The following is a 51,471-nucleotide window of genomic DNA, read 5'->3' as shown; positions in this document are numbered from 1 at the left end:
GCTCGCCGGCCGCCGCCAGCACCGGGCGCACCGGTGCCGCGGCCACCGCCGCCCGCTCGCCGGCCCCGGCCGCCGGCGCCAGCCGGCCGATCCGGGACTGCGGCACCGCCGGGGCGTGCACGGGGCGCACCTCGGGCAGCGCGGCCGGGTCGGCCGAGGGGGCGGCCGGCAGCGCCGCCGCGGCCCGCTTGGCGGCCTGACGGCGCGCCAGGTGGTCGGCCTGGGCCTGGGCCAGCTCGGCCCGCCGCTCCAGGGCGCGCAGCGCGTTGGCCGCGCGCAGGTAGGTCACCGGGGTCACCGGGTGCTTGGGGCGGGCCGCCTCGATCGCCCGCTGGGCCGCCTCGGCCTCCTTGAGCGCCTGCTCGGCGGCCTGCACGGCGCGCTCCTTGAGCAGCCGGGCGATCTCGGTCTCCGCCTTGGCCAACCGGGACTTCTCCGCGGTGAGCCGCCGACCCAGCCGGGCCGCCCGCTCCTCGGCCACCTCGGCCGCGTACTCGGCCTCGGCGAGCTGCTCCTCGTACCGCTCCTCGTCGCGCAGCCGGCGCACCGCGGCGGTCTCCGCCGCGGCCTTGGCCGCCCGGTCGCGCTGGCGCAGCACCATGCCCAGGCCGAGCACGGCGAGCACCGCCGCCACGCCGACCGAGCGGACCACCACCTGGTCCGGACTGACCAGCAGTGCGGCGACCGCGGCCACCGTGAGGACCGCGGCCGCGGTGGGCGGCATGGCCCGGCCGATGAGCGAGGAGTGACGGTGGCGTCCGCGAGGCATGTGCAAGAAACTAGCGTGCGAATAGCGCGGCTGTCAGCCCGGGGTGACCCGTGGCGAAGCCCCCCAGCTCAGCGCCCACCCGCTGACGCGCGGTCAGCGCGCGGACGGGGCGGCGCCCTTGCCGGAGGAGTTGTTCCCGCCGTCCTCCGGCAGCTTGCAGACGTGCTGCAACCAGAGCGCCGCGGCGACCACGCCGGCCGCCGCCAGCACCGCCAGGCCCGCCGTGATCACGGCGGTGCGGTGCGCGTCGAAGTCCGGCAGGGTCAGCAGCTCGATGCCCAGCCCCGCGTAGATGCCGGCCACCACGGCCGACACCAGCGCGCTGGCCTGGCCCAGCACCACCGCCCGGGCCGCCATCAGCGGATCCACCCGCTTGGCGCCGGGCGCCCGCTCCCGCATCGCCTTCAGCCGGGACCGCAGCGAGAAGGCCACGGCCAGCAGGATCACCGCGATCACCGCCAGCACCACCGGCGCGGCGGTCGGCACCCCGGGCGGCGTGTCGAGCGAGTTCCACAGCTTGGCGCCGGCCCAGGCCAGCGCTCCGACGACCACGAAGATGCCCAGCAGCAGACGCAGGCGCAGCGGCTTCACTGGTTCGACGGTTCCCTTCTGGAGGCCGGCGGTCGTCCATCGCCGCCACGGCGCTTGATCGACTCTACTCCGGCAGGCGCAGCTGGATGTCGGTGCGGCGGTGGACGTCCTGCGCCTCGGCGCCGCCGAGGCCGGCGAGCAGATCCGCCACCTTTCCGTGGCCGGGCAGGTCGGCGTCCGGGTCCGCGTCCGACCACGGGGCCAGCACGAACGCCCGCTCGTGGGCGCGCGGGTGCGGCAGCAGCAGCACCGGGTCGTCGCTGAGCACGTCCTGGTAGCTGACGATGTCCACATCCAGGGTGCGGGCGCCCCAGCGCACGGTGCGCTTGCGGCCGAAGGCGTCCTCCACCGCGTTGGCCCGCTCCAGCAGGTCGCGCGGCGGCAGGGTGGTGCGCAGCAGCAGCACCGCGTTGAAGTAGGAGGGCTGGTCCTCCGGGCCGCCGACGGCGGCGGTCTCGAAGACGCCGGAGACCGCGGTGACCTTCACCCCGGGGGTGTCACCGAGCTCGTCCACCGCGCCCTGCAGGGTCTCCAGCCGGTTGCCCAGGTTGCTGCCCAGGGCCAGCACCGCGGTGCGCACCCGGGAGAGGGTGGCGTCCACGCTGTCCACCTGCGTCTGCAGGTCGAATGTGGTGGGCGAGGCGGTCGGGTCGCTCGTGGTCATACGCGGCTCCGGTGGATGGTGATGGTCACGTCGTCGAACGGCACGGTGATCGGGGCGTCGGGCTTGTGCACCGTGACCTCGACCTCCTCGACCGCCGCGTGCTTGAGGCACTGGTCGGCGATCCGCTGGGCCAGGGTCTCGATCAGGTCCACCGGCTCGCCGGCGATGATCGCGGTGACCTCCTCGGCGACGATCCCGTAGTGCGCCGTGCGGCTGAGGTCGTCGCCCGAGGCGGCGGGCCGGGTGTCCAGGTAGAGCACCAGGTCGACCACGAAGGTCTGCCCCTCGACCCGCTCCCGCTCGAAGACGCCGTGGTGTCCGCGGGCACGCAGGCCTCGCAGGGTGACGCGGTCCAGCACCTGAATCACTGCTCCTGATCGTGGCACGGCGAGCCCCGTCGCCCGTCGTCCGTCGAATCTACCTTCGCCACCGGACAGCTCCGTGCGGCGCCCTGCGATTCCCGGCCCGGCCGACTACTCCTCGTCCTCGTCGTCCCCGCTGGTCAGCACCGGGGAGCCGTGGTGCGACCAGAGCCGCCAGCCGTCCGCGGTGCGGCGGAACAGGTTGGTGGAGACCACCTTGCCGCCGACCAGCGGCCCCAGCTCGCCCTCCTCCTCGGACTCGCCGCCGGAGAGGATGTTCTCGGTGCAGGTGACCAGGGCCACGTCGCCCTGCACCTCGACCTCGACGTCGGTCAGGAAGAACTGGATGTACTCCGTGTTCATCATGATCAGCAGGTACGAGCGGGTCACCTGGGCCCGGCCGCGCAGCACCGGCCAGCCGGGGTGCACGCAGACCACGCCGGTCTTGTCGTCGGCGTCCGCCGCGGACAGCCAGACGTCCTCGACGGCCTCCAGGTCGCCGTTCTCCAGGGCCTCGTAGAGCCGCTGGTTCGCTGCCAGGACCGCCTCGCGGTCGGCTTCCAGGGCGGGGGCGCCGTTGCCCGACGGTCCCTTGCCCAACGTGCCGTCACCAGTCACGCCACCACCCACTTCCGTCGCTCAGCTCGGCCCGGCGGCCTGCCAGGCGGCCACCACCCGGACCGCGTCCGCGGTGCCGGCCACGTCGTGCACCCGGACCGCCCAGGCGCCCGCCCTGGCCGAGAGCACCGAGACCGCCGCCGTCGCGTCGTCCCGCTGCCGGGCCGGCCGCGGCTGACCGGTTTCCGGGTCGGCGAGCAGCGTACCCAGGAACCGCTTGCGCGATGCGGCCACCAGGACCGGGCGACCCAAGCCGGTCAGCGCGTCCAAACCTCCCAGCAGCGCCCAGTTGTGCTCGGTCGTCTTGGCGAAGCCCAGGCCGGGGTCCAGGATCAGCTGCTCCTCCTTGACCCCGGCGGCGAGCAGCGCCTCGATCCGCCCGGTCAGCTCGGTCACCACGTCGCGCACCACGTCGTCGTAGACGGCCAGCGCGTCCATGTCGGCGGACTGGCCGCGCCAGTGCATCACCACGAAGGGGGCACCGGAGTCGGCCACCACCCGGGCCATGTCGGGGTCGGCCAGGCCGCCGGAGACGTCGTTGACCAGCAGCGCGCCGGCCGCCAGCGCCTGCTCGGCGACGCTCGCCCGCATGGTGTCCACCGAGACCACCACCCCGGCGGCGGCCAGCTCGCGCACCACCGGCAGCACCCGGCGCAGCTCCTCCGCCTCGGTGACCCGCTGCGAACCGGGGCGGGTCGACTCACCGCCCACGTCCACCAGGTCCGCGCCCAGCCCGGTCAGCCGCAGGCCGTGCGCCACCGCGGCCCGCGGGTCCAGCCAGAGCCCGCCGTCGGAGAAGGAGTCGGGGGTGACGTTGACGACGCCCATCACGGCGCAGCGGTCGAGGGCGGGCAGGCCGGGCAGCGGGTTGTTCATGCGGCCATTATCGGCCGCCCGCCGCCCGACCCGCGTGCCCGCACCCGCGGCCTCAGGCCGCGGGGGCCACCTGGTCGGGGGTGCCGGCCGGCACCGCCATCAGGCCCTGGCGCTGGCGCCGGCGGCCGAACCGCGGCATGCCCAGCGTGATGAACGCCTCCGCCTGCATCGCCGCGAAGCCGATCCGCGGCAGGTCCCGGGTGTTCGGGTAGACCAGGAAGCGCGGCTCCCACTCGGGCTGGAACTTGGCGTTGAACTTGTACAGCGACTCGATCTGGAACCAGCGCGACAGGAAGACCAGCAGCCCCCGCCAGGCGCGCAGCACCGGACCGGCGCCGATCCGCTCGCCGCGGGCGAGCGCCGAGCGGAACATCGCGAAGTTCAGCGAGACCCGCCGCACCCCGAGGTTCGGCACCTCCTGCAGCGCCGCGACGATCAGCAGCTCGTTCAGGCCCGGGTCGGCCGCGCGGTCGCGGCGCATCAGCTCCAGCGAGATGCCGTCGCTGCCCCAGGGCACGAAGTGCAGCACCGCCTTGAGGTCGTCGCCCTCGGGTTCGCCCTCCTCCGGGGCCTTGTGGGCGGTGACCACCACGCAGTCGTCGTCACCCGTGTCGCCGAACCGGCCCAGCGCCATCGAGAAGCCGCGCTCGGTGTCGGTGCCGCGCCAGCGGGCCGCCGCGTCGCCGATCCGCAGCTTCTCCTCCAGCGTCAGGTCGCCGACCCGGCGGACCTGGCAGGAGTAGCCGTTGCGCTCGATCCGCTTGACCATCTGGCGCACGTTGCGCATCGCCCGGCCGGCCAGCGAGAAGGTGGACGCGTCCACGATCGCCTCGTCGCCCAGCTCCAGCGCGTCCAGGCCCGCCTCGCGGGTCCACACCTCGCCGCCGACCTCGCTGCAGCCCATCACGGCCGGCACCCAGGCGTGCTCGCGGGCGTGCGCCATGAAGACCTTGATCGCGCCGGGCCAGGCCTCGACGTCGCCGACCGGGTCGCCGGAGGCCAGCATCACGCCGGAGACCACCCGGTAGGAGATCGCCGCCTTGCCGGTGGGCGAGAAGAGCACGCTCTTGTCCCGGCGCAGCGCGAAGTAGCCCAGCGAGTCGCGGGCGCCGTGCCGCTCCAGCAGCGCGCGCACCCGGCCCTCGTCCTCGGCGGTCAGCTCCGGCTCGGGCTTGCCCGGGCGCAGCAGCAGGTAGGCGGTGGAGAAGGCGGTCAGCAGGCCCAGCCCGGCCAGCGAGTAGCCGACGGCGTCCGCGATCCGGTCCGGGTGGTAGTGCACCGGCCCGTCCAGGCCGAACAGGCCCCAGACCGTCTCGCGCGCCCGGGCCAGCAGGCTCGGCCGACCCATCTCGCGGGCCGGGTGGGCGCTGACGATCAGGAAGCCGAGGCCCAGGCTGATGCTGCCCATCACCACCAGGTTGAGCAGCGCCCGCCAGCGGGTGCGCGGGTCGGCCTTGGCGTAGAACTCGCGGCGGTGCACCAGCATCACCGCGAGCAGCACCAGCGAGACCACGGCCGGGCCCACCTGGTGCCAGCGCAGCACGTGCAGCGCGGCGCTGGCCGGCAGCAGCACGCAGACCATCCGCCAGGCGCGGCGCTTGCGGCGGCGCAGCGCGTGCGCCAGCAGCACCAGCAGGATCCCGATCAGCAGGGTCCCGGCGGTGGCCAGCGTGGTGGTCGTCCCGGGCAGCTGTCCCGCCCAGCTGTGCATCCTGGTGCGGCGCAGCTTGGGGAACACCCCGCTGAGGATGTCGACCAGACCGATCAGGAGGCAGGCGTAGCCCACCGCCCCCGGCAGCCAGGCGCGCGGCACGGCGGCGGCCTGGGAACGCAGCGTCTGGAGGCCCCGGCGGCGGGGCCCTCCCTGGGACGGCTCAGCGGACACGGGAACACTCATGGAAGCCCAGCGTAGAGGCTCCGGGCAGCTGCCCGGTCACCCTGGGGGACGAGCCGTCATGAACCATGATGCGTACTTCCTTCCCTTGACCAAGAGAACGTCAAGAGCGAGTAATCCGTGGACCACCAATGCCCGACCGGCCCTCCCGCGGCCCGGCCCGACCCCCGTGCTGGTGGCGACGCCGAAGTCTAGGGCTTTGGTTCCTGCGGGTGAAGCCGAGTCGCGCCCGCGCGATCGACCGTACCGCCCGCCGTTCGACTGGCGTTGCCCGTGTGGACAGCGGCGGCTCGGGTGGCCGCCCGCCGGTCCGTCTCCGATGATGGGTCAGCCGGACCCGCCGCGGCCGCGCCCGGCCCGTGCGGCGGGCCGCCTGACGCTCCGACAGCCCGTGCGGCGCTTGCCAAGGGGAGGCCCTGGGATGGAACTGACCAGCAGCCCGCTGGTGTACCTGGTGGCCGCCCTCGCCCTGCTGGCCCTGGTCGCCACGGTGCTCTGCTGGCCCCGGCTGGCCCGCCGCCGGCCGGTGCACCTGCTGGGCCGGGTCGGGCTGCTGACGCTCACTCAGCTGCTCGTGCTGGCGGTCTGCGGGCTCTCCCTGAACAACGCCTACGGCTTCTACTCCACTTGGCGGGACCTGCTGCAGCCGGGCGGCGGACAGCTCGCGCTGGCCCCCGCCGGGTCCGCCGGGCGCTCCGGCCCGCCGGTCGGCGACACCCTGGTGCGGCCCACCACCGAGGGCGGGCTCGACCAGGTGACCGACCTGCCGCAGGGCAGGCCGGAGGACGTGGGGCAGGTCACCTCCATCCGGGTGAGCGGCAAGGAGAGCGGCCTGAGCGACCAGATGTTCATCTACCTGCCACCCGAGTACTTCAACCCGAAGTACGCCCGGGAGCGGTTCCCGGTGCTGCTGACCCTGGGCGGCTACCCCGGGCAGGCGGTGCACCTGCTGAGCGAGCTGCACGCGCCGCAGACCGTCTGGGAGCTGCAGCGCACCGGCCGGATGGCGCCCACCGTGGTGGTGATGGCCCGCCCCACCGTCGCGGCCCCGCGCAACACCGAGTGCGTGGACGTGCCCGGCGGCCCGGCCACCGAGACCTGGTTCGCCAAGGACCTGCCGACCGCGCTGCGCTCCGCCTACCGGGTGAGCCGCTCGGCCGGTTCCTGGGGCGTCCTGGGGTACTCGACCGGCGGCAGCTGCGCCCTGCGGCTGGCCCTGCGCGACCCCGGCGCGTACGGGGCGGCGGCCGCGCTGCACGCCGACTACCAGGTGCAGGGCGACTGGAGCACCGGCGACCTGTTCGCCGGCAACCAGCAGCTGGCCCAGAGCTACGACCTGGGCTGGCGGCTGCACAACCTGCCGGTGCCGCGGGCCAGCCTGCTGGTGGTGAGCACCAGGACCGAGGAGGACTACGCCGCCACCCAGCAGTTCCTGGCCACCGCCACCGCGGCCGCCCGGGCCCACCCGGACCTGACGGTCGACTCGCTCTTCCTGCCCGACGGCGGCCACACCTTCGACACCTGGCGGCGCGAGCTGCCCGCCTCGCTGGAGTGGCTGAGCGACCACCTGCAGCCGGCCCCCGACCGGGAGCCGCGGACCGGCTGAGCGGGCCTCAGCGGCCGATGATGAGGCTCATCGCCTCGGCCCGGGTGGCGGGGTCGCGCAGCTGCCCGCGGACCGCCGAGGTGATGGTCTTGGCGCCGGGCTTGCGGATGCCGCGCATCGACATGCACATGTGCTCGCACTCGACGACCACGATGGCGCCGCGCGGCTCCAGGATGCGCATCAGCGAGTCGGCGACCTGGCTGGTCAGCCGCTCCTGCACCTGGGGGCGGCGGGCGAACACGTCCACCAGGCGGGCCAGCTTGGACAGGCCGGTGATCTTGCCGCTGGTCGACGGGATGTACCCGACGTGCGCGACGCCGTGGAACGGGACCAGGTGGTGCTCGCAGGTGCTGTACACCTCGATGTCCTTGACCAGCACCATCTCGTCGTGGCCGAGGTCGAAGGTCGTGGTCAGCACGTCCTCCGGCTGCTGGCGCAGGCCGGCGAATATCTCCTGGTAGGCGCGGGCGACCCGGGCCGGGGTGTCCAGCAGGCCCTCGCGGTCCGGGTCCTCGCCGACGGCGATCAGCAGTTCGCGGATCGCGTTCTCGGCCCGCTTCTGGTCGAAGGGTCCGACGGCGGCCTGGCCGTCGAGCGTCACCGGGTCGATCATGCGGGCCTCGCTAGGGTCTGGGTGAGGGTGGTGCCGGTCCGAGCAGCACGAATGCCGCGCCTCCAGGGTACAAACCCGGGAGGCGCGGCACTCATTCCGCCGGGGGCGGTCAGCTCTCGGTCGACTCGCCGGTGACCGGGGGGAGCTTCAGGGTGTCCATCGGACCGCTCTCCAGCGAGGCGGCCGCACCGTTGCTCAGCGCCAGCTCCTTGGGGGACTGGACCGGCGGACGGGTGGACGGGGTGCGGCGGGCCGAACCGGTCCAGGCCGGGCGGGCCGGGCGCTTCACCACGGGGGCGAAGATCTCGGCGACCTGCTCCTTGTTCAGGGTCTCCTTCTCCAGGAGCTCCAGGACCAGGTTGTCCAGCACGTCGCGGTTCTCGACCAGGATCTCCCACGCCTCGTTGTGGGCGTTCTCGATCAGCTTCTTGACCTCTTCGTCCACCAGCCCGGCGACCTCTTCCGAGTAGTCGCGCTGGTGACCCATCTCACGGCCGAGGAAGGGCTCGGAGTTGTCGCTGCCGAACTTGATCGCACCCAGGCGCTCGGTCATGCCGTACTGGGTCACCATCGCGCGGGCGGTGGCGGTGGCCTTCTCGATGTCGTTCGAGGCGCCGGTGGTCGGGTCGTGGAAGACCAGCTCCTCCGCCGCACGGCCGCCCAGCATGTAGGCGAGCTGGTCGAGCATCTCGTTGCGGGTGGTCGAGTACTTGTCCTCCTCCGGCAGCACCATGGTGTAGCCGAGGGCCCGGCCGCGGGACAGGATGGTGATCTTGTGCACCGGGTCGGCGTTCGGGGAGGCCGCCGCGACCAGGGCGTGGCCGCCCTCGTGGTACGCGGTGATCTTCTTCTCCTTGTCCGACATGATCCGGGTGCGCTTCTGCGGACCCGCCACCACGCGGTCGATCGCCTCGTCCAGGGTGGCGTTGTCGACCAGCTTCTTGTCGGAGCGGGCGGTCAGCAGCGCGGCCTCGTTGAGCACGTTCGCCAGGTCGGCACCGGTGAAGCCGGGGGTGCGCTTGGCGACGGCCTTGAGGTCGACGTCCGGCGCGACCGGCTTGCCCTTCTGGTGCACCTTGAGGATGTCCAGCCGACCCTGCAGGTCGGGGCGCTCGACCGCGATCTGCCGGTCGAAGCGGCCCGGGCGCAGCAGCGCCGGGTCCAGGATGTCCGGGCGGTTGGTCGCGGCGATCAGGATCACGCCGCCCTTGACGTCGAAGCCGTCCATCTCGACCAGCAGCTGGTTGAGGGTCTGCTCGCGCTCGTCGTGGCCACCGCCGAGACCCGCACCGCGGTGCCGGCCGACGGCGTCGATCTCGTCGACGAAGACGATCGCCGGGGCGTTCGCCTTGGCCTGCTCGAACAGGTCGCGGACCCGGGAGGCACCGACACCGACGAACATCTCGACGAAGTCCGAGCCGGAGATCGAGTAGAACGGCACGCCCGCCTCGCCCGCGACGGCGCGCGCGAGCAGGGTCTTGCCGGTTCCGGGCGGGCCGTAGAGCAGCACGCCCTTGGGGATCTTGGCGCCGACCGCCTGGAACTTGGCCGGCTCCTGCAGGAACTCCTTGATCTCGTGGAGCTCCTCCACCGCCTCGTCGGCACCGGCCACGTCGGCGAAGGTGGTCTTCGGGGTGTCCTTGGTCAGCAGCTTGGCCTTGGACTTGCCGAACTGCATGACCCGGGAGCCGCCGCCCTGCATCTGGTTCATCAGGAAGAGGAAGACCAGGACGATGATCACGATCGGCAGCATCGAGAGCAGCAGGCTGACGAAGGTCGACTGCTTCTCGGGGCTGACGGTGTAGCCCTGCGGGATGGTGCCCGCCGGCTGCTTGTCCATCGTCTCGGCCAGGTCCTTGCCCTGGTCGCCGATGTAGGAGGCCTGGAACTTGGAGCCCGAGGGGACCTTGCCGGAGCTGCCGGGCTGCAGCGACTGGCCGTCCTTGAGCTGGATCTTGATGGTCTGGGAGTCACCTGTGGTGAGCTGCGCCTGCTTGACCTGGCCATTATTGATCGCCGCGACCACCTGGCCGGTGTCTACCGTCTTGTAGCCGTTCGAGTCCGAAACGACGTTCATCAGCACAATGACGGCGACGACTGCCAGGAGGATCCATGCGATCGGCGCGCGGAAGTATCGCTTGACGTCCATCCATGCGGGGCGTTGCCGCCCCGTCCCTCCTGCCACTCAACGGCACCGCCCGGCCACGGCCGTCGGCGCATTCGATTTGTGCGAGCGCACCCCGCCCGGTTCCGGCCGAGCCGGTAGGAAGAGCGGGTAATTTGACCGTACAGCAGTGAAGCCGTGCTCCGGGGAAGCGCGGCGGTACGGCCTATCCAGTTGTCCGTCCGCCGACTCCAACGGGTGAAACCGGTGACGTGTTCCCCTGTGCGACGGGTTCGGCTCAGCCGCCGTACACGTGTGGGGCGAGCGTACCGATGAACGGCAGGTTGCGGAGCTTCTCCGCGTAGTCCAGGCCGTACCCGACGACGAACTCGTTGGGGATGTCGAAACCGACGTACTTGACGTCGATCTCGACCTTGGCCGCGTCCGGCTTGCGCAGCAGGGTGCAGACCTCGAGCGAGGCCGGGCCGCGCGAGCCCAGGTTGCCCAGCAGCCAGGACAGGGTCAGCCCGGAGTCGATGATGTCCTCGACGATCAGCACGTCGCGGCCGGCGATGTCGGTGTCCAGGTCCTTGAGGATCCGCACCACGCCGGAGGACTTGGTGCCCATCCCGTAGGAGGAGACCGCCATCCAGTCCATCGTCACCTGGGAGTGCAGGGCCCGGGCCAGGTCGGCCATGACCATCACGGCGCCCTTGAGGACGCCGACGATCAGCAGGTCCTTCCCGGCGTAGTCCCGGTCGATCCGCTCGGCCAGCTCGGCCAGCTTGGCGTCGATCTCGTCCTTGCTGATGAGCACCTTCGCCAGGTCGGCGCCCATGTCCTTGTCGTCCACCGGGAATACGTCCTCAAGGGTTCGTGGTCCTGTGCCGGCGGTCAGTCGTTCCGCCGCCGAAACACCAGGTTGCCACACCGGCGGGTGACCTCGACTCCCCCGGGTAGCTGCAGCGGTCCCTGACCGCGCCAACCGGTGACCAGCAGGTCCACCGATTCCAGGTGCCGCGCGAACAGGTCGCCGGCCGGTGCGCCGGTGCGCAGCGCCGCCCGGCGCAGCACCCGGCGGCGCACCGCGCTGGGCAGTTCGGCCAGCCCGGCCACGGCGAGCGAGCGGGCGCCGTCCTGCGGATCGGCGCGGCCCAGCTCCAGCTCGGCCCGCTCGGCCCACTGGTCCAGCGCGTCGGCGTCGTCCCGGAACAGCCGGGCGGTGCGGGCCAGGGCCTCCACCACGCCGCCGCCCAGGTGCTTCTCCAGCACCGGCAGCACCTCGTGCCGGACCCGGGCGCGGGTGTAGGCGGGGTCCAGGTTGTGCGGGTCGTCCCAGACCGGGATGGACTGGGCGGCGCAGGCCTGCCGGGTGGCGGCCCGGTCCAGGTCGAGCAGCGGGCGGCGGTACCGGCCCTTGCGGCCCGGCATGCCGGCCAGCGAGCGGGCGCCGGAGCCGCGGGCCAGGCCCAGCAGCACGGTCTCGGCCTGGTCGTCGCGGGTGTGGCCGAGGAAGACGGCGATCGCCCGGTGGCGCTCGGCGGCCGCGTCCAGCGCCGCGTACCGGGCGTCCCGGGCGGCGGCCTCGGGGCCGCCCTGCCGGCCGACGTGCACCGGCACGGCCTCCACCGGGTCCAGGCCGAGGGCGCGCAGCCGCTCGGCGACCTGCTGGGCGCGCTCGGCGGAGCCCTCCTGCAGGCCGTGGTCCACCGTGACGGCGCCGACCCGCAGGCCGAGCTTGGGGGCTTCGAAGGCGGTGGCGGTGGCCAGCGCCATGGAGTCCGCGCCGCCGCTGACGGCGACCAGGACCAGCGGGGAGCCGGGGGCGGCCGGGGTGCGCGGCAGCCCGGACGGGTGCCGGCGGGCGTTGCCGATCAGCACGCCGGCGTGGCCGCCGACCGGGGCGGTGGCGGCGAGCGGCGCGGGGGCGGCGGGCGCGGGGACGACCGCCTGGGCAGTGGCCCGGGCGGTGGCGGGCAGCAGCGCGGGAGCGCCGGCCCGGGCGTGCTCGGCGACCAGGTCGAGCAGGGCGCGGCGGGCGGCCAGGCGTATCGCCGCGACGGCGGGGTGTGGGCCCATGGGGAGCTCCTGGGACGGGGAGGGACCGGGGGGACGACCACCGGGTGACCGGTCAGTCACGGATCGTCGCAGGCAGATCGTCTCAGACCGGCGGGCAGGGCCGGGGCGTCCGCGCCACCGGTACGACCACCGTCCCACGGACGGGTGAATGAAGAAACGTTCCCTCGCCCCACCCGCTCACTCGTCCGGGGGCTTGGGCTGGGACTGGCGTCCGACCCGGGCCACCCAGGCGGAGGGGTCGTGGATCTCCTCCTTGGTCGGCAGCGTGTTCGGCGAGGTCCACACCAGGTTGAGGCCGTCCATCCCGATCCGGTCCAGCACGCCGCGCACGAAGACCGCCCCGTCCTGGTACTGGCGCAGCTTGGCGTCCATCCCGAGCAGCCGGCGCAGCATCAGGTCGAGCCGGCCGGCGCCCTTGTCCCGGCGGCGCTGGAACTTCTCCCGGATCTCGGCCACGCTCGGCACCACGGCCGGGCCGACCCCGTCCATCACCACGTCGGCGTGGCCCTCCAGCAGCGACATCACCGCCGTCAGCCGGCCCAGGATCTCGCGCTGGTTGGGGGTCTGCACCACCTCCAGCAGGCTGCCGGAGCCGGCCGGACGCTCCCCCGGCGCCAGGGCCTCGCGCAGCCGCTCCAGCAGCGCGATCGGTTCCACGTCGGTCTCGCCCAGGAAGGCCTGCACCTCGGACTGCACGTGGTCGCGCAGCCAGGGCACGGCGCTGAACTGGGTGCGGTGGGCCTCCTCGTGCAGGCAGACCCAGAGCCGGAAGTCGTGCGGGTCGACGTCCAGCTCCCGCTCCACCTGGACGATGTTGGGCGCCACCAGCAGCAGCCGGCCCGGCGTGCCCGGCTGCTCGGCCGTCCGGGGCTGGTCGAAGAGTTCGGCCGGACTGTCCGGAGTCCGCGGCGCGCGCGGCTCGGCGGCGGCGAAGGTCTCGTACTGGCCGAGCACCTTGCCGGAGAGCAGCGCGAGCACGGCGCCGACCTCGACGCCGGTGAGCTTCTCGCCGAGCGTGCCGAGTACCTGGCCGCCGGGGGTCTCGGCCCGGCGGGCGGCCAGCTTGCGGGTGAGCGGGCGGATCACGGTGCGGAAGCCCGCCACGTTGGCCCGCACCCAGCCCGGCCGGTCCACCACCAGCACCGGGGCGGCGCCGTCGCCGCCGAGCCGGGCGGCGCGCATCCGGGTGTAGTCGCGCACGGCGTCCTCGGCGGTCAGCGCGTGGCGGCGCAGTTCGGCCACCACCTCGCGGGCCTCCTCACGGCTGACCTGCGGACCGGGCCGGGCCAGCCTGGTCGCGGTCGCGACCGCGAGGTTCCAGTCGACCATGTCCGTTCCGCCGCTCGCGCTCGTCATGAACTCACCGTACGTGCTCGGGTGCGTCCGGGGCAGCGCTTCGCGCCTTCAGCGGCAGCCGCAGGAGACCAGCTTCGAGACGATCCGGTCCACCGCGGCCCGGGTGTCGCCGGCCCCGCCCTTGGTCATCACCGCGAAGATCAGCAGCCGCCCGTCGGCGTCCACCACGGTGCCGGCCAGGGTGTTGATGCCGCTCAGGGTGCCGGTCTTGGCCCGCACCACGCCGGCCCCGTCGGCCGAGCCCTGCGGCGCGCTGAACCGCTTGTCCAGGGTGCCGGTGAGCCCGGCGATGGGCAGGCCGGTGAGCACCGGGCGCAACTGCGGGTGGTCCGGCGAGGCGGCCAGTGCCAGCAGGTCGGCCAGCACCACCGGCGGGATCGCGTTGTGCGGGTTGAGCCCGCTGGCGTCGTTCAGCGAGACGCCGGCCAGCGGCACGCCCAGCGAGCCGACGGTCTGGCTGACCGCGGCCCCGGCGCCCTCGTAGCTGGCCTGCTGGTGCGCGGCGATCGCCACCTGCCGGCCGACCGCCTCGGCCAGCGTGTTGTCGGAGTGCGTCAGCAGCCGCTCGACCAGCCGCGGCAGGGTCGGCGAGAACACCTGGCCGAGCCGGGCGGCGCCGGCCGGGGCCGGGCCCTCCTTCGGCTTGCCGTCCACCCGCACGCCCTGGGCGCCGAGCAGGTCGGCGAACCGGCCGGCGGCCTGCGCGGCCGGGTCGGCGACCCGGACCGGGGCCTCCACGTCGTCGGCCGGGTTGTTGCGGCCCTCGTCCGACATCAGCGCGGACATCGGGCCGATGTTGGTCCCGTCGTTGTTCTTGTGCGCGGCGGCGCCGGTGTACAGCGAGGTGTCGTAGGCGAGGTGGACCGTGGTCACCCCGGCCGCCTTGAGCGCGGCGGCGGTCTGCCCGGCCAGGTCGATCAGCGAGGCGGGGGCCGTCTCGGCGTCCACCGGCACGCCGCCGATCCGGATCTGGTCCTGCGGGAGCCCGGTCAGCGTGGGGTCGCCGCCGCCGACCAGCACGATGTCGGCCGGGGTGGCACCCTGCACCACCCTGGTGGCGATCCGGGTGTCCGCGGGCAGCAGGCTGAGCGCGGCCACCGAGGTGGCCAGCTTGGTGGTGGAGGCCGGGGTGGCCGGGGTCCCCTCGCCGGAGCCGAGCAGCAGCTTGCCGGTGCCGCCGTCGGCGATCGCGAAGGTGAGCGTGCCGAGCGCCTTGTCCTGGGTCAACTGGCCCAGCGCGGCCTGCAGTCCGGCCGCGGTGGGCAGGTCCTCGGTGCCACTGGTGACGGCGGGCTGCAGCACCGGGGGCGCGGCCGGGGCGGAGCCCGGTTGCGGGTGTGCCGGCGTGCTCCCCGCCAGCAGGGTGAACCCCGCCGTCGCGGCCACCACCGCCGCCCGGCCCCTGCGCGTGCCTGCCACTGCCCAACCCCTTTCCACAGCACTCCCTCCGGTAGGAGACACTGGGATTCTGTCAGTCCCTACTTTGGAGGCACCGTTGGAGTTCGACGTCACCATCGAGATCCCGAAGGGCTCCCGCAACAAGTACGAGGTCGACCATGAGTCCGGTCGCCTCCGCCTTGACCGGATGCTCTTCACCTCGACCCGTTACCCGGCCGACTACGGCTTCGTCGAGGGCACTCTCGGCGAGGACGGCGACCCGCTGGACGCACTGGTCATCCTGGACGAGCCGACCTTCCCCGGCTGCCTGATCAAGTGCCGCGCGATCGGCATGTTCAAGATGACCGACGAGGCGGGCGGCGACGACAAGCTGCTCTGCGTGCCGGCCACCGACCCGCGCTGGGAGCACCTGCGCGACATCCACCACGTGTCGGAGTTCGACCGCCTGGAGATCCAGCACTTCTTCGAGGTCTACAAGGACCTGGAGCCCGGCAAGTCGGTCGAGGGTGCCGAGTGGGTCGGCCGCCTGGAGGCGGAGACCGAGATCACCGCTTCGATCAAGCGCCTGGCCGAGTCCGGCGACGCCCACTGAGGCGCCTGACCGGGTCGGTGGGTGTGGCCACCGACCCGGCTCTCCTCCCCCGGTGAGGCCCCGTCAGACCACCGCGCGGACCTCGCCGACGACCTCCCCGCCGCCGTACAGCGGCGCGGCCGCCACCCGGGCCAGCGCCTCGGCCGGGTAGCCCAGCCGCACCAGCAGCGCCACCAGCACCGGGCCCAGGGCCCGCCCGTTGCCGTCCTCGATCTTGACGGCCAGCGCCCGCCCGTCCGGCAGCGCCACCGCCTGCACCGCCTCCGCGCCCGCCTTGGACAGCGCCCCGGGCAGCGCCCGCATCAGCCAGGTGTCCAGCCGCGCGGTGCCGGCCACGTACTGCGGGTGCGCCCGCATCGCGTCCGCCACCCGGCGCGGCGCCGAACCCGCGGGGGCCCGCAGCAGCCCGCGGAAGCCGCGGGCCAGGCCGACCAGCGAGACCGCCATCAGCGGCGCCCCGCAGCCGTCGGTGCCGACCGCCGCCACCGGCTCCCCGGTCGCCTCCTCCAGCGCCTCCCGCGCCAGCAGCTGGACCGGGTGCGCCGGGTCCAGGTAGTCCGCCGTGGTCCAGCCGCGCCCGGCGCTGGCGGCCAGCCAGCCGGCGTGCTTGCCGGAGCAGTTCATCAGCAGCGGCTCGCGCCCGCCGCCGGCGGCCAGGTGCCGCTCGGCCGAGTCGCGGTCCAGCGGCAGGTCCGGCGGGGTGCGCAGGTCGCCCGGCCCCAGCCCGGCGCCGGCCAGGATCGCCCGCACCCCGGCCAGGTGGAAGTCCTCGCCCGCGTGGCTGGCGGCGGCCAGCGCCAGCAGCTCGTCCGGCAGCTCCAGGCCGGCCCGCAGGGTGGCCACCGCCTGGAACGGCTTGTTGCTGGACCGCGGGAAGACCGGCTGCTCCGGGGTGCCCAGGGCCAGCTCCACCGAGCCGTCCGGGGCCAGCAGCACCAGCGACCCGCGGTGGTACCCCTCGACGAAGCCGGACCGGACCACCTCCGCCAGGACCGGGGCCGGGGCTATCGGGGTGCTGCTGTTCATCGGGATCCTCCGCTCAGTCGGCCAGCAGGTCCTCGACCCGCGCCTCGCCCTCACGGTAGCGCCGGGTGATCTCCGCGCTGCAGCCGTCCGCCGTCCGCTGCAGCGACTGCCGGCGCCCGGAGACCTCGCGCTCGTGCGCGGTGAGCCGGTCGAGCGCGGCCAGCAGCTCGGCCGAGGCGTGCGCGGCCAGGTCGGCCAGCTGCACGTCGCCCATCAGGGCGTCCGCCTGGGCCTGGTACTGCTCGCCGCGCGGCGTACCCAGGGTGACGTGCCGGGCCGACTGCCGGACGTTGGACGGGGTGTCGGCGAGGATCTGCGGCAGCTGGTGCAGCAGCGTGTCCGGGTGCGCGGGCCGGGGCCGGCCGGCCGGGGTGCGCCGGTCCAGGGTCCGGCGGTCCAGCTCGGCCCGCAGGATGTCCACCCGGCCCTGCAGCAGCCGGCGCAGGTACGAGAGGTCGGCCTCCTGCTCCTGGGCGTCCTTGCGGAGCAGGCGCAGTTCGTCCAGGCCCAGGCCCCGGATCCGCGGCAGCCCGGGCTCGGCGCCCGCCAGGCCCTCGCGGGGAATCCCGTTCGTCTCCATCGCCCAACCACCTGCATTCGCGTCCTGGTCCCACCCTTGCGCCCCCCGCTGCCGGGTGCACGCCTGACGGCCGCTCAGGGGTTCCCCGCCGGACCGCTTGCACCCACCCGGGCGAGCCGCCCCGACACGGACGTGCGAGCTGCGCGAACAGCCGTCCGCCACCGCCCGGTGCGGCCACCCTGGCATCGTGCCACCTGCCGACCGCCCCCGCCGCGCAGATGCACCCGTACGGCCGCCTGGCGAACGGGTATGGCTGATATCACCTGGCAGCGACCGCCAGTTGGGGCGCGTGCCGGCCGGCCGGGCGCCGGGGGGAGAATGGCCCGCATGCGAGCAGTGGTGCAGCGGGTGAGCGAGGCGGCCGTCACGGTGGCCGGGGAACGCGTCGGGGCGATCAGCGGCCCCGGCCTGTGCGTGCTGGTCGGGGTGACCCACGACGACACCCCCGCGCAGGCGGCCGCGCTGGCGCGCAAGCTCTGGTCGCTGCGGCTGTTCGAGGGCGGGGCCGGTGACGGTCCCGGCCGCGAGCTGTCCTGCTCGGACTTCGACGGACCGCTGCTGGTGATCAGTCAGTTCACCCTCTACGGCGACGCCCGCAAGGGCCGCCGCCCCACCTGGAACGCGGCCGCCCCGGGGCCGGTCGCCGAGCCGCTGGTGGCCGAGGTGGTCGAGCAGCTGCGCGCGCTCGGCGCCAAGGTGGAGACCGGCCGGTTCGGGGCGGACATGAAGGTGTCGCTGGTGAACGACGGTCCGTTCACCGTGCTGCTGGAGGTCTAGCGCCGGAGATCCGGCTAGGGCGCGACGACGACGTCCTGCGCGGCCGGCACCCCGCCGGCCCGCAGCTCGGCGTCGACCGGGGTGTTCCGCTTGACCAGGGCGAGCGCGATCGGGCCCAGCTCGTGGTGGCGGGCCGAAGAGGTCACGAAGCCCACCGCGCGCCCGGTCGGCTCGCTCGCCAGGTGCACCTCGGCGCCGTGCGGCGGCAGCACCTCCTCGGTGCCGTCCAGGTGCAGGAAGACCAGCCGGCGCGGCGGCTTGCCCAGGTTGTGCACCCGGGCCACCGTCTCCTGGCCGCGGTAGCAGCCCTTGTTCAGGTGCACCGCGGTGCGCAGCCAGTCCACCTCGTGCGGGATGGTGCGGTGGTCGGTCTCGAAGCCCAGCCGCGGGCGGTGCGCCTCGATGCGCAGCGCCTCGTACGCCCAGATACCGGCCGGACGGCCGAACTCCTTGACCTGCTCGGACAGTTCGGCGCGCGGCAGGAACAGGTCGCGGCCCCAGGGCAGTTCCCGCACCGCGGCGGCACCGGCGGCCGCGGCGGTGTGGCCGGCCGGCAGGTGCACCACGGCGAACTGCTCGGTGGCGTCGGCGACCTCCACCCGGTACATGAACCTCATCCGCTCCAGGTACGCCACCAGCTCGCCCTGGGTGCCCGGCTCGACGTGCGCCCAGCTGGTGGTGCCGTCGTCCACCAGGTAGAGGGCGTGCTCGACGTGTCCGTTCGGGGACAGGATCAGCGCCTCCGCCGCCTGCTGGGCGGGCAGTTCGCTGACGTGCTGGGTGAGCAGCAGGTGCAGCCAGGCCAGCCGGTCCGGGCCGGTCACGGTGACCACGCCGCGGTGCGAGAGGTCGGTGAAGGCGCGGCCGGCCGCCAGCTCGCGCTGTTCGCGGAAGAGGTCGCCGTAGTGGGCCGCGACGCCCTCGTCGGGCCCCTCGGCGGGGACGGCTCCGGGCAGGGACAGCAGCGGGCTCTTCATGCCCGCCAGCTTACGACTGCGGCCCGGACAGCTTCGCGGTGCAGTCGGCGCAGCGGCCGAAGATGGCGAAGTGCTTGAGGTCGGTGTCGAAGCCGTGCTGCTCGCGCAGGCTGTCGATGAGCGGGGCGGCGATCGCGGTGTCGGTCTCGGTCACCTGCTGGCAGTCCCGGCAGACCAGGTGCAGGTGGTGGTGCCGGCCGGCCAGGTGGTAGGTCGGCGCGCCGTGGCCCAGGTGGGCGTGCGAGACCAGCCCCAGCTCCTCCAGCAGCTCCAGGGTCCGGTAGACGGTGGAGATGTTGACGCCGCTGGCGGTCTGCCGGACCCGGACCAGGATCTCGTCCGGGGTCGCGTGGTCGAGCACGTCCACCGCCTCCAGCACCAGCTGGCGCTGCGGGGTGAGGCGGTAGCCGCGCTCGCGCAGGTCCGTCGACCAGGTCTCGCGCCAGTCGGCCGTGCCGTTGTTCACTGCGTTGCCGTCCCTAGTCCACGGCCCGGGGTCCACGGCCCGGGCACCCGGTTCAGCGGAAGAAGGCGATCCCGTCGTCCGGCAGGTCGTTGATGTCCTTGATCAGCTGCGCGGGGCTGAGCACCTTCTTCAGCTGCGCGGACATGTACGGGCGCAGCGGCACCTCGGGGGCGGCCTTCTCGCCGACCCAGAGCAGCTCCTCGTTGACGTAGCCGTACAGCCGCTTGCCGCCGCTGTAGGGGGCCGAGCCCTCGACCCGGGCGACCGCGTCGGTGGCCAGGTCGATCTGCGGCTTGCCGTCCGCGAGCCGGCCGTACCAGATCTCCACGGTGCCGTCGTCGCGCACCATCGAGACCTCGACCTCGCGCTCACCGCTGGTGCCGTGGTGGTTGCTGGTGATCCGCCAGAAGCCGTGCTCGTTCTCCAGCGGGCGGACCTTCTCGCCGTCGCTGTCGAGCACCCAGCTGCGGGAGCGGTACTCGATGAACGGGCGGCCGTCGTGCCGGAAGATCAGCTCCTGGCCGAAGTTGCACTTCTCCGTGCCGGGGAAGTCGTAGACGCCCGCGCCCTCCCAGGTACCGAGGAGGAAGGCCAGCGAAACGACGTCCTTGTGGAGGTCAGAGGGGATCTCGATCATGGTCCTGGTCGCGTTCGGGGGCAGTCGGACTATCCCTACGGTACTGGGAGAGGTCAGCGCTGGCCCTGGTACAGCTTCATGACCGAGAACGCGGCGAACCAGACAATGACGATCGACATGATCACCAGCAGAGCGGTGAAGAAGATTTCCAGGCCATTGTCCATGGGGGCGCTCCCGGCTCGACGGAGAAGTACGGACGTACGGTAACGGCGCGAGTCTATCGGGCACCGCCGGGGCCCACGCGGTGAGGCCCGCCACACGGCGGCCCGCGCAGCGCATAGGCTGACGGGGTGTCGAAGAAGCTGGTCATCAAGGTCACTGCCGGAGCCGATGCGCCGGAGCGGTGCTCGCAGGCGTTCACCGTCGCCACCGTGGCGGTCGCCAGCGGGGTCGAGGTCTCGCTCTGGCTGACCGGCGAGTCCTCCTGGTTCGCGCTGCCCGGCCGGGCCGCCGAGTTCGAGCTGCCGCACGCCGCCCCGCTGCCGGAGCTGCTGGCCACGCTGCTGGCCGCCGGCCAGGTGACGCTGTGCACCCAGTGCGCGGCGCGGCGCGGCATCGAGGCGGCCGACACGCTGCCCGGCGTCCGGATCGCCGGCGCCCAGGTCTTCGTCAGCGAGATCATGGCCGACGGCGTACAGGCGCTGGTCTACTGATCCTGCGGGCCGCGCGGCCCGCGGTCCGGGCGGTCACCGCCCGGCTCCCGGTCCGGCCGGTCGCGGTCGTGGCCGGGGCGGTCCCAGTCGGGGTCGTCCCAGCGCGGGTCCTGCCACCAGTCGTCCTCGGGGTCGCGCCGGTTGGCGAAGACGGCGGCCAGCGGCGGGATCACCATCGCCACCACGCACATCGCGATCGCGGCGCCCACCGAGAAGAAGCGCACCACGCCCCAGGCGAGGACGAACAGGGCCAGGCAGCCGCCCATCATCGCGAAGTAGTACCGGTGCCGGTTGCGCTGCTGCACACCACCACGGTAGAGCGACGAGCCCCTGCCTGGGCAGGGGCTCGTCGGTACTGCTCGCGCGTCGCGGGATCAGACCGCGATCGGGACCTCGGTCAGGGCGCCCTGGGAGGCGACCACCTTGCGGTCCACGGTCGCGCCGGGAACCAGCGCGCGCACGGTCCAGTTGCCCGGGGCCGCGAAGAAGCGGAACTGCCCGGTCGCCGAGGTGGGCACCTCCGCGGTGAACTCGCCGCCCTCGTTCAGCAGCCGGACGTAGCCGCTGACCGGCTCACCGTCGCGGGTCACCGAACCCTGGATGATCGTCTCGCTCGCCACGTCAACTCCTGCCAGGTCCGGGCCGCCGGCCTTCGCACCACACATGTCTGGATCTCCTTGCTTCTCGGTACGCCGCGGGACTCAGTTGGCGCCGAGCTCGATCGGGACGCCGACCAGGCTGCCGTACTCGGTCCAGGAGCCGTCGTAGTTGCGGACGTTCTCCTGGCCCAGCAGCTGGTGCAGCACGAACCAGGTGAGCGCGGAGCGCTCGCCGATCCGGCAGTAGGCGATGGTGTCCTTGGACAGGTCGACGCCCTCGGCGGCGTAGAGGGCGCGCAGCTCCTCGTCCGACTTGAAGGTGCCGTCGTCGTTGGCGTTCTTCGACCACGGGATGTTGCGGGCGCTCGGCACGTGGCCCGGGCGCTGCGACTGCTCCTGCGGGAGGTGGGCCGGGGCGAGCAGGCGGCCGGAGAACTCGTCGGGCGAGCGGACGTCGACCAGGTTGGCCGTGCCGATCGCGTTCACCACGTCGTCGCGGAAGGCGCGGATCGCGGTGTCCTGGGCCTGGGCCCGGTACGTGGTGGCCGCGCGGGCGGGGACCTCGGAGCCGTCGACCAGGTCGCGGGAGTCCAGCTCCCACTTCTTGCGGCCGCCGTCGAGCAGGCGCACGTCGCCGTGGCCGTACAGCTTGAAGTACCAGAAGGCGTAGGAGGCGAACCAGTTGTTGTTGCCGCCGTAGAGGACCACGGTGTCGTCGTTGGCGATGCCCTTGGCGCTGAGCAGCGCCTCGAAGCCGGCCTGGTCGACGAAGTCGCGGCGGACCGGGTCCTGGAGGTCCTGCTTCCAGTCGATCCGGACGGCGTTCTTGATGTGGTTCTTGTCGTACGCGGACGTGTCCTCGTCCACCTCGACGATGACAACCTTCGGGTCGTCCAGGTGGGCCTGGACCCAGTCGGCGTCGACCAGGACGTCGCTGCGGCTCATGTGATCTGTCTCCATCCGGGGGCGGTTGGCGGAAGGTCAGGCACCCGGGCGGCACGGACGCTCGCCCACTCTCCGGGATGATGTCCGGATAGTGGGACGAATCTGCGCGGCGCACGCCGGCGGGCAAGGGGATTCGGTGCTGGTTCCAGCGATCGGCCGCAGGCGGGAGATGCCTGGTCAGGCCGGGAGAAGGGGCGAGGCGGCGGGTCGATTCTGCCGGAGCGGGCCGCCGGTCAGCGCATTCGACACAGGCAGGCAGCCACGCGGCAGAGGTCTACCGCCCGCCGCTTGGTGAGATCTGCCTGTCGCTTCATGGGGACGATGCTAGGGACCGGGACGCGCCGCTGTCACCAGCGTATCGAATGGCGAGACCAGAACGCTCGCATGCTGGGATTTGACCCTGTCTTGCCCCGCGCCGACCCGGCGGAGCCCCCGGTCAGCTCGTCAGCTGGACCTTGCTGCCCTCGAAATCGAGCTCCAGGCCGTCCGGCTGCGGGACGACGCTCTTCAGGTTGAGGCCCACCGGCAGGCCCTGCAGGTCGAAGCTCTTGGAGCCGATGGCGCTGCTGATCGTGCCGCTCACGCCCGGCAGGCTGCCCACGCCCGGCAGGTCGCCGACGCTGTCGACCAGGATCCTGTTGCGGTCGGTGCGCAGCTTGACCGTGGTGGTCACCTTCTGGCCGAGCACCTGGTAGCCCACCTTGAGCAGGCCGGGGCCGCCGTACGCGAGGGAGGTGCGCGCGTCCAGGCCCATCAGCCGCTGCACCTCCTGGTACCCGATCCGGCCCGAGCCGCTGCCGGAGTCGACGGTGGCGCCGGTCAGGTTGTCGTCCACCTGGACCCCGTTCAGCTGGGCGGTGAAGTGCTCCAGCTGGAAGCTCTGGCCGCCGCCGCTGAGCTGCATCTGATCCGCCGCCAGGTGGACGCTGCCCAGCCGCTTGTCGACCAGGTCGGTCAGGAACGGGAAGTCGTCGATGGAGACCGACGGGCGCCCGGTGATCCCCTGACGGCCCGCCAGCTTGTCCGCGGCCCGGCCCTCGGCCATCGAGAGGGCGATCCGGTCGGCGCCCACCAGGAGTCCACCGAGCACACCGATCGCGACGGCTGCCTTGATCCAGATCCGCATCAGTACTCTCCCCGTCCGTTCACCTGTCGCCGGTACGACGATCTGACCGGAGGCTTGGTTCCTCGGGCCCCATCCGTCCCCCGGTCACCGGGCGCCGACCGGTCGGCGGCTCAGCCGCCGGCGAACGGCGGCAGCACCTCGACGGTGCCGCCCTCGGTCAGCCGGACCAGGGCCCGGTCCCGGCCGCCGACCGGCTCGCTGTCCACCAGGTAGGAGCAGATGTCCAGCAGGCGGACGAACGTCGCCCTGTCGGCGTGCCGCTCCTTGGCCTGGGCCAGCGCCTCGGCCAGGGTGGCGGCGCGGTACGGCTCCTCGGCGAGCCCCGCCGCGGACTTGGCGGCGGCCCAGTAGCGGATGGTCCCGGTCACCGCGGGGGAGGGTTCGGTGGTCGCGGTCATGGCGGCCCCTCTTCCTTGTGGTCTCGAAGGTGTACACGTGGGTGTGCCGGTCGCTGCCGTGCTCCATCATGGCGCGGAGCGCCGCTGGTCCGGAAAAACGCAGGCCGGCGGGGTCGCAGCCGGGGCGCACGGGCCCGACGCGAGGTTGATCACGTTGCGCACCCCCTTCGCCGACCCGCTGTGTTGGGCTATTCTCGGGGCGTGAGGGATCCGGGCAGAGTCGCCCCCGGGTCCTTTTGTGCTTTCAGGGCGCCGATACGGACGCCCTTGCGAGTGGTAGCCCACCCGCGCCGACCGCCGCACAACGAGGTGCACACCAGCGGAACGCGCGGCAGCCAGCCGGCCACGGAGAAGAAAAGGGGACGACCCGGGTATGAGTTCTCTCCTCCTGCTCACCAACGCACTGCAGCCATCGGCGGAGGTGTTGCCGGCCCTGGGTCTGCTGCTGCACCAGGTGCGGGTGGCGCCCGCCGAGGGCTCCGCCCTCGTCGACACCCCGAGCGCCGACGTGATACTGGTCGACGGCCGCCGCGACCTGCCGCAGATCCGTTCCCTCTGCCAGTTGCTGCGCTCCACCGGCGTCAGCGCGCCGCTCCTGCTGGTGGTCACCGAGGGCGGCCTGGCCGCCGTCACCGCCGAGTGGGGCATCGACGACGTGCTGCTCGACACCGCGGGGCCGGCCGAGGTGGAGGCCCGGCTGCGCCTGGCCATGGGCCGCCAGCAGCAGGCCGTGGTGGACGACAGCCCGATGGAGATCCGCAACGGCGACCTGTCGGTCGACGAGGCCACCTACTCCGCCAAGCTCAAGGGCCGGGTGCTCGACCTGACCTTCAAGGAGTTCGAGCTGCTCAAGTACCTCGCCCAGCACCCGGGCCGGGTCTTCACCCGGGCCCAGCTGCTGCAGGAGGTCTGGGGCTACGACTACTTCGGCGGCACCCGGACGGTGGACGTGCACGTGCGGCGGCTGCGGGCCAAGCTCGGCGTCGAACACGAACAGCTCATCGGCACCGTGCGCAACGTCGGCTACCGGTTCGTCGTCCCCTCGCAGGCGGACAAGGGCGACCGGGCGGCCGCCGAACAGCCGGTGGGCAGCGCGCACGAGGCCTGATCGAGACCGGGTCCGGGATGGTACCGGGCCCGGCCCGCCTGCTCGTGCACAAACACGCGTAGACTCCCCCCGTGGCCAAGGTGACGCGCGACGATGTAGCCCGACTGGCTGGGACCTCGACCGCGGTCGTCAGCTATGTGATCAACGACGGTCCCCGGCCGGTGGCGCCGGCGACCCGGGAGAAGGTGCTCGCCGCGATCGAGCAGCTCGGGTACCGCCCGAACAGCGTCGCGCAGGCGATGGCCTCCCGGCGGACCAACCTGATCGGCATGATCGTGCCGGACGCCCGGCAGCCGTTCTTCGCCGAGATGGCGCACGCGGTCGAACGGGCCGCCTCGGACCGCGGCAAGCTGGTGCTGATCGGCAACTCCGACTACGTCGAAGACCGCGAGATGCACTACATCCAGGCCTTCCTCGGCATGCGGGTCTCCGGTCTGATCCTGGTCAGCCAGGGCGCCCCGCAGCGCGCCGCCAAGGAGTTCGCCGCGATGGAGGGCGCCAAGGTGGTGCTGCTGCACCGCCGCCCCGAGGCGATCGACGACGTCTCGGTGGTCACCGACGACATCGGCGGCGCCGAGCTGGTGGTCCGCCACCTGCTGGAGGTGCACGGCCACCCGTACGTCGCCTGCTTCGGCGGCCCGGTGGACACCCCCGCGCCCGGCGACCCGGTGATCGACCACGTGGAGGGCTGGCAGCGGGCCATGGAGGGGGCCGGGCTGGCCACCGAGGGCCGGCTGGTGGACGCGCCGTTCCACCGCTACGGCGCCTACGAGGTGGCCCTGGAGCTGCTGCGCTCCCCGCACCGCCCGCCGGCCGTCTTCTGCTCCACCGACGACCAGGCGCTCGGCGTGCTGCGGGCCGCCCGCGAGGTGGGCCTGCGGGTGCCGGAGGACCTGGCGGTGGCCGGCTTCGACGACATCCCGGAGGCGGCCCTGGCCGACCCGCCGCTGACCACGGTGGCCAGCGAGCGGGAGGCGATGGCCCGGGCCGCGGTGGACCTGGTGCTGGACGACTCGCTGATGGTGCCGGGCTCGGACACCGAGCGGGTGCGCAAGTTCCCGTCCCGACTGGTGGTCCGGCGCTCCTGCGGCTGTCCGGCCGAGGGTGCCGCAGAGTAGCGGGTCTTTATGAGAAGCCAACGGGCTTCTCTACCCGTTCTGACCTGACTCTCATCGAATCCTCATCCGACGGGCGGACGGTGAGGTCCATGAGCGACCAGCACCGCACCACCGCAGATGAGTCGGGGTACCCCCTCCCGCCGAAGCCGGCCGAGGCGCCCACCGCTCACCTCGACCACTCCGCCGCGCCGACTCCGGACAGCGACGTACCGCCCTTCGGGACGGCGGGCTTCGGGACGGCGAACTTGGGGACCCCGGACTTCGGGACCACGGACTTCGGGAGCGCGGGCTTCGGGAGCGCGGGCTCCGGGAGCGCGGGCTTCGAGCCCGACCCCGCCGCTGCGGCCGCTCCGGCCGGCCCCGGGCACCGGGCCCGCAACGGCTTCCTGCGCAGTCGGCTCGCGCTGGTGACCGCCGTCGCCGCGGTGGCCGCCGTGCTCGGCGGGCTGGCCGGCGGCGCGGTCGCCGACAGCCGGCACGGCTCCGCGACCACCGCGAGCGCCGGCACCGTGGTCAGCCCGGTGTCCGCCAAGTCGGACGGCACCGCCGACGTGGCCGCGATCGCCGCCGCCGTCTCCCCCAGCGTCGTCCAGATCACCGTGCAGACCTCCTCCGGCACCGCGACCGGCACCGGGGTGGTGCTCACCGCGGACGGGCAGATCCTCACCAACTTCCACGTGGTCTCCGGCGCCGTCGACTCCGGCGGCACCGTCACCGTCACCTTCCAGAACGGCAGCAGGACCACCGCCACGGTCACCGGCACCGACAAGTCGACGGACGTCGCGGTGATCAGCGCCGCGCACGTCAGCGGGCTGACCCCGGCGACCCTGGGCGACTCCGACGCGGTGGCGGTCGGCGACTCGGTGGTGGCCATCGGCAACCCCGAGGGCCTGACCGGCACCGTCACCTCCGGCATCATCAGCGCCAAGAACCGCCAGGTCACCGTCCAGGTGGACGAGGGCAGCACGCGCAGCAACGGCGGCTTCGGCTACCCCAGCTTCCCCGGCTACGGCTCCTCCTCGTCCGGCCGCTCGGGCGGCGGCGACACCGCCACCTACCAGGCGCTGCAGACCGACGCGGCGCTGAACCCCGGCAACTCCGGCGGCCCGCTGATCAACGCCGCCGGCCAGGTGATCGGGATCAACTCCGCGATGTACTCCGGCAGCGGGGCCAGCTCCAGCGCCTCCACCAGCCAGGCCGGCAGCGTCGGCCTCGGCTTCGCCATCCCGATCGACTCGGTCAAGCAGCTGCTGCCCAAGATGCAGGCCGGCCAGAACCTCTGACCCCGCCGCAGGGCACCGGCTGCTCCCAGGTTCTTCCCAGGTATCGCACTGTTGCCCCGCTTCACCCCATTCGCGCCGCACAATGGCAACACCCCGCCAGCTCCAGAGAGGGCCAACCGCCGATGACACCCCCCGCCGACGACCGCAGCCCCGCCGAGCAGCCGGGCGCCCCGGCCCGCCTGCTCGTGGTCGACGACGAGCCCGCGCTGCGGGACGCCCTGGAGAGCAGCCTGGCCTTCGAGGGCTACGAGGTCATCACCGCCACCGACGGCTTCGAGGCACTCGACGCCGTCGAGCGGGAGAAGCCCGACCTGGTGCTGCTGGACATCATGATGCCCCGGATGGACGGCCTCACCGCGGTGCGCCGGATGCGCTCGCGCGGCGACACGGCGCCGGTGCTGATGCTGACCGCGCGCGACGCGGTCGGCGACCGGGTCACCGGCCTCGACGTGGGCGCCGACGACTACCTCGCCAAGCCGTTCGAGCTGGACGAGCTGCTGGCCCGGGTGCGGGCCCTGCTGCGCCGCAACGCGCTGGCCGCCGAGGCCGCCGCCCGGGCCGCCGTGGTGGAGGACGAGTCCGAGGTGCTGGCCTTCGCCGACCTGCGGATGAACACCGCCACCCGCGAGGTCACCCGGGACAACCGCCCGGTGGAGCTCACCCGCACCGAGTTCATGCTGCTGGAGATGTTCCTGGCCCACCCGCGCCAGGTGCTGACCCGGGAGCAGATCCTCAAGGCGGTCTGGGGCTTCGACTTCGAGCCCTCCTCGAACTCGCTCGACGTCTACGTGATGTACCTGCGCCGCAAGACCGAGCAGGGCGGCATGCCCCGCCTGATCCAGACCGTCCGCGGCGTCGGCTACGCGCTGCGCGCGCCGAGCGGGACGACGGCCTGACCGTGACGACCGCAGGAGTAGTTTCACGGGGGCGGGGGCGGCTGTCGCGCTGGTACCACGACAGGTCGCTGCGGAGCCGGCTGGCGATGCTGGCGTCGGTGGCGGTGGCGGTGGCGATCGCGGCGTGCGCGGTGGCGTGCTGGTTCATCGTCAAGAACCAGATGTACACGCTGCAGCAGCAGACCCTGGCCACGGCCCCCTTCCAGATCCGCACCGTGCTGGCGCCGCCCTGCGCCAGCACCCCGCAGCAGGCCGCAGCCGACGCGCAGCGCGCGTACGAGGAGCAGGTCTCGATGGGCGCGGAGAGCACCGTCCCGGACAACCGCTGGGACACCGAGCTGGTCAACAGCGACGGGACCCAGGTCTGCGTTCCGGTGGCCCAGAAGCCGCGGGCGATCGTGATCTACAAGAGCGACCTCAACGTGCTGGCCGACTACGCTCCGCCGACGCCCGGCCAGCCGCCCGGCCCGCCGCCGAAATCCACCTTCCGGCTCGGCCACTACACCACTGGGGAGCCGGCCATGGTCCGACTCACCCCGGGGACAGTCGGCAAGGCCCACCAGCCGGTCGTCCTGGTCACCGCCACCTCGTTGACCAAGGTGGACGACTCGCTCCAGAGCCTGGCGCTGATCCTGGTCGGCGTCTCCGCCGTGGGCATCGCCGTGGCCGGCGTCACCGGCCGGATAGTGGCCCGCGCCGCGCTGCGCCCCGTCCACGAGCTCACCGACGCCGTCGAGCACATCGCCCGCACCGAGGAGGTCGGCACCACCATCCCCGTGCACGGGAACGACGAGATCGCCCGGCTCTCCTCCTCCTTCAACTCCATGTCCACCGCGCTGGCCAACTCCCGTGAGCGGCAGACCCGGCTGATCGCCGACGCGGGGCACGAGCTGCGCACGCCGCTCACCTCGCTGCGGACCAACGTGGACCTGCTGATCCGCAGCAACGACACCGGCCGGCCGCTGCCCGAGGCCACCCGGACCAAGCTGCTGGGCAGCATGAAGGCCCAGATGCAGGAGCTGACCGTGCTGATCGGCGACCTGCTGCAGCTGTCCCGGCCGGACTCGCCGCGCCCGGGCCAGAACGTGGCTATCGTGCCGTTCCACGAGATCGCCCAGCGGGCGGTGGACCGGGGCAAGCTGCGCGGACCGGGGCTGGAGTTCCGGGTGGCGCTGGCCCCGTGGTACGTGCAGGCCGATCCGGCGGCCCTGGAGCGGGCCGTGATGAACCTGCTGGACAACGCGGTCAAGTACAGCCCGCCCGGCGGGACCATCGACGTGGGCCTGGAGCACGGCCGGCTGGCGGTGCGCGACCACGGTCCCGGCATCCCGGCCGACGAGCTGCAGTACGTCTTCGACCGGTTCTGGCGCTCGCCGTCCTCCCGGCAGCTGCCGGGATCGGGGCTCGGGCTGTCGATCGTGGCGCAGACCGTGCAGGACAGCGGCGGCACGGTCACCCTGGGCCCGGCGGCCGACGGCGGTCCCGGCGCGCTCGCCGTGATCCAGCTGCCCGGCGCGCCCGAGCCGCCGCCCACCGAGGTGCCGCGGACACCCGGCCCGGCCGCCGGCTGACCGCGTGCCGGGACCGGCCCGGCCGAAGGTCAGACCCCCGGCTCGGACGCCAGCTGCCGCTCCGCCCGGATCCGCTCGGCAACGGCGTCCTCGGTCATCGCGCGGTCGGTGTACACCAGCGGCCGCTCGGCCTCCGTGATGATGTGCTTGACCACTTGGACGTTGCCGTTCACGTCCCAGACCGCGATACCCGGTGACAGGGTCGGAATGATCTCCACCGCCCAGCGCGGCAGGCCGAGCACCCGGCCGGTGGCCCGGGCCTCGTCGGCCTTCTGCATGTAGATGGTGCGGGTGGAGGCCATCTTGAGGATCGCCGAGGCCTCCTTGGCGGCGGCGCCGTCCACCACGTCGGACAGGTGGTGGACCACCGCCACGAAGGAGAGGCCCAGGCGGCGGCCGAACTTCAGCAGCCGCTGGAAGAGCTGGGCCACGAACGGGCTGTTGATGATGTGCCAGGCCTCCTCGACCAGGAAGATGCGCTTCCTCCGGTCGGGGCGGATCCAGGTGTGCTCCAGCCAGACGCCGACGATCGCCATCAGGATCGGCATCGCGATCGAGTTCCGGTCGATGTGCGAGAGGTCGAAGACGATCAGCGGCGCGTCCAGGTCGATCCCGGAGCTGGTCGGACCGTCGAACATGCCGCGCAGGTCACCGTCGACCAGCCGGTCCAGCACCAGGGCCACGTCCAGGCCCCAGGACTGCACCTCGCCCGGCTCGACCCCGAGCGACTCGACCGAGGACAGGTCCGGCCGGCGCAGCGTGTCGATGATGTCGCCCAGGATCGGCTGGCGGTCCGTCACGGTGGCCCGGACGTGCGCGTGCGCGGCCTTGAGCGCGAAGCCGGCCCGCTCCTCCAGGCCGCGGCCCATCGCCACCTCGATGATGGTGCGCAGCAGCGAGAGCTGGCCGGTGGTGGTGATCGCCGGGTCCAGCGGGTTGAGCTTGACCCCGCCGTCCCGGGCCGCCATCGGGTCCAGCCGGACCGACTTTATGCCCAGCGCGTTGGCGATCAGGTTCCACTCGCCGACCCCGTCCTCGCCCTGCGCGTCCAGCACCACCACCTGGCGGTCGCGGAACCGCAGCTGGCGCAGCACGTAGGTCTTCTCCAGCGCCGACTTGCCGTTGCCGGACTCGCCGAGCACCAGCCAGTGCGGGGCGGGCAACTGCTGCCCGTAGAGCTGGAACGGGTCGTAGACGTAGCCCTTGCCGCTGTACACCTCGCGCCCGATGATCACCCCGGAGTCGCCCAGGCCCGGTGCGGCGGTCGGCAGGTAGACCGCCTGGGCCTGCCCGCTGGAGGTGCGCACGGGCAGCCGGGTGGTCTCCACCCGGCCGAACATCAGGCTGGTGAAGGCCTCGCTGAGGTTGCCAATGGCCACGGGGACCTCCAGGGGGTCAGCGGCGGATGCCGGTGGCGAACGGCAGGGTGTTGACGAAGGCCCGGTGGTGCTCGCGGTCGCACCACTCCAGCTTGAGGTAGCTCTTGCCGGCCGAGGCGCGGATGGTCCGCTTGTCCCGGGCCAGCGCCTCGGGGCTGCGCGAGGAGACGGTGATGTAGCCGACCAGGTTCACCCCGGAGGCGCCGGAGGCCAGGTCGTCACCGCGCTGGTCCACCCGGCCGCTGTGCGCCAGGTCGCGCGGGTCCACCGTGCGGTTCATCTTGGCGGCGCGGCTGGCCTCGGCCTCGTCGTTGGTCTTCTCGGTGAGCATCCGCTCGATCGCGACGTCGGTGGGCTCCAGGTCCATGGTGACGGCCACCGTGCGGATCACGTCCGGGGTGTGCACCAGCAGCGGGGCCAGGAAGTTGACGCCCACCGGGGTGAGCGGCCACTCCTTGATCCAGGCGGTGGCGTGGCACCACGGCTCCCGGGTGGCCGACTCGCGGGTCTTGGCCTGCAGGTACTGCGGGTGGGTGGCGTCGAGTTCGGCCGGCCAGGCGTTGCGCCGGGACATCGCCTGGATGTGGTCGATCGGGTGGTCCGGGTCGTACATCGAGTGCAGCAGCGAGGAGAGCCGGGCCTGGCCCAGCGGCTGCCGCACCCGGATGTCGGCCTCTGCCAACCGGGCGCAGATGTCGGTGAGTTCACGGGCCATCACGGCCGCCAGGCCGTCGTCGTCGCGGGCCCGGCGGCCGGTGGCGGTGCGACCCATCGCGTGTGCCTCGGCGGCCAGGTCGCGGGTGTAGTGCATGCAGGCCACCAGGTAGGCCCGGTGCTGCTCGGAGGAGGTGGAGACCATCGACTGCAGCTGCTCGTAGGAGTCCTTCAACCAGCGCGGCGCGTCGTGGTCGCCGCGCCGCTCCACGTCCTTGGCGTGCGCGTCCGGGTCGGCGGGCAGTGTGCGGGCCAGCATCTGCAACCGGGTCACGAAGCCGTCGCCGTTGGCCACGTGCTTGAGCAGCGTGCCGAACCGGTCGACCAGGGCCTCCTGGTCCTCCGAGTCGCGCAGGCCCACGCCCGGGCCCTCGATCTCGATCGCCGCGGTCACCGTGCGGCGCTCCAGGTGCATCAGCACGCCGACCTCGTCCGGGCCGAACGGCGCGCTCAGCCAGCGCAGCCGGCCCACGCCGGGCGGCGGGCCGACCTCGATCTCGCGGCCGTCCAGCCGGGTGCCGGCGTCCATCGCGGTGGACTGCCAGACCGCCCGGCCGCTGCGCGTGGTGCGCCGGTAGGTCCGGTTGATCTCCACCCACTTGTAGAAGGTACGGCGCCGGTAGGGCAGGTAGACCGCGGCGATCGCCAGCAGCGGGAAGCCGACCAGGCCGGCGATCCGCAGCGCCAGGACCGGCATCAGCAGGCCCCAGAGCATGCCGAGGAAGGCACCGAAGATGATCAGCATGATCTCGCCGGACTCCCGGTTGCGCCCGATCGGCGCGTTCGGTCGGGCCTTGCCGATCAAGTAGGTGCGGCGCTGGTGCGGGTACGGCTGGGCGTACTGGCCCCCGTACTGGCCGAGCGGTTCGCTGGTCATGCTGCGGTCAGCCTCCCTTCGCTGGGTTCTGCGCGGGTGTGGTCGGTGCGGACGGCTGGGCGGGCGGGGTGGGGGTGCGCGAGGCGTGCGCGGCGATGCCCGGGGCGACCGAGCCGCCGCCCGAGCCGGAGCCGGAGGCGGTGGCCGTCTCCGGACCGGCGCCGCGCGAACCGTGGGTGGAGATGCCCTGCTTCACCAGGTTGGCCGGTCCGTTGATCATCGCCGAACCGGCGCTCACCGCGTTGGCCCGGGCGTTGCGCAGGTGCGCCATCTCGTCGCCGAAGCCCGGCACGAAGCGGTAGATCGCGGTGGTGGCGAAGATCGACAGGAAGAGGATGGCCAGGCCCGCGAGGACCCGGGCGAAGTCGTCCGAGGCCCCGGCGCCGCCGGCCACCGCGCTGGCCAGGCCCAGGATGATCACGATCACCGGCTTGGCCAGGTCGACCGCGGCCATCAGTCCGGCCCAGCGGCGCACGTGCTTCCACAGCTGCTTGTCCACCAGACCCGCGTACACCGCGGTGCCGAGCAGCGCGCCCACGTAGAGCATCGCCGTGCGGATCCACAGCTCGATCCAGAGCACCACCGCCGCCAGCACCGCGACCAGCGACACCAGCACCAGGATCAGCGGCCCGCCGCCGATCGACCCGTGCTCCAGGGTGTCCGCGAAGCCGCCCAGGTAGGTGCCGGTGTCCGACTTGGTCCCGGCCGCGATCGCCTCGGTCAGCCCGTCGGTCGCGCCCACCAGGGTGTACAGGATCAGCGGCGTGAAGGCCGAGGCGATGACGGTCAGCCAGAGGAACCCGATCGCCTCGGAGAACGCCTGCGACAGCGGCACCCCGCGCACCGCGCGCTTGGTCACCGCGAGCAGCCAGAGCACCAGCGTCAGCACCGTCGAGGCCGCGAAGACCACCGCGTACTGGGCCAGGAAGTCCGCATTGGTGAAGTCGACCTGGGTGGTGGTGTCGATCACCGACGACAGGTTCCGCACCACCCACGCGGCCGCCTGCGCACAGGCCTTGGCGAGTGAACCCAGCGGGTCCGTCACGTTGCTGACGGTCCCGCCGCCGGGGGTCGACCCAGGACCGCTGGCGCAGAGGATCCCGTCCGAGGCCATCGGCAAGGAGGGGCAGTTGGGGTTGGACGGAGAGACCGAGGGCGTCGGCGTCGGCGTCGGCGCCGCGAACACCCGCTGCGCCGCGACCATCGCCCCCAGCTGCACCGTGGCCAGCAGCCCGCCGAGCCGCCAGGCGCGCCGCTTCACCCGTCCGAACTCCAGCGCCGTGTCCAGCGCACCGTCAGCGGGCATAGCGGAAGCCTCCGAACTGCTGGACGGCACCGGTGATCTCATCGGGGCCGGCGGCCTGTTGGTCGGCGGGCACCGGGGCCGGCCCGCTCTGCCGGGAGAAGTCGGTGAGCTTCCAGTCGCCCCCGACCCAGTGCAGCGTCAGCGTCAGCGTGTACCAGGTGGCCTTCACCGGCAGGGTCGAGCCGCTCCCCGCCAGCCCGCCCAGCCCCGCGCACCAGACCAGCGCCTTGGTGGTGTCGGCCGTGTACCCGTCCGTCCGCGTCCCGATCGGCACCGCGCGGCTGACGAACATCAGCCCCGTCGGCGCCCGCCCCTGCGCGTCAAGCCCGTACCCGGCCAGCGCCTGCGGCGTCATCGCCTGGTCCAGCCGGCCGCGCAGCGCGTCCAGCGCGGCCGGGTCGGCGATCGCGCCGAGTATCGTGCGCCGCCCCTCGGTCCGGAACATCTCCGCCCCGCCGAGCGCCACCGCGTAGTTGGCCGCGGCCGACTGCGCGCCCTGCTCGGTGTGCGGGTAGCCGGTGCCGATCCCGTTGGTGGTGGTGCTGACCGGCAGCTGGCCGCTGGCCGCGGTGGGCGCGGTCGCGTCCGGCGGCAGCGGGGCGGCCGAGCGGTCCGCACCACCCGACTGGGGCACGGTCTTGCCGCTGTTGGCGATCGAGATGGCGACCACCAGCAGGGTGACCACCACCAGCACCGTCAGCAGGGTGCGCAGCGGCCGGGGCTGACGGCCCGCCGGCTGCGCGGAGCCCTGTTCGCCGACCGGCAGCCGCGTACGGGTGTGCGGCTGGTCGTCGGGCAACGGCACGGCGGCCCTCCTGGGACAGGGAGCCGGTGGCTACGGGCTCCAGCGTTGAGAACGGGGCTTGCGACGCGGGTGCGCGGCCGACCCGGTGCGATCACCGGGACGACTGTCTGATCGTCAGATGGCCATGCCGTACACAATGGTGAAGAGCGTGCCCAGCGATCCGATGATGAACACGCCGGTCAGCCCGGCGATGATCAGTCCCTTGCCCTGCTCGGCGCTGAAGGTGTCACGCATCGCGGTGGCGCCGATCCGCTGCTTGGCCGCACCCCAGACCGCGATCGCCAGGCAGGCCAGGATGGCGACCGCCATCACCACCTCGACCATGATCCGGGCTTCCGACCCCAGCGTGGAGAATGGCCCCCAGTCCGGGGCGATTCCGCCGATAATGGTGTCGATACTGCCCTTCTTGGGCGGGTCCGCGGCCAGGAGGCCGCTTGCGTATCCGTTCACGGTGTTGCCCACACTGCTCACTGTGTCACCCACGTGCATTCCTGTCTCACCGCCCGATCAGGCAATTCAAGGCCCCGCACCACCGGAGTGCGAAGGGCCGGGGCCTATTCTTGGCCAGATCTGATGTCGACTTGGCTACTTCTGGAGGATTGGTCGCTCGGCACGGGACACGTACGCCAGGATGTCCACCGTACGAAGGATAGCGCTCACTCTTAGTATCTCCGATGATTGCGCTGAGCAATGACTTTCAGCAGACTCGTGGAGGTGTCGGCCGAACGACCTGGCGCGTGCGGGGGGCATATGCGTACCGGCGCCGCGCCGGAGGCTCCTGGTCCGGGATTCCCCCACGACCTCAAGCTCTCTGACACTGCATCGGGATGGTGCTGATGGTACTCCGGAATGGCACGCGAGCGGCCGTCGCAGGCGGAGCTGTTGCATTCGGCTTCCTGCTGTTGGTGGGCGTGGGGACGTATGCGGCCAGTGGGGTTCCGCAGACCGTCTCCAACTCCCAGTTGGGCCTCGCCCCGGGCACCGTGCCGGCCGCCTACGCCCAGCTGATCCAGCGGGCCGGCAGCAGCTGCCCGGAGATCTCCGCCCCGATGCTGGCCGCCCAGCTCTACCAGGAGAGCGGCTTCGACGCGGGCGCCCGCAGCCCCGTCGGCGCGCAGGGCATCGCCCAGTTCATGCCCGGCACCTGGGCCGAGTACGGGGTGGACGGCAACGGCGACGGCAAGCGCGACGTCTGGGACCCGGCCGACGCCATCCCCGCCGCGGCCGCCTACGACTGCGCGATGGCCCGCGCCACCATCGGCGTCCCCGGCGACCGCCAGGCCAACCTGCTGGCCGCCTACAACGCCGGCTCGGACGCGGTGCTCCGCTACCAGGGCGTGCCGCCCTACGCCGAGACCCAGGGCTACGTCCGCTCGATCAAGGCGCTGGCGCAGAGCTTCGCCGCGGCCGCCGCCCCGGTGGCCGTCTCCCAGCAGGCCTCCGGCGCCATCTACTTCGCCCAGACCAAGCTCGGCACCCCCTACGAGTGGGGCGGCACCGGCCTCGACGGCCGGTTCGACTGCTCCGGCCTGATGCAGGTGGCCTACGCCTCGGTGGGCATCACGCTGCCCCGGGTCGCCAACGACCAGTGGTACGCCGGCCAGCACCCCTCGCGGGACCAACTGCGCCCGGGTGACCTGGTCTTCTTCGCCACCGACCTGAACGACCCGCGCAGCATCCACCACGTCGGGATCTACGTGGGCGGCGGCTACATGATCGACGCCCCGCACACCGGCGCGGTGGTCCGCTACGACACCATCGACCAGGCGGACTACATCGGCGCCACCCGGGTCACCCAGGACGGCGCCGCGGCGCTGCCGGCCCGCGACGGCAACGGCACCATCACCGGCGGCTCGAACCCCTCGCCCCGTCCCTGACGACGTGACAGGTCCCCCACACTCCGTCAAGTAGGCTGCACCGCGAACGATCAACTGGCGCGGAGCACAGGAGGTACGGCGTGTCCACGCTGCTGGCCGACGGCAACCCGGACCTCGACCTGCTCTACACCGTCAACGGCTGGGCGAAGGCGGCGCCGCCCTGGCTGGACTCCGCGGTCTCCTGGATCGGCGAGTACGGCATCCTGCTGGGCCTGCTGACGCTCTGTGCGGTCGGCTGGCTGCGGGCCAGGAAGCAGTCGAACGCCCCGGTGAAGGTGGCCGGCATGGTCTGGGTCCCGCTCTCGGTGGCGCTGGCCGAGCTGGCCAACCTGCCGATCGCCGCGATCGTGGACCGCCCGCGCCCGTTCGTCAGCCACACCGGCCTGGACGTGCTGGTGGCCGGCAAGGCCGGCACCCACTCCTTCGTCAGCGACCACGCCACGATGGCGATGGCCTTCGCGGTGGCGCTCTTCCTGGTGGACCGCAGGCTCGGTGCCCTGGCCGGCCTGCTGGCCCTGCTGCAGGGCTTCTGCCGGATGTTCATGGGCGTGCACTACCCGACCGACGTGCTGGGCGGCTACGCGCTGGCCGCCGCCGTGGTGCTGCTGCTGGCGCCGATCGCGATGGCGGTCCTGGTCCCGCTCTGCCACGCGGTGACCCGGACCGCGCTGGCCCCGCTGGTCACCGCCGCCCCGCCGGCCGACCCGGGCGGTCGCCGCCGGCGCGCGCACGGGCACCGGTCCGCCCCGCAGCGCCGCCCGGCGGACGAGTCCGACCTGGCCGCCTAGCGGCCGAGGCGGGAGCATGGTCAGGACTGCTCCGCCAGGTGCTCGGTGGCGTCCCGGCGGGCCTTGTCCCGGGACCGCCGACCGGGTGCGAACCACCCGCAGCTGCACGCCGCGTGGGCGAACGAACCGCGCTCGCTGACCGTCACCGCGTGCCCCGGCGCAGCCTCCGGCTCGGGGGCGGCGGGACCGGGCGGGGAGGGCAGGACCGACACGCCCTCCACCGTAGCCCACCGGCGCGCGCGATCCGCCGTGCGCCGGTAAGGCGTAACCCCCGCTTCCCCGAATCGTTCTCGCCAGTACCGGCTGTCGTCCAGCAAGGGGCGCCGGCGCTTCGAGGGGGTTGAGATCACCATGCGGACTTCGCGCCAGACCCGGCTGCTCGCGACGGCCGTCGGCCCGCTGCTGGCCGCCGTGCTGACCGGTTGCGGCACCTCGGCGACCGGCTCCTCGGACGCCGGGTCGGGGGACGGCCACAGCCAGGTGGCCGACAAGCTGGCCGACGACCCGCTCACCGCCGTGCGCAACGCCGCCGACATCACCGGCCACGCCGGCTCGGCCTCGGCCGCCACCCAGCTGACCACCGAGTCGGGCGACAAGAAGGCCTCCTTCACCGGCGCCGGCCCCTACGACTACGCCAAGCGGATCGGCCGGCTGGAGGTGCAGGTGCCGCCGGGCGCGGCCACCACCGGCAAGGTGGTCGAGGTGGTCGAACCCGGCCTGGTCTTCCTGCAGAACAGCGGCGCCAAGGTGCCGGCCGGCAAGTGGGTCAAGCTGGACGTGCGGCAGTTGGCCGACGGCAACCTGATCAGCAACGGCGCCACCGACCCGGCCACCGCCGCGGGCGCCCTGCGCGGCGCCCAGCAGGCCTCGCTGCTCGGCACCGAGACGGTGGACGGCGTCCAGCTGAAGCACTACCGGGGCACCCTGGACCTGGGCAAGGCGGCCGACGCGACCGGCGGTCCGGCCGCCAACGGCCTGCGCCAGGCCGGTGCGACCTTCACCGTCAAGGCGGTCCCGTTCGAGGCCTGGCTGGACGAGCAGGGGCGGCTGCACAAGGTGACCGAGACCTTCGCCTTCGCCGGGGTGGCCGGCTCGAAGGACCCCAAGGACCAGGTGAAGGTCGTCTCCACGCTGACGCTCAGTGAGTTCGGCAGCGCCGTCCAGGTGGCCGAGCCGGCCGCGGCGGACGTGGTGGACATGCAGGACGGCAGCTCGCCGAAGTGAGCTGCCCCGACGACTCGTCATGTCCCTGACGGAGAGTCACCCGTCTGTGCGGGCAGAGATGGCCCGTCCGTGCCATGGGGTGCCGGCCCGGCACTCTCTAGGCTGGGAACCGGGTGGCCGGCACCCCGGGGAGCGGACGCTGAAGGGGTGGTGCAGGGTGTCGTCCTCCGCCGACAGGACAGTGGACCGCACGACCGACTCCCCCCTCGGCCCCGACAGTGCCGCGCTGGACGAGATCGAGCTCACCGGCGAGCTGATGATCGCCGCCACCGACTCCCCCGGCGACCGGCTGCCGACCGCCCGGATCGACGAGGTGCTGCTCAGCCAGGAGCGGCCCGAGCCGCCGGCCGGACAGGCCGGCGGGGAGCCGGTCAGCTCCGCAGCAGGCGACTGATCGCGGCCATCGCCTCGGCCACCTTCTCGTCCATCGCCTCGCCGCCCTCGTTGACCGCGTCCGCGACGCAGTGCTTGATGTGCTCCTCCAGCAGCGAGAGCGCGAAGGACTGCAGGGCCTTGGTGGTGGCGGAGACCTGGGTCAGGATGTCGATGCAGTAGACGTCCTCCTCGACCATCCGCTGCAGGCCGCGCGCCTGACCCTCGATCCGGCGCAGCCGCTTGAGGTGGTCGGCCTTGTGCGAGCTGTAGCCGTGCGGCCCGTGGTGGGCCGGTGCGGGCGCCTGCTCGCGGCCCTCCCGGCCCTCCTGGCTGCTGGTCGTCCCCGTGGTGGTCATCGGCCTGCCCCGCTCTCCTGGTCGCCCCGGCCGCCGCGCTGTCGGGTCAGGGCGCCGGTCCCCCCAGTGTCCCGCACGGCGGGCCGGCGCCGTGGTTCCCCCGTCCGGGGGCTGATCCGGATCACGCTGTGCAGGAGGGGGGCGTTCGGGCCGAACGTCCGTCAGACTTGAGCTCTACGCCCGTCACATCGGCGCACGGCGACCAACGTGTCTGGCCAACTTGCCTTTGGAAGAGGAGGATCCCGTTCCTTCTGTGCCGAAGACGTGCCACCCCGTTTGAACAATCCTGACGCGGAACACCTAGCATCGTTCAGTCCGTCCCCCGCTCATCGGAGATTTCCGTGCGTTTTAGCCTGACCCCGAAGGAGACGAGCTTCTACGACATGTTCGCCGCGGCCGGGGAGAACCTGGTCGTCGGGTCGAAGCTCCTGTTGGAACTGCTGGGCTCGGACGTGTCAGGCCGCGCGGAGATCGTCGAGCGCATGCGCGCCGCCGAACACGCCGGTGACGACACCACCCACGCGATCTTCCACCAGCTCAACTCCTCCTTCATCACCCCGTTCGACCGCGAGGACATCTACACCCTGGCCTCCTCGCTCGACGACATCATGGACTTCATGGAGGAGGCCGTCGACCTGGTCGTCCTCTACGACATCCAGTCGCTGCCCACCGGCGTGGAGCAGCAGATCGAGGTGCTGGCCCGGGCCGCCGAGCTGACCGCCGAGGCGATGTCCAACCTGCGCAGCATGGCCCACCTCAACGAGTACTGGATCGAGGTCAACCGGCTGGAGAACCAGGCCGACCAGATCCACCGCAAGCTGCTGGCCCACCTGTTCAGCGGCCAGTACGAGACCCTCGAGGTGCTCAAGCTGAAGCAGGTGGTGGACGTGCTGGAGGAGGCCGCGGACGCGTTCGAGCACGTCGCCAACACGGTGGAGACCATCGCCGTCAAGGAGTCCTGACCAGCGTGGACACGGCAGCACTCATCGTCGTCATCGGCGTGGCCTTCTTCTTCACCTACACCAACGGCTTCCACGACTCGGCGAACGCGATCGCCACCTCGGTCTCCACCCGCGCGCTGACCCCGCGGGCCGCGCTGGCGATGGCCGCGGTGATGAACCTGGCCGGCGCCTTCCTGGGCAGCGGGGTGGCACAGACCGTCTCCAAGGGCCTGATCGAGACCCCGCACGGCAGCCAGGGGATGACGATCCTGTTCGGCGGCCTGGTCGGCGCGATCGTCTGGAACCTGACCACCTGGTACTTCGGCCTGCCGTCCTCCTCCTCGCACGCGCTCTTCGGCGGCCTGGTCGGCGCCGCGCTGGCGGGCGGCACCGGGGTGATCTGGCACGGCGTGGTGGACAAGGTCATCATCCCGATGATCCTCTCCCCGATCGTCGGCCTGCTGGCCGGCTACCTGGTGATGCTGGGGATCCTGTGGCTCTTCCGGCGGGCCAACCCGCACCGGGCCAAGCGCAACTTCCGGGTCGCGCAGACCGCTTCGGCGGCCGCGATGGCCCTGGCGCACGGCCTGCAGGACGCCCAGAAGACCATGGGTGTGGTGGTGATGGCGCTGGTCATCTCCGGCCACCAGACCGGCAACTCGATCCCGATCTGGGTGAAGGTCTCGTGCGCCGCCATGCTGTCGCTGGGCACCTACGCCGGTGGCTGGCGGATCATGCGGACCCTGGGCCGCAAGATCATCGAGTTGGACCCGCCGCAGGGCTTCGCCGCCGAGTCCACCGCCGCGACGATCATGTACATCACGTCGTACGTCTACAAGGCGCCGATCTCCACCACCCACGTGATCACCTCGGCGATCATGGGAGTGGGGGCCACCAAGCGGGTCCGCGCGGTGCGCTGGGGCGTGGCCAAGAACATCGTGCTCGGCTGGTTCATCACGATGCCGGCGGCCGGCCTGGTGGCCGCGGCCGTCTACGGGGTCACCTGGGCGATCGTGGGCTGACGCCGCGGCAGAACGATCAGGGCCCGCCCTCGCGTCCCGAGGGCGGGCCCTTTCTCATGCCCTGCGGCGGCACCGCCATGCAGCACCGAAGGGCAGCCTGTGGTGCTGCCGGCGTTTAGCCGAAGCGGCCCGAGATGTAGTCCTCGGTCGCCTGCACCGACGGGTTGGAGAAGATCCGCTGGGTGTCGTCCAGCTCGATCAGCTTGCCCGGCTGGCCGACGCCGGCCAGGTTGAAGAAGGCGGTGCGGTCGCTGACGCGGGCCGCCTGCTGCATGTTGTGGGTCACGATGACGATGGTGAACCGCTCCTTGAGCTCACCGATCAGGTCCTCGATCGCCAGCGTGGAGATCGGGTCCAGCGCCGAGCAGGGCTCGTCCATCAGCAGCACCTGCGGCTCGACCGCGATCGCGCGGGCGATGCAGAGCCGCTGCTGCTGGCCGCCGGACAGGCCGGCCCCGGGCTTGTTCAGCCGGTCCTTGACCTCGTTCCACAGGTTCGCGCCCTTGAGCGAGGACTCCACCACGCCGTCCAGCACGGACTTCTTCTTCACGCCCGCCAGCTTCAGACCGGCCACCACGTTCTCGTAGATGGACATGGTCGGGAACGGGTTGGGGCGCTGGAAGACCATGCCGACGGTGCGGCGCACCGCCACCGGGTCCACGTTGGCGCCGTACAGGTTCTCGTCGTCCAGCATCACCTTGCCCTCGACACGGGCGTTGGGGATGACCTCGTGCATCCGGTTGAGGGTGCGCAGGAAGGTGGACTTGCCGCAGCCGGACGGGCCGATGAACGCGGTCACCGAGCGGGGCTCCACCGTCATCGAGATGTCCTCGATGGCCTTGGTGCCACCGTAGTAGGCCGACAGTCCGCTGACGTCGATGCGCTTAGCCATGATCTTTCTTCTTCTCTCGTCTGTTCGTACGTCAGTCGGACGCTCAGTGTCCGGTCTTGGGCGAGCGCCAGCGGGCGATCCCACGGGCGATCAGGTTGAGCCCCATCACCACGGCGATCAGCACCAGCGCGGCACCCCAGGCACGGGCGTAGCTGTACTGGTTGTTGTAGCCGTACTGCTGCCAGATGTAGACCGGGAGATTCATCTGCGGCCCGTTGAACGGGTCGGTGTTGATCGAGTCGGAGACGAACACCAGCATCAGCACCGGCGCGGTCTCACCGGTGATCCGGGCGACCGCCAGCATCACACCGGTGGTGATGCCGCCGATCGCGGTGGGGATCACGATCCGCAGAATGGTCTTCCACTTCGGCACGCCGAGGGCGAAGGCCGCCTCGCGCAGCTCGTTCGGGACGAGCTTGAGCATCTCCTCGGTGGAGCGCACCACGACCGGCATCATCAGGATGGCCAGCGCCAGGCTGCCCGAGAAGCCGGAGTAGTCGAAGCCCAGGGCCAGGTTCCAGACGGACAGGATGAACAGACCGGCGACGATCGACGGGATGCCCGTCATCACGTCGACGAAGAAGGTGACCGCCGCGGCGAGTCGGCCGCGGCCGTACTCCACCAGGTAGACGGCGGTCAGCAGACCGATCGGAGCGGCGATCAGGGTGGCCAGGCCGACCTGCTGCAGGGTGCCGACCAGCGCGTGGTAGATGCCGCCGCCGGGACCGGCGGAGAGCACCCCGCGCATGGAGTGGTTCAGGAAGTTGGCGTCCACCACGCCGTTGCCCTGCTGGACCGTGTAGACCAGCAGCGAGACCAGCGGCGTCACGGCGAGCACGAACGCGGTCCACACCAGCGAGGTGAAGAAGCGGTCCTTGGCCTGGCGGTGGCCCTCCACCTTGGCGGCCACGCCGTAGCTGATCGAGACGAAGAGCAGCGCGGCGATCAGGCCCCACTGCAGGTGGCTGGAGAGCCCGGCGCCGGCGCCGATCGCGCAGGCGAGCGCGAGCGACAGGACGGCGATCCCGGCCGGTGCCCAGCGGGGCAGGCGGGCGGCCGTCAGCGGACGGCGCAGCTGCGGAGCCGGCGAGCGGTCCGCGGTAGAGGTCGCGGTGGTCACGAGTTCGCCCCCGAGTACTCCTTGCGGCGGGCGATGATCATCCGAGCCGCACCGTTTACCAGCAGCGTGATCACGAACAGCACCAGGCCGGAGGCCATCAGCGCGTCCTTGCCGAGCGAGCCGGCCTCACCGAACTTCAGCGCGATGTTCTGCGCGAACGTGCCACCACCCGCGTCCAGCAGGTGCAGCGAGAGCACGTTGCTGGCGGAGAGGACGGTGGCGACCGCGATGGTCTCGCCGAGCGCGCGGCCCAGGCCCAGCATCGAGGCCGAGATGATGCCCGGGCGGCCGAACGGCAGCACCGCGGTGCGGATCATCTCCCAGCGGGTCGCGCCGAGCGCGAGCGCCGCCTCCTCGTGCATCCGCGGCACCTGGCGGAACACCTCGCGGCTGACCGCGGTGATGATCGGCAGCACCATGATGGCCAGCAGGATGCCGACCGTGAACAGGCTGCGCGCCGGGGCGCCCGGGTGGCTGACCTTGAAGATGTAGGTCCAGCCCAGGTAGTCGTTGAGCCAGCTGTTCAGCCCGCCCAGGTGCGGCACCAGGAAGAGCGCGCCCCACAGGCCGTAGATGATGCTGGGCACCGCCGCCAGCAGGTCCACCAGGTAGGCGAACGGCTGGGCGATCCGGCGCGGCGCGTAGTGCGAGATGAACAGCGCGATCCCGATCGCGACCGGCACCGCGATGACCATCGCGATGGCGGCGGAGACCAGGGTCCCGAAGACCAGGACGGCGATGCCGAAGCTGGGCTTCTGGATGTTGTCCGGGTCCCACTCGAAGGTGGTCAGGAAGCTGGTCGTGTCCTTGTTGATCGCGATGCTGCTGCGGTAGATCAGGAAGCCCGCGATGGCGGCCATGATGACCAGCAGCAGGATGCCGGACCCGGCCGAGGCCCCGCGGAAAAGGCTGTCACCCCGGCGGCTGTTCCCCTGCAGGGAGCTGCGGCGCCTGGGTGAGGTGGTGGCGGACGCTTCGGTGGTGTCCCTGGGAGCGCCAGGGGGCGAGGAAGTCATGAGGTTCTACTCCGGTCTGGCGGTGCTGCCCCTGGCTAGGGCGGCACCATGGCGGCGGTGCCCCGGACGAGTGGTGTGGTGGAGCGGTCGGTGCGAGGACCGGCCGGCGATCCCGTCCCCCCCGGAGCGGGACCGCCGGCCGAAGTGCGCTGGGCGCTGGGATCAGGCCAGGGTGCCGATGACGGTCTTCACCTTGTCGGAGACCTCCTTGGGCAGCGGAACGTAGCCCTTGTCACCGATGGCCTGCTGGCCGGCGTCGCTGATGGCGTAGTTCAGGAACGCCTTCAGGGTGTCCAGCGTCTCGGGCTTGTTGCCCTTGTCGCAGACGATCTCGTAGGTGACCAGGACGATCGGGTAGGCACCCTCGCCCTTGGTCGCGTAGTCCAGGCTCAGCGCCAGGTCGTTCGGGTTGCTGGCGCCGGCCGACTTCGCGGTCGCGATGGTGGTGGCGGCGTTGGCGGCGGTCGCGTCGACCGGCTTGCTGGCACCGGTGGCGATCGAGGCGGTCTTCAGGCTGTTCTGCTGCGCGTAGGACAGCTCGGCGTAGCCGATCGAGTTCGGGACCGACTTGACCTGCGCGGAGACGCCCGCGGACTGCGCGGCCGACTGGCCGCCCTTGCCGGCCCAGGTCTTGCTGGCCGGGTAGGTCCACGCACCGTTGGAGGCCTTGGCCAGGTACGCGGTCAGGTTCTGGGTGGTGCCCGAGTCGTCCGAGCGGTGGAAGGCCTGGATGTCGGCGGCCGGCAGGGTGACACCCGGGTTCAGGGTGGCGATGGCCGGGTCGTTCCACTTGGTGATCTGCGAGTCGAAGATCTTCGCGATGGTCGGACCGTCGAGCACCAGGTGGTCGACACCCTGGACGTTGAAGATGATCGAGACGAGGCCGCCGACCATCGGCAGGTCGATGCCCTGGCCACCGCCGGTGCAGACCGCCTTCGAGGCGTCGACCTCGGTGGACTTCAGCGCCGCGTCGGAACCGGCGAAGGTGACCTTGCCCTGGTTGAACTGCTGGACACCGGCGCCCGAGCCGCCACCGCTGTAGTTCAGGGTGCTGCCGGAGCAGGCGGCGCCGAAGGCGGCCTTCCAGACATCGATGGCGGTGCTCTGGGCGGTGGAACCGGCGGCGAGCAGCGGGGCCTGCTTGTCGGCGCACTTGATCGCGGCGGCCGGAGCGGCGCTGCCGCTCGTACCGCCGGTGGTGGTCGACGTGTTGTTGTTGTCCGAGCCGCAGGCCGCGAGCGACAGCGAGCTGACGAGCGCCACGGCACCAATCGCGAGGGCCTTGGAGCGGCCGTTCCGCTGGAGCTTCACAGGGGTGTCCCTTTCTTCGGCACAGTCCACCGAGGCCCTGCTCAGATGCGCGGGCCTGGCGGACGAGCTGTGGTCCGGGGCCTCTCCGGCCCTCCGGTGAGACCGAAGTTAGGCGCGACAGGTGACGCATCAGCCGGTCGCAAATGAACGGAGAGTGAACCTCGAACGGATGCCAGGAAACACGGGCCGGTAGTCACGGTTGCATCACGGCAAGGGTTCGGCCAAGACACGCTGTCAGGTGACGACAGTCGGTCAAACAGGCGAACGGCCCAACTGCTCCAGCAACGCGTCGATCAGCAGCCGGTCGCGGTCGTGGGTCAGCTTGGCCCGGGCCTTGGCCGGCTTCAGCCACTTCATCCGGTCCACCTCCCGGTTCGCCCGGAACTCTCCGCTCACCGGCACCGCGGACCAGTAGCGCACCTCTTTGGGCCGCCCCTGGGCCAGGTAGTGCTGGGCCGGCAGCGGCGCGATCAGGCGGCAGACCAGGCCGGTCTCCTCCTCCACCTCGCGCAGCGCCGCCTGCCACGGCGTCTCCCCCGCCTGCAGTTTGCCCTTGGGCAGGCTCCAGTCGTCGTACTTGGGGCGGTGGATCAGCGCGATCCGCGGCTTGCGCACGGTGCCGTCGCGCCGCGGCTCGCCCGGGACCCAGAGCACCGCGCCGGCCGCCAGCACGGTCCGCTCCCCCGCCGCCGCCCGCCCGCTCGACCGGTGCCCGCCGTGCCCGGACGCGGCGCGCCCCGACCGGCCGGGACCGGCCCACAGGCCCTGGCGCTTCGCCTCGCGCAGCTGCTTGCGCACCAACTGGCCGGACCTGTCCGTCCCCCGGTCCGGGCCGGCCGCCATCTTGGGGCTCGTCCGCCGTTCCTGGTGCTGCTCAGCCATTCATGCCGTCCGGGGTGCTGGGGGCCCCTCCCAGCCGTCCGGGGCGAGGGAGAGGGAGGGCCATCGGCTGCCGAAGGCGTACCGCGCCGCCTCGACCTCCAACCGCTGATCAGCATGCACCACACCCAGCACGTACGCCGTCGCGGGGGTGATCCGCGGGGTCCGCGCCGCGGTGGCCGCCGTCACCGCCGCGTCCGCCGCCTCCTGGTGCCGGTCCAGCACCAGGTCCAACTCGTCCAGCTCCGGGTCCGTCCGGCCGGACACCTCCCCCGCGTACCGGGCCCGCTTCAGCAGGACCCGCACCCGGTGCCACGGCGCGTCGTCCGCCGCCAGCGCGTTGTCCGCACTCTCCGGAGCGCCCGGCGCCGCCGCCCGGCCCTGGGCCGGCACCTGGGCGCCGGTCGCGGCCAGCCGGTGCAAGGCGTCCCCCTGGTACGCGGTGGCCGCCCGCCGCAGCGGCAGCGCCTGCACCGCCACGGACAGCGCGTCCACCGCCCGCGCGGCCTGCGGCAGCAGCACCTCGCCGGCCGTCCCCGCGGCCGCCGCCAGCAGCGGCGCCTCGCCCACCAGCAGGGTCATCCGGTCCGCCAGCGCGTGCAGCCGGGCCGACCGGAGCTCCTGCAGCACCGTGCTGTGCGCCCGGGTCCGCGCCAGGGTCAGCTGCCGGTCCAGCAGCGCCCGGGCCTTCGGCGCCCCCTGGTGGCCGGCCAGCATCCCCGGACCGCCGGTCTCGCCGGCCGACCCGGTCGCACTGAGCGTGTCCAGCGCGGCCAGCAGCCGGGCCGAGCGGCGGGCGTAGGCGGGCTCCTGCGCCAGCAGGGTGAGCAGCCAGCGCAGCTCGGCCCGGAACTCCTCGGCCCACCCGGGCTCGAACAGGGCACCGAAGGTGTGCACCGCACCGCCGATCCGCCGCACCGTCCGCAGCAGCTCGCCGGTGCCCGCGGTGCCCCCGGGCGCGTTGACCGAGGGCACCGCCCCCGGGCGGGCACCGGCCTCCCCCACCGCCTGCGGCAGGGCGCGCAGGAACCGGCCCGCCTGCTCGGTCAGGTACCGGGACAGGACCTCCCCGGCGGTCGCGGTGGACGCCGGGGCCGTCATGGGCGCGTCAGTCATGTCGTGGGTTCTCCCCGTTCCCCCGTGGTCGGCCGATCCCCCGTGGACGGACCTCAACCGGGGCAGGTGACGGATGGTCAGAGCGAGCCGGCCGTGCTCCGGCGGCGCTGGCGCGAGTCGATGAGCAGTTCCTGGATGTCCCGCAGGCGGTGGCCCTCGGCGTCCTGGCTGCGCCTGGTCCAGGTCCCGTCGGGCCCCAGGAGCCAGGACGCGGTGTCGTCCGCCATCCCCAGGTCCAGCAGCCCGGACAGCTCCGCCCGGTGTGCCGGGTCCGCCACCCGCACCAGGGCCTCGATCCGCCGGTCCAGGTTACGGTGCATCATATCCGCGCTGCCGAACCAGACTTCGGGATCTCCACCGTGACCGAAGACGAAGATCCGGGAGTGCTCCAGGAACCGGCCCAGCACCGAGCGCACCCGGATGTTCTCACTCAGCCCGGCCACTCCGGGCCGGATCGCGCAGATTCCCCGCACCCAGACGTCCACCGGCACGCCGGCCCGGGACGCCCGGTACAGCGCGTCGATCACGGCCTCGTCGACGATCGAGTTGACCTTGAGCTTCACGTAGGCCGGCAGACCCGCCTGGTGGTTGGCCACCTCGTTCTGGATCCGCGAGATCAACCCGTCCCGCAGACCGCGCGGGGCGGTCAGCAGCCGCCGGTAGGACTCCCGGCGCGAGTACCCGGAGAGCCGGTTGAACAGGTCCGACAGGTCCGCACCGACCTGCGGGTCCGCGGTGAGCAGGCCCAGGTCCTCGTACAGCCGGGCCGTCTTGGGGTGGTAGTTGCCGGTGCCCACGTGCGCGTAGCGGCGCAGCGTGTCGCCCTCCTGGCGGACCACCAGCGAGAGCTTGCAGTGGGTCTTCAGCCCGACCAGGCCGTAGACCACGTGGCAGCCGGCCTCCTCCAGCTTGCGGGCCCACTTGATGTTGGCCTGCTCGTCGAACCGGGCCTTGATCTCGACCAGCACCAGCACCTGCTTGCCGGACTCGGCGGCGTCGATCAGCGCGTCCACGATCGGCGAGTCACCAGAGGTGCGGTACAGGGTCTGCTTGATCGCCAGCACGTGCGGGTCGGCCGCGGCCTGCTCCAGGAAGGCCTGCACCGAGGTGGAGAAGCTGTCGTACGGGTGGTGCAGCAGCACGTCCCGCTCGCGCATCGCGGCGAAGATGTCCGGCAGCGTCGCCGACTCCACGTCGGTCAGCCCGCGCGCCGTCCCCGCCACGAACTTGGGGTACTTCAGCTCCGGCCGGTCCAGGTCGGCGATGCCGAACAGCCCGGTCAGGTCCAGCGGACCGGGCAGCGCGAAGACCTCGGCCTGGCTGATGTTCAGCTCCCGCACCAGCAGGTCCAGGATGTACGGGTCGATCGACTCCTCGACCTCCAGGCGCACCGGCGGCCCGAACCGGCGCCGCATCAGCTCCTTCTCCAGCGCCTTGAGGATGTTCTCGGTGTCGTCCTCCTCCACCTCGAGGTCCTCGTTGCGGGTGACCCGGAAGGCGTGGTGGGCGAGCACCTCCATCCCGGGGAACAGCTCCTCCAGGTGCGCACCCATCACGTCCTCCAGCGGGACGTAGCGCTGCGGGGAGGCCTCCAGGAAGCGGGGGAGCAACTGCGGAACCTTCACCCGGGCGAAGTGCTTGTGCCCGGAGACCGGGTTGCGCACCACCACCGCCAGGTTCAGGCTCAGGCCCGATATGTACGGGAAGGGGTGGGCCGGGTCGACCGCCAGCGGGGTCAGCACCGGGAAGATCTGCTGCCGGAACAGGGTGTGCAGCCGGGCCTGCTCCTTGTCGGTCAGCTCGGCCCAGCGCACCACCTCGACGCCCTCGGCGGCCAGGTCGGGCAGCACCTCGTGCTGGAACGCCGCCGCGTGACGGGCCATCAGCTCGCGCGATCTGGTCCAGATCTGGTCCAGCACCTCGCGCGGCTGCAGGCCGGAGGCGCTGCGCTGGGCGACCCCGGTGGCGATCCGGCGCTTCAGACCGGCCACCCGCACCATGAAGAACTCGTCCAGGTTGCTGGCGAAGATCGCCAGGAACTTGGCCCGCTCCAGCAGCGGCACCTGGGGATCCTCGGCGAGCTCCAGCACCCGCTCGTTGAACGCCAGCCAGCTGCGTTCACGATCCAGGAACCGCCCCTGCGGGAGCTCCTCCGCCTCGCCTTCCGGAAGCTTGTCCAGCGACAGACCGAGCGCGTTGGTCATGCTCATGGGTTCCTGCTCCTTGGCCCTGAGGTCCGTGTGCTCGCCCTCTCCGGCACCCGCCGACCGCTGCGGATAGGGCCATCCGCCCGGGGCGGCCGTTATCCGATCAGACCCGGCCAGGTGGTCCAAGCTGCGGGAGCGAGACACTACGGTCGTCATCCTGTGATCTTCGCGGCGTCAATTGAATCCACGGTAAACACCGCATGGCCAGGAGGAAAGCTGAGGCGGTCGGCCCCGGATGCGGAGCGGGCGACCGTTCAGCCGGTCCTGACCTGGTACATCAGGTCCACCTCGTGGATGGCGAATCCCACTCGTTCATATACCCGAATGGCCGCCGGATTGTCGGCATCGACATAGAGCAGGACCGTTTCCAGGCCGCGGGCCTGCGCCAGATGGCGCAAGCCCACCGCGGTGAGGGCCCGGCCCAGCCCGTTGCCCTGCTCGGCCGGGTCGACGCCCACCACGTAGACCTCGCCGAGGGCCGGCTCGGTCACGGTGGCGGGGTGGACCTTGGTCCAGTGGAAGCCGACCAGCCGCTCGGCCCCCTCCGGGCCGGTCGGGTCGGGACGGGTGGCCAGGAAGAAGCCCGCCGGGTCGAACCAGGGCTCGACCAACCGGTCCGCCAGGTCCCCGGCGGTCCAGGAACCCTGCTCGGGGTGGTGGGCGAAGGCCCGGGCGTTCAACTGCAACCAGGCCTTGTCGTCCTGGCCCGGGCGGAAGGTCCGCAGTGTCACGCCGGACGGCAGCGGCTCGACGCCCGGCGCCGGGGCCGTGCGGCGCATCTGACGCAGCTCGCGGACCAACCGGGCACCGTACTCCTCCGCCAGGCGGGCCGCGCCCGGGTGGCCCCCGTGGGCCCAGAAGTCCACGGTCCGCCGCGGGCCGGCCGCCGCCAGCACCGCGTCCAGCAGTTGCCGCCCCCGGCCCTGCCGGCGCAGGTCGGGGTGGACGGCGAGCTCGACCGTGGCGGTCGGCTCCGCGGCGAGGCCCTCGGGAGCCTCCACCTGGGCGTAACCCGCGGGGCTGGAGCCGGCGAGCTGCACCAGGTGACGGATGCCCGGCCGGGGTGCGTCGACGCGCAGCCGCAGCCGGCCGGCCTCGGAGACGGCCTCCCGACCGTCGGCGGTGGCCGCAGCGGTGAGCACGGCACGGGCGGCGTCGAGGTCCTCGGCGGTGAGCGAATCGGTGGTGTGGATGGCCATGTGTGCGACCTTACGCCGTGTCAGGTGCACCGGCCCGGAAACGCGAAGAAGCCCCCTTTCCCGAAGGAAAGGAGGCTTCTCCTGAATGATTGTTCGGCGGCGTCCTACTCTCCCACAGGGTCCCCCCTGCAGTACCATCGGCGCTGTAAGGCTTAGCTTCCGGGTTCGGAATGTAACCGGGCGTTTCCCTCACGCTATGACCACCGAAACACTATGAAACTGTCAACCGCACCCACCCGAACCTGACGGTGGGGGTCGTTGTTTCAGAACAACACAGTGGACGCGAGCAACTGAGGACAAGCCCTCGGCCTATTAGTACCGGTCAGCTCCACCCATTACTGGGCTTCCACATCCGGCCTATCAACCCAGTCGTCTACTGGGAGCC

The 51,471-nt window shown here is 72.3% G+C and carries 54 protein-coding genes and 2 rRNA genes; 15 read left to right on the top strand and 41 right to left on the bottom strand.

Translation table 11 applies throughout. From position 1 onward, the window contains the following. From ACFW1A_RS05460 to ACFW1A_RS05430, 7 genes are all read right to left on the bottom strand, one after another. A partial coding sequence (locus tag ACFW1A_RS05460; RefSeq protein WP_380404537.1) for a hypothetical protein occupies positions 1-769 on the bottom strand: 769 nt, incomplete at its 3' end. 93 nt (positions 770-862) lie between these two features. Continuing rightward, a complete protein-coding gene (locus tag ACFW1A_RS05455; protein ID WP_380404534.1) occupies positions 863-1,360 on the bottom strand; it encodes a DUF3180 domain-containing protein in 498 nt (165 codons plus the stop codon). 64 nt (positions 1,361-1,424) lie between these two features. Further along, the gene (gene folK, locus ACFW1A_RS05450) at positions 1,425-2,024 is read right to left on the bottom strand and encodes a 2-amino-4-hydroxy-6-hydroxymethyldihydropteridine diphosphokinase (RefSeq protein WP_380404531.1); all 600 of its coding nucleotides are present in this window, start codon (positions 2,022-2,024) and stop codon (positions 1,425-1,427) included. Beyond that, positions 2,021-2,380 (bottom strand): dihydroneopterin aldolase, encoded by a 360-nt coding sequence (folB, locus tag ACFW1A_RS05445; protein WP_380404553.1) that lies wholly within the window; start codon positions 2,378-2,380, stop codon positions 2,021-2,023. Before folB ends, folK begins: the two co-directional genes overlap by 4 nt. A 117-nt stretch (positions 2,381-2,497) precedes the next feature. Further along, complete coding sequence (locus ACFW1A_RS05440) at positions 2,498-2,950, bottom strand: nuclear transport factor 2 family protein (RefSeq protein WP_380404550.1); 453 nt, start codon at positions 2,948-2,950, stop codon at positions 2,498-2,500. A gap of 75 nt (positions 2,951-3,025) precedes the next feature. Continuing rightward, entirely contained in the window at positions 3,026-3,880 is an 855-nt protein-coding gene (gene folP, locus ACFW1A_RS05435; RefSeq protein ID WP_380404528.1) for a dihydropteroate synthase, read from the bottom strand. Between the two features lie 52 nt (positions 3,881-3,932). Continuing rightward, positions 3,933-5,777, bottom strand: coding sequence for a phosphatidylglycerol lysyltransferase domain-containing protein (locus ACFW1A_RS05430; protein WP_380404526.1), 1,845 nt, complete (start codon positions 5,775-5,777; stop codon positions 3,933-3,935). 418 nt (positions 5,778-6,195) lie between these two features. Between ACFW1A_RS05430 and ACFW1A_RS05425 the strand changes: the two genes are divergently transcribed. Next, positions 6,196-7,380: an alpha/beta hydrolase gene (locus ACFW1A_RS05425; protein WP_380404523.1), complete on the top strand. Its 1,185-nt coding sequence runs from the start codon at positions 6,196-6,198 to the stop codon at positions 7,378-7,380. A 7-nt stretch (positions 7,381-7,387) separates the two neighbouring features. On the opposite strand, the gene folE is transcribed toward ACFW1A_RS05425, so the two are convergent. From folE to dacB, 6 genes are all read right to left on the bottom strand, one after another. Continuing rightward, a complete protein-coding gene (folE, locus tag ACFW1A_RS05420; protein WP_380404520.1) occupies positions 7,388-7,993 on the bottom strand; it encodes a GTP cyclohydrolase I FolE in 606 nt (201 codons plus the stop codon). 109 nt (positions 7,994-8,102) lie between these two features. Continuing rightward, positions 8,103-10,142 carry an ATP-dependent zinc metalloprotease FtsH gene (gene ftsH, locus ACFW1A_RS05415; RefSeq protein WP_380404516.1) on the bottom strand — a complete coding sequence of 680 codons (2,040 nt, stop codon included), beginning with the start codon at positions 10,140-10,142 and terminating at the stop codon, positions 8,103-8,105. Positions 10,143-10,395: 253 nt separating this feature from the next. Further along, positions 10,396-10,950: a hypoxanthine phosphoribosyltransferase gene (hpt, locus tag ACFW1A_RS05410; RefSeq protein ID WP_380404513.1), complete on the bottom strand. Its 555-nt coding sequence runs from the start codon at positions 10,948-10,950 to the stop codon at positions 10,396-10,398. A gap of 41 nt (positions 10,951-10,991) precedes the next feature. Next, positions 10,992-12,176, bottom strand: a complete 1,185-nt coding sequence (tilS, locus tag ACFW1A_RS05405) for a tRNA lysidine(34) synthetase TilS (RefSeq protein ID WP_380404510.1) — start codon at positions 12,174-12,176, stop codon at positions 10,992-10,994. A gap of 177 nt (positions 12,177-12,353) precedes the next feature. Next, positions 12,354-13,532: a zinc-dependent metalloprotease gene (locus ACFW1A_RS05400; protein WP_380404507.1), complete on the bottom strand. Its 1,179-nt coding sequence runs from the start codon at positions 13,530-13,532 to the stop codon at positions 12,354-12,356. A 48-nt stretch (positions 13,533-13,580) separates the two neighbouring features. Then, positions 13,581-14,951, bottom strand: coding sequence for a D-alanyl-D-alanine carboxypeptidase/D-alanyl-D-alanine-endopeptidase (gene dacB / locus ACFW1A_RS05395; RefSeq protein WP_380404504.1), 1,371 nt, complete (start codon positions 14,949-14,951; stop codon positions 13,581-13,583). A 76-nt stretch (positions 14,952-15,027) separates the two neighbouring features. Here dacB and ACFW1A_RS05390 point away from each other — a divergent pair, with 76 nt between their 5' ends. Continuing rightward, positions 15,028-15,522, top strand: coding sequence for an inorganic diphosphatase (locus tag ACFW1A_RS05390; RefSeq protein WP_035846397.1), 495 nt, complete (start codon positions 15,028-15,030; stop codon positions 15,520-15,522). 63 nt (positions 15,523-15,585) lie between these two features. On the opposite strand, the gene ACFW1A_RS05385 is transcribed toward ACFW1A_RS05390, so the two are convergent. Both ACFW1A_RS05385 and ACFW1A_RS05380 read right to left on the bottom strand, forming a co-directional pair. Beyond that, on the bottom strand, positions 15,586-16,548 hold the full coding sequence (locus ACFW1A_RS05385; RefSeq protein ID WP_380404500.1) for an asparaginase: 963 nt from the start codon (positions 16,546-16,548) through the stop codon (positions 15,586-15,588). Between the two features lie 13 nt (positions 16,549-16,561). After that, a complete protein-coding gene (locus tag ACFW1A_RS05380; RefSeq protein ID WP_380404497.1) occupies positions 16,562-17,128 on the bottom strand; it encodes an ABC transporter substrate-binding protein in 567 nt (188 codons plus the stop codon). 327 nt (positions 17,129-17,455) lie between these two features. On the opposite strand from ACFW1A_RS05380, the gene dtd reads away from it, so the two are divergent. Next, positions 17,456-17,905, top strand: a complete 450-nt coding sequence (gene dtd / locus ACFW1A_RS05375; RefSeq protein WP_380404494.1) for a D-aminoacyl-tRNA deacylase — start codon at positions 17,456-17,458, stop codon at positions 17,903-17,905. 14 nt (positions 17,906-17,919) lie between these two features. Here the strand turns inward: dtd and ACFW1A_RS05370 are convergent, their stop codons facing one another. From ACFW1A_RS05370 to ACFW1A_RS05360, 3 genes are read right to left on the bottom strand one after another with little or no spacing between them, the layout of a single operon-like run. Further along, on the bottom strand, positions 17,920-18,882 hold the full coding sequence (locus ACFW1A_RS05370) for a YgfZ/GcvT domain-containing protein (protein WP_380404491.1): 963 nt from the start codon (positions 18,880-18,882) through the stop codon (positions 17,920-17,922). 10 nt (positions 18,883-18,892) lie between these two features. Beyond that, the gene (locus ACFW1A_RS05365) at positions 18,893-19,348 is read right to left on the bottom strand and encodes a Fur family transcriptional regulator (protein ID WP_380404488.1); all 456 of its coding nucleotides are present in this window, start codon (positions 19,346-19,348) and stop codon (positions 18,893-18,895) included. A 52-nt stretch (positions 19,349-19,400) separates the two neighbouring features. Beyond that, positions 19,401-19,985, bottom strand: a complete 585-nt coding sequence (locus ACFW1A_RS05360) for an FABP family protein (RefSeq protein WP_380404485.1) — start codon at positions 19,983-19,985, stop codon at positions 19,401-19,403. A 290-nt stretch (positions 19,986-20,275) separates the two neighbouring features. Here ACFW1A_RS05360 and ACFW1A_RS05355 point away from each other — a divergent pair, with 290 nt between their 5' ends. Further along, the gene (locus ACFW1A_RS05355) at positions 20,276-20,638 is read left to right on the top strand and encodes a DsrE family protein (RefSeq protein WP_380404481.1); all 363 of its coding nucleotides are present in this window, start codon (positions 20,276-20,278) and stop codon (positions 20,636-20,638) included. On the opposite strand, the gene ACFW1A_RS05350 is transcribed toward ACFW1A_RS05355, so the two are convergent. The 6 genes from ACFW1A_RS05350 to ACFW1A_RS05325 all read right to left on the bottom strand — a co-directional run bounded on the left by ACFW1A_RS05350 (position 20,632) and on the right by ACFW1A_RS05325 (position 23,706). Next, on the bottom strand, positions 20,632-20,943 hold the full coding sequence (locus tag ACFW1A_RS05350; protein ID WP_380404478.1) for a DUF3099 domain-containing protein: 312 nt from the start codon (positions 20,941-20,943) through the stop codon (positions 20,632-20,634). The two genes, ACFW1A_RS05355 and ACFW1A_RS05350, sit on opposite strands and share 7 nt — an antisense overlap. A gap of 69 nt (positions 20,944-21,012) precedes the next feature. After that, positions 21,013-21,303 (bottom strand): DUF1416 domain-containing protein, encoded by a 291-nt coding sequence (locus ACFW1A_RS05345; protein ID WP_110666791.1) that lies wholly within the window; start codon positions 21,301-21,303, stop codon positions 21,013-21,015. A 36-nt stretch (positions 21,304-21,339) separates the two neighbouring features. After that, entirely contained in the window at positions 21,340-22,182 is an 843-nt protein-coding gene (locus tag ACFW1A_RS05340; RefSeq protein WP_380404475.1) for a sulfurtransferase, read from the bottom strand. Positions 22,183-22,415: 233 nt separating this feature from the next. Next, a complete protein-coding gene (locus tag ACFW1A_RS05335; RefSeq protein WP_369405619.1) occupies positions 22,416-22,496 on the bottom strand; it encodes an Ms5788A family Cys-rich leader peptide in 81 nt (26 codons plus the stop codon). 122 nt (positions 22,497-22,618) lie between these two features. Next, positions 22,619-23,308, bottom strand: coding sequence for a DUF2993 domain-containing protein (locus ACFW1A_RS05330; protein ID WP_380404472.1), 690 nt, complete (start codon positions 23,306-23,308; stop codon positions 22,619-22,621). Between the two features lie 110 nt (positions 23,309-23,418). Next, complete coding sequence (locus ACFW1A_RS05325) at positions 23,419-23,706, bottom strand: MoaD/ThiS family protein (RefSeq protein ID WP_380404469.1); 288 nt, start codon at positions 23,704-23,706, stop codon at positions 23,419-23,421. Positions 23,707-24,079: 373 nt separating this feature from the next. Here ACFW1A_RS05325 and ACFW1A_RS05320 point away from each other — a divergent pair, with 373 nt between their 5' ends. The 5 genes from ACFW1A_RS05320 (at position 24,080) to ACFW1A_RS05300 (ending at position 29,682) form a co-directional block, all read left to right on the top strand. Then, the gene (locus ACFW1A_RS05320; RefSeq protein WP_380404466.1) at positions 24,080-24,814 is read left to right on the top strand and encodes a response regulator transcription factor; all 735 of its coding nucleotides are present in this window, start codon (positions 24,080-24,082) and stop codon (positions 24,812-24,814) included. Positions 24,815-24,885: 71 nt separating this feature from the next. Further along, on the top strand, positions 24,886-25,932 hold the full coding sequence (locus tag ACFW1A_RS05315; protein ID WP_380404463.1) for a LacI family DNA-binding transcriptional regulator: 1,047 nt from the start codon (positions 24,886-24,888) through the stop codon (positions 25,930-25,932). An 89-nt stretch (positions 25,933-26,021) separates the two neighbouring features. Then, the gene (locus ACFW1A_RS05310; RefSeq protein ID WP_380404460.1) at positions 26,022-27,215 is read left to right on the top strand and encodes a S1C family serine protease; all 1,194 of its coding nucleotides are present in this window, start codon (positions 26,022-26,024) and stop codon (positions 27,213-27,215) included. Between the two features lie 122 nt (positions 27,216-27,337). Continuing rightward, positions 27,338-28,111, top strand: a complete 774-nt coding sequence (locus ACFW1A_RS05305) for a response regulator transcription factor (RefSeq protein ID WP_380404457.1) — start codon at positions 27,338-27,340, stop codon at positions 28,109-28,111. An 86-nt stretch (positions 28,112-28,197) separates the two neighbouring features. Continuing rightward, on the top strand, positions 28,198-29,682 hold the full coding sequence (locus ACFW1A_RS05300; protein WP_380404454.1) for a sensor histidine kinase: 1,485 nt from the start codon (positions 28,198-28,200) through the stop codon (positions 29,680-29,682). Positions 29,683-29,711: 29 nt separating this feature from the next. Here ACFW1A_RS05300 and ACFW1A_RS05295 read toward each other — a convergent pair whose 3' ends face one another. The 5 genes from ACFW1A_RS05295 to ACFW1A_RS05275 form a co-directional block, all read right to left on the bottom strand. Continuing rightward, a complete protein-coding gene (locus tag ACFW1A_RS05295; protein WP_380404547.1) occupies positions 29,712-31,022 on the bottom strand; it encodes an ATP-binding protein in 1,311 nt (436 codons plus the stop codon). A 55-nt stretch (positions 31,023-31,077) separates the two neighbouring features. After that, positions 31,078-32,652 carry an SCO6880 family protein gene (locus tag ACFW1A_RS05290; RefSeq protein WP_380404451.1) on the bottom strand — a complete coding sequence of 525 codons (1,575 nt, stop codon included), beginning with the start codon at positions 32,650-32,652 and terminating at the stop codon, positions 31,078-31,080. Positions 32,653-32,659: 7 nt separating this feature from the next. Beyond that, positions 32,660-33,958: a hypothetical protein gene (locus ACFW1A_RS05285; RefSeq protein WP_380404448.1), complete on the bottom strand. Its 1,299-nt coding sequence runs from the start codon at positions 33,956-33,958 to the stop codon at positions 32,660-32,662. Further along, positions 33,948-34,763 (bottom strand): hypothetical protein, encoded by an 816-nt coding sequence (locus ACFW1A_RS05280; protein ID WP_380404445.1) that lies wholly within the window; start codon positions 34,761-34,763, stop codon positions 33,948-33,950. Before ACFW1A_RS05280 ends, ACFW1A_RS05285 begins: the two co-directional genes overlap by 11 nt. Positions 34,764-34,877: 114 nt before the next feature. Beyond that, positions 34,878-35,189: a hypothetical protein gene (locus ACFW1A_RS05275; RefSeq protein ID WP_110666871.1), complete on the bottom strand. Its 312-nt coding sequence runs from the start codon at positions 35,187-35,189 to the stop codon at positions 34,878-34,880. A gap of 410 nt (positions 35,190-35,599) precedes the next feature. Between ACFW1A_RS05275 and ACFW1A_RS05270 the strand changes: the two genes are divergently transcribed. Next, a complete protein-coding gene (locus ACFW1A_RS05270) occupies positions 35,600-36,640 on the top strand; it encodes an NlpC/P60 family protein (protein ID WP_380404442.1) in 1,041 nt (346 codons plus the stop codon). An 80-nt stretch (positions 36,641-36,720) separates the two neighbouring features. Further along, a complete protein-coding gene (locus ACFW1A_RS05265) occupies positions 36,721-37,428 on the top strand; it encodes a phosphatase PAP2 family protein (RefSeq protein ID WP_380404439.1) in 708 nt (235 codons plus the stop codon). A gap of 20 nt (positions 37,429-37,448) precedes the next feature. Here the strand turns inward: ACFW1A_RS05265 and ACFW1A_RS05260 are convergent, their stop codons facing one another. Continuing rightward, positions 37,449-37,640 carry a hypothetical protein gene (locus ACFW1A_RS05260; protein ID WP_380404436.1) on the bottom strand — a complete coding sequence of 64 codons (192 nt, stop codon included), beginning with the start codon at positions 37,638-37,640 and terminating at the stop codon, positions 37,449-37,451. A 139-nt stretch (positions 37,641-37,779) separates the two neighbouring features. On the opposite strand from ACFW1A_RS05260, the gene ACFW1A_RS05255 reads away from it, so the two are divergent. Both ACFW1A_RS05255 and ACFW1A_RS05250 read left to right on the top strand, forming a co-directional pair. Next, positions 37,780-38,652 (top strand): hypothetical protein, encoded by an 873-nt coding sequence (locus ACFW1A_RS05255; protein ID WP_380404433.1) that lies wholly within the window; start codon positions 37,780-37,782, stop codon positions 38,650-38,652. 181 nt (positions 38,653-38,833) lie between these two features. Further along, a complete protein-coding gene (locus tag ACFW1A_RS05250; RefSeq protein ID WP_380404430.1) occupies positions 38,834-39,046 on the top strand; it encodes a hypothetical protein in 213 nt (70 codons plus the stop codon). On the opposite strand, the gene ACFW1A_RS05245 is transcribed toward ACFW1A_RS05250, so the two are convergent. Further along, positions 39,024-39,383, bottom strand: coding sequence for a metal-sensitive transcriptional regulator (locus ACFW1A_RS05245; protein WP_380404428.1), 360 nt, complete (start codon positions 39,381-39,383; stop codon positions 39,024-39,026). The two genes, ACFW1A_RS05250 and ACFW1A_RS05245, sit on opposite strands and share 23 nt — an antisense overlap. 341 nt (positions 39,384-39,724) lie before the next feature. Here ACFW1A_RS05245 and ACFW1A_RS05240 point away from each other — a divergent pair, with 341 nt between their 5' ends. Further along, positions 39,725-40,345: a DUF47 domain-containing protein gene (locus tag ACFW1A_RS05240; protein WP_380404425.1), complete on the top strand. Its 621-nt coding sequence runs from the start codon at positions 39,725-39,727 to the stop codon at positions 40,343-40,345. Between the two features lie 5 nt (positions 40,346-40,350). After that, complete coding sequence (locus ACFW1A_RS05235) at positions 40,351-41,346, top strand: anion permease (protein ID WP_380404422.1); 996 nt, start codon at positions 40,351-40,353, stop codon at positions 41,344-41,346. A gap of 115 nt (positions 41,347-41,461) precedes the next feature. Here the strand turns inward: ACFW1A_RS05235 and pstB are convergent, their stop codons facing one another. From pstB to ACFW1A_RS05185, 10 genes are all read right to left on the bottom strand, one after another. Beyond that, positions 41,462-42,238, bottom strand: coding sequence for a phosphate ABC transporter ATP-binding protein PstB (gene pstB, locus ACFW1A_RS05230; protein WP_380404419.1), 777 nt, complete (start codon positions 42,236-42,238; stop codon positions 41,462-41,464). 43 nt (positions 42,239-42,281) lie between these two features. Further along, positions 42,282-43,358, bottom strand: a complete 1,077-nt coding sequence (gene pstA / locus ACFW1A_RS05225; protein ID WP_380404417.1) for a phosphate ABC transporter permease PstA — start codon at positions 43,356-43,358, stop codon at positions 42,282-42,284. Next, the gene (pstC, locus tag ACFW1A_RS05220; protein ID WP_380404414.1) at positions 43,355-44,374 is read right to left on the bottom strand and encodes a phosphate ABC transporter permease subunit PstC; all 1,020 of its coding nucleotides are present in this window, start codon (positions 44,372-44,374) and stop codon (positions 43,355-43,357) included. The genes pstA and pstC overlap by 4 nt, the downstream gene beginning before the upstream one ends. 162 nt (positions 44,375-44,536) lie before the next feature. After that, positions 44,537-45,685 (bottom strand): phosphate ABC transporter substrate-binding protein PstS, encoded by a 1,149-nt coding sequence (gene pstS / locus ACFW1A_RS05215; RefSeq protein ID WP_380404411.1) that lies wholly within the window; start codon positions 45,683-45,685, stop codon positions 44,537-44,539. A gap of 252 nt (positions 45,686-45,937) precedes the next feature. Beyond that, the gene (locus ACFW1A_RS05210) at positions 45,938-46,357 is read right to left on the bottom strand and encodes an NUDIX hydrolase (protein WP_380404543.1); all 420 of its coding nucleotides are present in this window, start codon (positions 46,355-46,357) and stop codon (positions 45,938-45,940) included. Between the two features lie 210 nt (positions 46,358-46,567). After that, positions 46,568-47,680, bottom strand: coding sequence for a CHAD domain-containing protein (locus tag ACFW1A_RS05205; protein WP_380404408.1), 1,113 nt, complete (start codon positions 47,678-47,680; stop codon positions 46,568-46,570). 77 nt (positions 47,681-47,757) lie between these two features. Beyond that, positions 47,758-49,986, bottom strand: coding sequence for an RNA degradosome polyphosphate kinase (locus ACFW1A_RS05200; protein WP_380404540.1), 2,229 nt, complete (start codon positions 49,984-49,986; stop codon positions 47,758-47,760). 155 nt (positions 49,987-50,141) lie between these two features. Then, complete coding sequence (mshD, locus tag ACFW1A_RS05195) at positions 50,142-51,086, bottom strand: mycothiol synthase (RefSeq protein WP_380404405.1); 945 nt, start codon at positions 51,084-51,086, stop codon at positions 50,142-50,144. Between the two features lie 91 nt (positions 51,087-51,177). Continuing rightward, positions 51,178-51,294: ribosomal RNA gene (gene rrf, locus ACFW1A_RS05190) — 5S ribosomal RNA — on the bottom strand. 84 nt (positions 51,295-51,378) lie between these two features. Then, positions 51,379-51,471, bottom strand: a 23S ribosomal RNA gene (locus tag ACFW1A_RS05185); the annotation flags it as partial.

This window comes from Kitasatospora sp. NPDC058965, from assembly GCF_042741245.1.
Lineage (GTDB): Bacteria > Actinomycetota > Actinomycetes > Streptomycetales > Streptomycetaceae > Kitasatospora.
This window is presented reverse-complemented; position numbering and strand designations above follow the sequence as displayed.

What these genes read in the sequence shown, in the direction of transcription:
- folK (WP_380404531.1), bottom strand. Translation starts at nt 2,024, where the DNA reads ATGACCACGAGCGACCCGACCGCCTCGCCCACCACATTCGACCTGCAG.
- folP (WP_380404528.1), bottom strand. Translation starts at nt 3,880, where the DNA reads ATGAACAACCCGCTGCCCGGCCTGCCCGCCCTCGACCGCTGCGCCGTG.
- ACFW1A_RS05430 (WP_380404526.1), bottom strand. Translation starts at nt 5,777, where the DNA reads ATGAGTGTTCCCGTGTCCGCTGAGCCGTCCCAGGGAGGGCCCCGCCGC.
- ACFW1A_RS05425 (WP_380404523.1), top strand. Translation starts at nt 6,196, where the DNA reads ATGGAACTGACCAGCAGCCCGCTGGTGTACCTGGTGGCCGCCCTCGCC.
- folE (WP_380404520.1), bottom strand. Translation starts at nt 7,993, where the DNA reads ATGATCGACCCGGTGACGCTCGACGGCCAGGCCGCCGTCGGACCCTTC.
- ftsH (WP_380404516.1), bottom strand. Translation starts at nt 10,142, where the DNA reads ATGGACGTCAAGCGATACTTCCGCGCGCCGATCGCATGGATCCTCCTG.
- tilS (WP_380404510.1), bottom strand. Translation starts at nt 12,176, where the DNA reads ATGGGCCCACACCCCGCCGTCGCGGCGATACGCCTGGCCGCCCGCCGC.
- ACFW1A_RS05400 (WP_380404507.1), bottom strand. Translation starts at nt 13,532, where the DNA reads ATGACGAGCGCGAGCGGCGGAACGGACATGGTCGACTGGAACCTCGCG.
- ACFW1A_RS05385 (WP_380404500.1), bottom strand. Translation starts at nt 16,548, where the DNA reads ATGAACAGCAGCACCCCGATAGCCCCGGCCCCGGTCCTGGCGGAGGTG.
- ACFW1A_RS05380 (WP_380404497.1), bottom strand. Translation starts at nt 17,128, where the DNA reads ATGGAGACGAACGGGATTCCCCGCGAGGGCCTGGCGGGCGCCGAGCCC.
- dtd (WP_380404494.1), top strand. Translation starts at nt 17,456, where the DNA reads ATGCGAGCAGTGGTGCAGCGGGTGAGCGAGGCGGCCGTCACGGTGGCC.
- ACFW1A_RS05370 (WP_380404491.1), bottom strand. Translation starts at nt 18,882, where the DNA reads ATGAAGAGCCCGCTGCTGTCCCTGCCCGGAGCCGTCCCCGCCGAGGGG.
- ACFW1A_RS05360 (WP_380404485.1), bottom strand. Translation starts at nt 19,985, where the DNA reads ATGATCGAGATCCCCTCTGACCTCCACAAGGACGTCGTTTCGCTGGCC.
- ACFW1A_RS05345 (WP_110666791.1), bottom strand. Translation starts at nt 21,303, where the DNA reads ATGTGTGGTGCGAAGGCCGGCGGCCCGGACCTGGCAGGAGTTGACGTG.
- ACFW1A_RS05340 (WP_380404475.1), bottom strand. Translation starts at nt 22,182, where the DNA reads ATGAGCCGCAGCGACGTCCTGGTCGACGCCGACTGGGTCCAGGCCCAC.
- ACFW1A_RS05335 (WP_369405619.1), bottom strand. Translation starts at nt 22,496, where the DNA reads ATGAAGCGACAGGCAGATCTCACCAAGCGGCGGGCGGTAGACCTCTGC.
- ACFW1A_RS05330 (WP_380404472.1), bottom strand. Translation starts at nt 23,308, where the DNA reads ATGCGGATCTGGATCAAGGCAGCCGTCGCGATCGGTGTGCTCGGTGGA.
- ACFW1A_RS05325 (WP_380404469.1), bottom strand. Translation starts at nt 23,706, where the DNA reads ATGACCGCGACCACCGAACCCTCCCCCGCGGTGACCGGGACCATCCGC.
- ACFW1A_RS05320 (WP_380404466.1), top strand. Translation starts at nt 24,080, where the DNA reads ATGAGTTCTCTCCTCCTGCTCACCAACGCACTGCAGCCATCGGCGGAG.
- ACFW1A_RS05310 (WP_380404460.1), top strand. Translation starts at nt 26,022, where the DNA reads ATGAGCGACCAGCACCGCACCACCGCAGATGAGTCGGGGTACCCCCTC.
- ACFW1A_RS05305 (WP_380404457.1), top strand. Translation starts at nt 27,338, where the DNA reads ATGACACCCCCCGCCGACGACCGCAGCCCCGCCGAGCAGCCGGGCGCC.
- ACFW1A_RS05300 (WP_380404454.1), top strand. Translation starts at nt 28,198, where the DNA reads ATGCTGGCGTCGGTGGCGGTGGCGGTGGCGATCGCGGCGTGCGCGGTG.
- ACFW1A_RS05295 (WP_380404547.1), bottom strand. Translation starts at nt 31,022, where the DNA reads ATGTTCGGCCGGGTGGAGACCACCCGGCTGCCCGTGCGCACCTCCAGC.
- ACFW1A_RS05290 (WP_380404451.1), bottom strand. Translation starts at nt 32,652, where the DNA reads ATGACCAGCGAACCGCTCGGCCAGTACGGGGGCCAGTACGCCCAGCCG.
- ACFW1A_RS05285 (WP_380404448.1), bottom strand. Translation starts at nt 33,958, where the DNA reads ATGCCCGCTGACGGTGCGCTGGACACGGCGCTGGAGTTCGGACGGGTG.
- ACFW1A_RS05270 (WP_380404442.1), top strand. Translation starts at nt 35,600, where the DNA reads ATGGTACTCCGGAATGGCACGCGAGCGGCCGTCGCAGGCGGAGCTGTT.
- ACFW1A_RS05255 (WP_380404433.1), top strand. Translation starts at nt 37,780, where the DNA reads ATGCGGACTTCGCGCCAGACCCGGCTGCTCGCGACGGCCGTCGGCCCG.
- ACFW1A_RS05245 (WP_380404428.1), bottom strand. Translation starts at nt 39,383, where the DNA reads ATGACCACCACGGGGACGACCAGCAGCCAGGAGGGCCGGGAGGGCCGC.
- pstB (WP_380404419.1), bottom strand. Translation starts at nt 42,238, where the DNA reads ATGGCTAAGCGCATCGACGTCAGCGGACTGTCGGCCTACTACGGTGGC.
- pstC (WP_380404414.1), bottom strand. Translation starts at nt 44,374, where the DNA reads ATGACTTCCTCGCCCCCTGGCGCTCCCAGGGACACCACCGAAGCGTCC.
- ACFW1A_RS05205 (WP_380404408.1), bottom strand. Translation starts at nt 47,680, where the DNA reads ATGACTGACGCGCCCATGACGGCCCCGGCGTCCACCGCGACCGCCGGG.
- mshD (WP_380404405.1), bottom strand. Translation starts at nt 51,086, where the DNA reads ATGGCCATCCACACCACCGATTCGCTCACCGCCGAGGACCTCGACGCC.